Source organism: Clostridium niameyense (assembly GCF_001243045.1).
In the GTDB taxonomy this organism is placed as follows: domain Bacteria; phylum Bacillota; class Clostridia; order Clostridiales; family Clostridiaceae; genus Clostridium_F; species Clostridium_F niameyense.
The window spans coordinates 911,376-969,046 of sequence record NZ_LN849007.1; the positions used below are offsets into that span (position 1 = coordinate 911,376).

A 57,671-nucleotide genomic window follows, 5' to 3' on the forward strand; every position below is an offset into this window, starting at 1 on the left:
TAAAAGGAAAACATGAAAAAGCAATAAAAATCTTAAATGATTGTTTAAAAGGTGAAAAAAATATCGAAATAAAAGAGTTAAAAGATATGTATCCAATGGGAGAGGAGAGAGCAATAATTCATGCTATTCTTGACAAATGGTTAGAACCAACACAACTTCCATTAGATGCAAAATGTGTAGTTATAAATGCAGAAACTTTAGCAAATATAACAAGAGCTGTAGAGGATGGAAAGCCTGTAATTGATAAGGATATAACAGTAATAGGAAAATTAAAAAGTGGAAATAAGCCAAACATATTTATTCAAGTACCAGTAGGTACATCTGTAAAGGATTTAATTGAAGAATGTGGTGGAATAGATGGGGAATATGGTGAAGTTGTTATAGGCGGACCATATACAGGAAAAGCTGGAGATTTAGAAACATCTACAGTGACAAAAATATCTGGAGGGGTAATAGTTACAATTCCTTTCCCAGAATACAAAGGACCTTTAGGACTTTTGGTTTGTGCATGTGGTGCTAATGAAGAAAGATTAAGAGATATAGCAGGTAAAATGAAGTCAGAAGTAGTAGGTGTTACAAAATGTAAAAATGTTGAAGAAATAAAGGGAAATAATAAATGTAAAACTCCAGGAGATTGTCCTGGACAAGCAGCAGGAATAATGTACTTAAAAAAACAAGGAGCTAAGAGAATATTAATATCAAACTGTAGTGACTGCTCAAATACAGTTATGTGTTGTGCACCAAACTTAGGATTGCCAGTATATCATCATACAGATCATGTATTTAGAACTTTAGATTATACTTTAACTAGAAGGCTTCCAATGGAAAACAAATAGTCAAAAAGTATTAAAATATTTATTAATAAGAGAGAGGGTTTTAAAATGTCAATGTCAGCAGAACATGCAGAGGAGCTAAAAGATGAACCTGCAGTAGTGTGCTGTAGGACAGAGGAAGGAACTATATTAGGAGTGGAGAATTTAGAAGATCCAGATATATTTCCTGATATGATGGAATCAGGACTTTTAACTATTCCAGATAATTGTTTAAAAGTAGGACAGGTTATAGGATCTAAGCTTATAAAAACTATTGATTCATTAACTCCGATATCTTCTAACATAGTGGAGGTAGATAAAACTGGGGAAAAGTCAAATAGAGATTCAAAAGTAGAAAAAAGAAAGTTGAATCTACCACAAGAAAAAGCAGTTTTAAAGTATAATCTGAAAAAAGGAGATATAATAAAGCCAGAGGATTTGGAAAATCCAATGCATTTTGAAAAATATGAAGATTCCTTATTAATTAAATTGAATAATAAGGTTCTTACAAGGGAAGAGGTTATAGGCACAAAATTAAAAGAAGATGTAGTTGCACTAACCCCACTTAATATTTGTATGATAGAAAGAACTGATAAACAAGTATCAAAGACATTTTCTTTTGATACAGAAGTAGATGGAAGTGGAAGGTTTTTGAGCCTTAAAATTAAAGAAGGAAAAGGAATATATATAGAATTACCTTTTAGGTAAATATAAAATAAACTGTCAGAAAATAAAACTGGCAGTTTATTTTCTTAAAAACATAAAATATACAAAAAGAAGGGAATATTGGGAAAGGACAAGAATATTATAATAATATAACTTTAAAATTATATTAAAAATATTAAATGTGTCAATTAATGAAACATTAATGTCAAATAAAACTACAGTTGAAATAAAACTGATTTCAATTGAAATATAGCGGTTTAGATTTAAAATTTTAAATAAAATTTTAAAAGTGTCAAAAAATAATACGTTAATTATAAAATTTCCCATTATAACAAAAAATTATAACTCTCTTATAAGCTTATAAATTAAGCTTATACCACTTAATAGTTTTTTTAACAAAGTTGGCATGTATTATGCTAGTTATATTAATGAAAACATTTGGAGGTGGGTTTATGGAGAAGTTATACAAATTTCCTCTAAAAATGCATGTGGGGGCACCTGACGTTCCATGTGTAAAAGAGGGAAAACGTGTAAAAAGAGGTGAATGTATAGCAGAACCTAATGGATTAGGTGCTAAAATTCATACTAGTGTATCTGGATTAGTAGAAAAAATAACAGATAAAGAAATAATAATAAAAGCAGATAAAGAACAATCTAAAGATTTTGTGAAAATTAAAAAATGTAAAGATATTGTTGAATCAGTGTATGAAGCAGGAATAATTGGAGCTGGTGGAGCGGGATTTCCAACTCATATTAAGTTGAAAGCAGATATTCCAGATGGATATATTATAGCTAATTGCGTAGAGTGTGAACCAGCTCTTCATCATAATATAAAGATGATAGAAGAAAATCCTGAGATAGTTATAAATGGTATCAAGTATGCTATGAAGGCTACAAAAGCTCCAAAAGCATACATAGCTATAAAGTCAAAACATGATAAAGCAGTAAGTATATTAAAGGAAGCATTAAAGGATGTAAAAGAGATTGAAGTAGCAGAATTACAAGATTTATATCCAATGGGAGAAGAAAGAGCAATAATTCATGCTATATTTGATAAATGGTTAGAACCTACAGAGCTTCCTATAGAAGCTAAATGTGTAGTTGTAAATGCAGAAACATTAGCAAATATAACTAGAGCTGTTGAAGATAGAAAACCAGTTATAGACAAGGATGTAACAGTAATAGGAAAGTTAAAAACTGGAAATAAGCCAAATATATTTATGCAAACACCAGTAGGAACAGAGGTAAAAGAATTAATTGAACTAAGTGGTGGAATAGATGGAGAATATGGCGAAGTAGTTATAGGTGGACCATACACAGGAAAAGCTGGAGAATTAGACGCATCTACAATAACAAAAACATCTGGAGGAGTAATAGTTACAATACCTTTCCCAGAATATAAAGGATCACTAGGATTATTAGTATGTGCCTGTGGAGCTAATGAAGACAGATTAAGAGATGTTGCAGGCAAGATGCATGCTAATGTAGTTTCAGTTGTAGATTGCAAGAATATAGAATATCCAAAGGGAAAAGGAAATGGTCCCGGAAAATGTAAGACACCAGGTGAATGACCAGGCCAAGCAGCTGCAGTTATGCAGCTAAAGAAAGATGGAGCAGAAAGAATATTAATATCTAATTGCAATGATTGTTCAAACACAGTTATGCAAATAGCTCCAAAAGCTAAATTACCTGTATATCATCATACAGATCATATATTTAGAACAATAGACTATACATTAACTAGAAGACTTCCACAAGAATAAAAAGAAAAAAATAAAGAAGGAGGTTATGCATTATGTCAATGACAGCAGAGCATGCAGAAGAATTAAAGAATGAACCTGCAGTAGTATGTTGTAGAACAGAAGAAGGAACCATATTAACAGCAGAAAACTTAGAAGATCCAGAAATATTTCCAGATATGGTGGATTCAGGACTTTTAACTATTCCTGATAATCATTTAAAAGTTGGGGAAGTAATAGGAGCAAAATTGCTTAAGACTGTTGATTCATTAACTCCATTAACTAATGAAATTGTAGATGGGGCTAAAATATCAGAAAATGATGCTAAAGTTTCTGAAATTGAAGAGTTAACTGAAGGTAGTGAAAAGGCAGTTCTAAAATATAATTTAAAAGCAGGAGATACTATAAAGGCTAGTGATTTAGAAAATCCAATGCACTTTGAAAAACTTGTAGATTCTCTATTAATAGATTTAAATGATGGAGTTCTTACAAGAGAAGAAGTTGTTGGGGCTACACTAAAGGTAGACACACCAGCTTTAACTCCTGTAACACCTGATATATTAGAAGGATTTGAGGAGGAAGTAAACATGAGTGTTGATGCAAAAGCAACAGTGAATGGTGGAACTTTAAGAATCAAGATTTCTGAAGGAAAAGGAATCGATATAGAAGTTCCTTTAAATGGAAAAGTTGGTTCAGGAAATCAAGTTACAGTTCCAGCTGTTAAAGCTAAAGAAGGAAAAGTAGAATCAAATGTAGCAGCAAACGTAGAAGTAAAACAAGAAGAAAAAGTTATAAGATCTCTTACAAGAAAACATTATAAAATAGAAGAAGTTAAATTTGGAAAAGAAACAAAACTAGATGGAACAACTCTTTATATAAGAGAAAATATTTGTGAAGATGCAAAATTGGCTAGCCCATTAGTTTTAGATGTTAAGGTTGATATTATAACTCCAGATAAATATGATACTTACAGTGAAACTATAATGGATGTACAACCAATAGCAACTAAGGAGTCTATGGATGACAAATTAGGAACAGGCGTTACAAGAGTATTAGATGGTGTTATCATGATGGTAACAGGAACAGATGCTGATGGAGTACAAATCGGAGAATTTGGTTCATCTGAAGGTATATTATCAGAAAACATCATGTGGAATAGACCAAGCTGCCCAGATAAGGGAGAAATATTCATAAAAACTGATGTAACTATAAAAGAAAAGACTAACATGGAAAGACCAGGTCCAATGGCTGCCCATAAAGCTACAGATGTTATTACTCAAGAAATAAGAGAAGCTTTAAAAGCAGTTAAAGATGACTCTTTGGTAGTTGATACAGAAACTTTTGAACAAGTGAGAAGACCTGGAAAGAAAAAAGTTGTAGTTGTTAAAGAAATAATGGGACAAGGTGCAATGCACGATAATTTAATTCTACCAGTAGAACCAGTAGGTTATCTAGGAGGTAAACCAAACGTTGACTTAGGAAACGTTCCAGTAATGCTTTCACCACTTGAAGTATTAGATGGTGGTATACACGCATTAACATGCATAGGACCTGCATCAAAAGAATGTTCAAGACACTATTGGAGAGAACCTCTAGTTATGGAATGCATGAAAGATCCAGAATTAGATTTATGCGGAGTTATATTTGTAGGAAGTCCACAAATTAACACAGAGAAATTCTACGTATCTGAAAGAATGGGTATGATAGTAGAAGCTTTGGATGTTGATGGAGCTTTTGTTACAACAGAAGGTTTTGGAAACAACCACATTGACTTTGCAAGCCATGTTGAACAAATAGGTATGAGAGATATACCATGTGTTGCATTCTCATTCTGTGCAGTACAAGGTGCTTTGGTTGTTGGTAATAAATACATGAAATACATGGTAGACAACAACAAATCAGAAGGCGGAATAGAAAATGAAGTATTAGGTTGTAACACATTATGTAAAGAAGAAGCTGTAAGAGGAGTTGCAATGCTTAAAGCAGCTATGGATGGAGAAACTGTTAAAAAACCAGAAAGAGCTTGGAACCCAAATGTTAAAGAAAATAACTTAGAATTAATAGAAAAAGCTTATAGCGTAAAGATAGATAGAGTTCCAAATGAAACTTCATTACCTGAAAGTCAAAAGAGAAAAGAAAAATATTCAACAAAATAATAGAAGTAGGTAATTAATATGGATTTAAAATATGGCAACAGAATAATAGAAATGCAAGGTGTCATAGTAGAAGTTACAGATGGTTCTGTAGCGATAGATTTCAAGGGAAGGCTTGGATATTTAAGAGTTCCCAAAAGAATGATAATATCTGATTACGAGCTAAAAGTAGGACAAGAAATTGGCCTTAACATGAGTTTTGTAGAAGTATTATCTGATGAAATAAATGAAAAATATGTAAGTAATTTAGAGTATCAAAAGAAAAAAGCTTTAAATAAAAAATAACAGTATGTTCGTTTTAGAAAGGAAGGTAAGGTTATAATGAGTTTAACTATTGTAAAAGGATTACAATCTGAAATATTTGTTCCTATAACTCCAGATCCAGTATGGGCTCCAGTTACAAAGGAATTAAAAGATATGACAGTAGCAATAGCTACAGCAGCGGGAGTTCACTTAAAATCAGACAAGAGATTTAATTTAGCAGGTGATTTCACATATAGATTAATACCAGGAGATGCACCATCAAGTGATTTAATGGTATCTCACGGTGGATATGATAATTCAGATGTTAATAAGGACGTTAACTCAATGTTCCCAATAGATAGATTAAGAGAATTAGCAGATGAAGGATTCATAAAAGCAGTTGCTAAAACTCATGTAGGATTCATGGGTGGTGGCGGAAACCAACAAAAATTCAGAGAAGAAACTGGTCCAGCTATAGCTAAAATATTAAAAGATGAAGGCGTAGATGCAGTATTAATGACTGCTGGATGAGGTACTTGTCATAGATCTGCAGTGTTAGTGCAGAGAGCGATTGAAAAAGCAGGTATACCTACAATAATAATAGCAGCCCTACCACCAGTTGTTAGACAAACTGGAACTCCAAGAGCAGTTGCTCCAAGAGTACCAATGGGTGCTAATGCAGGAGAACCAAACAATGTGGAAATGCAAACAGGAATAGTTAAGGATACATTAATAGAGTTAACTAAGATTCCTAGTGCAGGTAAAATAGTACCGCTTCCATATGAATATATAGCAAAAGTTTAATATAGTGTAATTGATTTTGAGATTTGTTTTACGCAATTTAATAACGTTGTGCAACTTTTGATGCACAACGTTATTTTATAAAATTTCTAGAAATTTGTTATCTTATTAACTATAAAGCTTGTACATTAATAAGAAATTTTATAGTTAATAATAAAAGCTCTCAATGGATTGAAAAATAATATGTACAACTTATAAAAAAAATGGTATAATAAAAGCTATCAGTGTCGAAAAAAATATTGTTATATACACATTTATAACTATAAATGTTAAACCTATATCAAAGTTTGTGTTATATTATAGGAACATAAAGGATGGTGAGGCTATTGGAACAAGAAATAAAATTAAGAAGATTAGTAATTAAAACCTTTCATATAACTAAAGTTAAATTTGCAGAAAAAACCTATATTGAAGATGGTGTTTTATATATAAGAAATAATATATTAGATAATATTTTAAGCCATGAAGATATGGAAGGTGCAAACTTAATAGAAAAAATTGATTTAAATATAATCAATCCAAATGAAAGGCACAAATTTGTAAATTCTATTATGGATTTTTTTCCAGTGGCTACTAAAGTTTTAGGATCTTTAGGAGAAGGAATAACTCATGTACTAACAGGGGTTCAAGTAATGCTAACAGGAGTTGAAAAAGGAGGAATTCAAGTAGCCGAATTTGGATCTTCAGAGGGAATACTAGATGAACAAGTAGTATTTGGGAGAAGAGGAACTCCAGCAGAGGAAGATATAATAATCCATATTGATGTTACTTTAAAAGATGGTCAAGCTACTAATAGACCTGGCCCTATGGCCGCTCATCGAGTTTCTGATTTGATAATACAAGAAGTGAGAAACTACTTGAAGAGAATAAATGGAAGAGATTGCAGTGAAAAGTACGAATATTTTGATAAAATAAAACCAGGAAAAAGAAAAGTAGTAATTGTAAAACAAGTAGCAGGACAAGGTTGTATGTACGACACAGGATTATTTCCTAATGAACCTTGTGGTTTAGTTGGAGGAAAATCTATAATTGATATGGGTAATGTACCCATGGTAGTAAGTCCAAATGAATTCAGAGATGGCGTATTAAGAGCTATGAATTAATGAATTTAAGGGTAGGTGATATGAAATGGGTATAGGACCATCAACTAAAGAAACTTCATTGCATCATTTTAGGGATCCACTATTAGAAATAGTTTCAAATGATGATGATATAGATTTATTAGGAATAATAATTGCAGGGACACCCCAAGCAAATATTGAGAAGGTTTTTACAGGACAAAGGATAGGAGCGTGGGTAGAAGCTATGAGAGCTGACGGTGCTATAGTATCTATAGACGGTTGGGGAAATAGTAATATAGATTTTGCATCTGCCCTAGAAGCTATTGGTAAAAGAAATATACCAGTAGTAGGTATGAGTTTTGTAGGAACTCAAGCACAATTTGTAACAACTAATGAATATATGGATACCGTAGTTGATTTTAATAAATCGAAAGAAGGTATAGAGACAGAGGTTGTAGGTGAAAATAACGTTATGCCAATAGATGCTAAAAAAGCTTTAGCATTTTTAAAAATAAAAATGAATAAAAATGAAAAATAAGGAGGCTTTATAATGAGAGCAATTAGAACAATTCAAACTATTGAATCACATACTGTTGGAGAGCCAACAAGAATTGTAACAGGAGGAATACCAAAGATTCCTGGAAAAACAATGGCTGAAAAAATGGAATATCTTGAAAAAAACATGGATGATTTAAGAACAATGCTTATGTCAGAACCAAGAGGACATAACGATATGTTTGGTGCTATATACACAGATCCAGCAGATGAAACAGCAGACATTGGTATAATCTTCATGGATGGTGGTGGATACCTTAACATGTGTGGTCATGGTTCAATGGGAGCTGCAACTTGTGCAGTAGAAATGGGAATAGTACCTGTTGAAGAACCATACACAAACGTTAAGTTAGAAGCTCCAGCAGGAATGATACATGCAAAAGTTAAAGTAGAAGATGGAAAAGCTAAAGAAGCTTCAATAGTTAATGTTCCAGCTTTCTTATACAAAAAAGATGTAGAAATAGATGTACCTGATTTTGGAAAACTTACATTAGATATATCTTTTGGTGGAAGTTTCTTTGCAATGGTAGATGTTGAAAAGATTGGAATGGAAATTTCACCAGAAAATGCTCAAAAGTTAAATGATTTAGGAATGAAGATAGTTCATGCAGTTAATGAACAAGTAGAAATTCAACATCCAGTATTAAATCATATAAAAACTGTTGATCTTTGTGAATTCTATGGAAAACCAAAGAGCAAAGATGCAGATGTTCAAAATGTAGTTGTATTTGGTCAAGGACAAGTAGATAGATCTCCATGCGGAACTGGTACAAGTGCAAAGATGGCTCTACTTTATGCAGAAGGCAAAATGAAAGTAGGAGAAGAAATCATAAACGAAAGTATTATATGTACTAAGTTTAAAGGAAAGATATTAGAGAAAACTAAAGTTGGAGAATATGATGCTATAATACCAGAAATAACTGGTAGTGCTTATGTTACAGGATTCTCTCAATTCTTAGTAGATCCAGATGATCCAGTTAAATATGGATTTGTTTTAAAATAATAAATATCTTAGCTTAATTTGGCTTGAAGGGATGGACTTTATGAAGTGTTTTATAAGGTCCATCTTTAAATATATGATAAAAAGTTAAAATAACTTAAGATAATTAGTTGAACTAGCTAACTTTTTGACGCATTGTGAATAGGAATTTATGAACCTTTAAAAGTAACGTTTAGATTTTTTGTAATTAACAGAGGATAGGATATTATGAGAAATTTTAAACGTACCTTATACATTACCTATTGTAACAGAAGTATTTTTATGAAACAATTTAATATGTTTTAAAATAGTAAAAAACACACAGATAATAAATTTCTTTGTGTGTTTTTTTTTTTTTTTTTTAAATTATAATAATAAAACTATTTGTATTCAAAAAAAGATATTTTTATAACATTTTCCTGGTAAAAAATACATTAATTTTATGAGAAAAAACTTATAAATTACCTATTGTAAAAAAAATATTTTTATGAAACAATTTAATATTTTTTAAAATAGTAAAAAACACACAGATAATAAATTTCTTTGTGTGTTTTTTTTTTTTTTTTTTTAAATTATAATAATCAAACTATTTGTATTCAAAAAAAGATATTTTTATAACATTTTCCTGGTAAAAAATACATTAATTTTATTTTAAATGTTTTCATAAAAATTTAAATAAAAAAAGATACCTGAAATTTAGTTAAAATTTTACTATTATTGCTAAGTAAAAGTTGAAAGTGTCAAAAAATACGACATAAAATTATTTCTAAAATTTATAAAAATCTAAAATTATATATAGAAACCCTTATATTGTTATAAAAAAAACAAATAGCATTCCTTGGAATGTATAAAAAAATATTATAACGTCAGAAAAATGACATATACTTTTTAAAAATGACGATTTTTTGACATGATTTATACTAAAATAAGAACCTAAAAAGTAAAAAAATGTTATTATGATAATATAATAACGAAATTAAAGGCAATTTTTAATGTTTTAATGTATTTTTTTTAACTTTTTTAATTGTAATTATAAAATTGGCATAAACTTTGCTATATAATAAAGTGTGTGTAAATAAGTCTAGGAGGGATATAATGGTTAATATTTATAGGTTTCCTCTTAAAATGCATGTAGGAGCTCCAAATGTTCCTTGTGTAAAAGAGGGTCAAGTTGTAAAAAGAGGTGAATGTATAGCAGAGCCTAATGGTCTTGGTGCTAGAATTCACACTAGTGTGTCTGGAATGGTAGAGAAGATTACAGACAAAGAAATAATAATAAAAGCAGAACAAAATACATCAACAGATTTTGTTAAAATAAAAAAATGTAAGAAAATAGTAGATACTGTATATGAAGCAGGAATCGTTGGAGCAGGTGGAGCAGGATTCCCAACTCACATTAAGTTAAAAGCTGATATTCCAGATGGATATATTATAGCTAACTGTGTGGAGTGTGAACCAGCTCTTCATCATAACATTAAAGTTATAGAAGAAACTCCAGAAATTATTATAAATGGTATTAGATATGCCATGGAAGCTACTAAAGCTCCTAAGGCATATATAGCTATCAAATCTAAGCATCCAGAAGCTATCAAATCTTTAGAAAAATGTTTAAATGGTGCTAAAGATATAGAAATAAAAGCTCTTCCTGATTTATACCCAATGGGAGAAGAAAGAGCAATAATCAATGCTATATTTGATAAATGGCTAGAACCAACACAACTTCCAGTAGAAGCTAAATGTGTAGTATTAAATGCAGAAACGTTAGCAAATATAACTAGAGCTGTTGAAGACAGAAAACCAGTTATAGATAAAGATGTAACAGTAATAGGAAAATTAAAAACTGGAAACAAGCCAAATGTATTTATTCAAGTACCAGTAGGAACTCCAGTAAAAGATTTAGTGGAACAATCTGGTGGAATAGATGGAGAATATGGCGAAGTAGTTATAGGTGGACCATATACAGGAAAAGCAGGAAACTTAGAAGAAGATGCATTAACAAAAATGTCTGGGGGAATAATAGTTACAATACCTCTACCAGAATATAAAGGACCACTAGGATTATTAGTATGTGCCTGTGGAGCCAATGAAGATAGATTAAAAGATGTTGCAAATAAGATGAATGCTAGTATAGCAGGAGTAGTAGATTGTAAGAATATAGAATATCCAAAGGGAAAAGGTAATGGTCCTGGAAAATGTAAGACACCAGGTGAATGACCAGGTCAAGCAGCTGCAGTTATGCAGCTAAAGAAAGATGGAGCAGAAAGAATATTAATATCCAACTGTAATGATTGTTCAAATACAGTTATGCAAATAGCTCCAAAAGCTAAATTACCTGTATATCATCATACAGATCATATATTTAGAACAATAGATTATACACTAACTAGAAGACTTCCACAGGAGTAAACTGAAAAAATTTAAGGAGGTTATGTGATATGTCAATGACAGCAGAGCATGCAGAAGAATTAAAGAATGAACCTGCAGTAGTATGTTGTAGAACAGAAGAAGGAACAATATTAACAGCAGAAAACTTAGAAGATCCAGAAATATTTCCAGATATGGTGGATTCAGGACTTTTAACTATTCCTGATAACCATTTAAAAGTTGGGGAAGTAATAGGAGCAAAATTGCTTAAAACTGTTGATTCATTAACTCCATTAACTACTGATATTGTAGAAGGAGCTAAAACTGGAGAAGCTACCAGTGAAGAAACTTCAAACAATGAAGAAGTAACTGAAGAAAATGAAAAAGCAGTTCTAAAATATAATTTAAAAGCAGGAGATACTATAAAGGCTAGTGATTTAGAAAATCCAATGCATTTTGAAAAACTTGTAGATTCTTTATTATTAGATTTAAATGATAGAGTTCTTACAAGAAAAGAAGTTGTTGGAGCTACACTAAAAGTAGACACACCAGCTTTAACTCCTGTAACACCTGATATACTAGAAGGATTTGAGGAGGAAGAAAACATGAGTGTTGATGCAAAAGCAACAGTAACTGGTGGAATCCTAAAAATTAGGATTGCTGAAGGAAAGGGAATTGATATTGAAGTTCCTTTAAATGGAAAAGTAGGAGCTGGAAGTAAAGTAGCAGTACCAGCCGTTAAAGCTGAAAATGCAACTATTGAAGCAACACCAGCTATAGTAGAAGCAAAAAAAGAAGAAAAAGTTATAAGAACTTTAACAAGAAAATACTACAAAATAAACGAAGTTAAATTTGGAAAAGAAACTAAAATAGAAGGAACAACTCTTTATATAAGAGAAGACATTTGCAAAGATGCTCTTCAAATAGACAAATTAGTTAAAGATGTTAAATTAGAAATCATAACTCCAGATAAGTACAACACTTATAGTGAAACTATAATGGACGTACAACCAATAGCAACTAAAGAGTCTATGGATGACAAATTAGGAACAGGCGTTACAAGAGTAATAGACGGTGCTATAGTAATGGTAACTGGTATAGATGAAGATGGAGTTCAAGTTGGAGAATTTGGTTCATCTGAAGGTATATTAGAAGAAAATATTATGTGGAATAGACCAGGTGCACCAGACAAGGGTGAAATATTCATCAAAACTCAAGTAACTATAGCAAGAGGAACAGGAATGGAAAGACCAGGTCCATTAGCTGCTCATAAAGCTACAGACGTTATTACTCAAGAAATAAGAGAAGCTTTAAAAGCTATAGAAGATGATTCTTTAGTAGTTGATACAGAAGAATTCAAACAAGTAAGAAGACCTGGAAAGAAAAAAGTTGTAGTTGTTAAAGAAATCATGGGTCAAGGTGCAATGCACGACAACTTAATCTTACCAGTAGAACCAGTTGGTATAATAGGTGCTAAGCCAAACGTTGACTTAGGAAACGTTCCAGTAATGCTTTCACCACTTGAAGTAATGGATGGTGGTATCCACGCATTAACATGCATAGGACCTGCATCAAAAGAATGTTCAAGACACTACTGGAGAGAACCATTAGTTATGGAATGCATGAACGATCCAGAATTAGATTTAGCTGGAGTATTATTTGTAGGAAGTCCACAAATAAACAGCGAAAAATTCTATGTATCTGAAAGAATGGGTATGATGGTAGAAGCCATGGATGTTGATGGAGCTTTTGTTACAACAGAAGGTTTTGGAAACAACCACATTGACTTTGCAAGCCACGTTGAACAAATAGGTATGAGAGGTATACCATGTGTAGCATTCTCATTCTGCGCAGTACAAGGTGCTCTAGTTGTTGGTAACAAATACATGAAATACATGGTAGACAACAACAAATCAGAAGGTGGAATAGAAAACGAAGTATTATCTTGTAACACATTATGTAAAGAAGATGCTATAAGAGGAGTTGCAATGCTTAAAGCAGCTATGTCTGGAGAAGACGTTAAGAAGCCAGAAAGAGCTTGGAATCCAAATGTTAAAGAAAGCAACTTAGAATTAGTAGAAAAGGTTACAGATAAGAAGATAGACAGAGTTTTAAATGAAACTTCAATACCAATGAGCGAAAAGAGAAAAGAAAAATACGCTACAAAGTAGGGATTTAAATGAATTTAAAATATGGTGACAAAGTTATAGAAATGCAAGGAGTCATCGTAGAAGTATCAGATGGAGCTGTAGCAATAGATTTCAAAGGAAGACTAGGCTATTTAAGAGTTCCAAGAAGAATGATAATATCTGACTATGAGCTAAAGGTAGGCCAAGAAATAGGTCTTAATATGAGTTTTGTAGAGGTATTATCTGATGAGATAAATGAAAAATATGTAAGTAATCTTGAGGTTCAAAGAAGAAGAGGATTAGAACCTGATGATAGATGGAAAAAATAAGTTTTAAATTTAGAAGGGAAGGTTAAGAGAATGAGCATTGTAAAGGGATTACAATCTGAAATATTTGTTCCTATAACTCCAGATCCAGTATGGGCTCCAGTTACAAAGGAACTAAAAGACATGACAGTAGCAATAGCTACAGCAGCAGGAGTTCACTTAAAATCAGACAAGAGATTTAATTTAGCAGGTGACTTCACATATAGATTAGTACCAGGAGATGCACCATCAAGTGATTTAATGGTATCTCACGGTGGATATGATAATTCAGACGTTAATAAGGACATAAATGCTATGTTCCCAATAGATAGATTAAGAGAGTTAGTAGATGCAGGATTCATAAAAGCAGTTGCTAAAACTCATGTAGGATTCATGGGTGGTGGCGGAAACCAACAAAAATTCAGAGAAGAAACTGGTCCAGCTATAGCTAAAATATTAAAAGATGAAGGTGTAGATGCAGTATTAATGACTGCTGGATGAGGTACTTGTCATAGATCTGCAGTGTTAGTGCAGAGAGCGATTGAAAAAGCAGGTATACCTACAATAATAATAGCAGCCCTACCACCAGTTGTTAGACAAACTGGAACTCCAAGAGCAGTTGCTCCAAGAGTACCAATGGGTGCTAATGCAGGAGAACCAAACAATGTGGAAATGCAAACAGGAATAGTTAAGGATACATTATTAGAATTAGTTAAAATTCCTAGTGCAGGTAAAATAGTACCACTTCCATATGAATATGTAGCAAAAGTTTAATATAATAAAAAAAGAGCGTTTACTCTAAGGAGTAAAGCTCTTTTTTAAGGTAGTTTTCAAGAAGTTTTAATTATATGGTATTTTTTATAAAATATAGTTATTAAAAAGGCTTTAATTATTTTGATTAAAATATAAAAAAACGCAGAAAATAATCATCAATACATTACAATATAAATTATACGAAAGAGGTGTCTTTATGGTAAAAGTAGTTTTAGGATTATTAATATTATTAACAGCTTATTTTACAGTATTATTTCTTAAAGATTATTTAAAGTGTCAAAGAGAAGGAAGACTTGAAAAGACTAGCTTTATTTCATTGGGAGCTGTGGGATTTGTAACAAACTTTTTCGATACTTTAGGTATAGGAAGTTTTGCTCCAAGTACAGCATTGTTGAAAAACTTTAAATTATCTGCTGATAGAACATTGCCAGGTACATTAAATGCAGCATGTACTATACCAGTTGCAGTAGAAGCACTTTTATTTATAAATGGAATACAAGTTGAACCGCTTACATTATTTTCTTTATTAATAGCTGCTACAATAGGTGCTGTAGTAGGTGCTGGAATAGTTTCTAAACTAGATGAAAAGAAAGTTCAGTTTGGTATGGGAATAGCTCTTATAATAGTAGCTTTAGTTATGTTTGCGGGACAATTAAACTTAATGCCAGCAGGAGGAGAAGCAAGAGGACTTCATGGATATAAGCTTATAGTAGGTATTATAGGTAACTTTATATTTGGTGCATTAATGACACTCGGAATAGGCTTGTATGCTCCTTGTATGGCTTTAGTTTATGCTTTAGGCATGAGTCCAAAGGTTGCGTTCCCTATTATGATGGGATCTTGTGCATTTTTAATGCCAGCCGCATCAGTTAAGTTTATAAAAGAAGGTGCTTATGATAGAAAGGCATCTATGGCTATAACTATTTTTGGACTTATAGGAGTATTTATAGCATATTATTTAGTAAAATCATTACCACTTGATATATTAAAATGGTTGATAATAGTGGTTATATTATATACTTCTATAATGATGTTCAGATCAGCTTTTAAAAATAAAAAAGCCTAAAAGGTAATAGAAAAATTTTTCTATGTAGGTTTAGGGAAGATATATAGTGTTAAAAAGCAGGCGTATATGTATCTATACCTGCTTTTTTTCTAAATTTATAAAATTAACATTGAAAAATGAAGTGAAAAGTGATTATATTATATATGAATGTATTTTTATATATTTTATATATTTGAAGGGAGTAATTTACATGAAATTAATGAAAACCTTATGGGAAAAAGCCAAAGTTGACAAAAAGACTATTGTACTTGCAGAAGGAGAGGAAGAAAGAAACTTAAAGGCTTGTGAAGAAATTATAAAAAATTCCCTAGCTAATATAGTTTTAGTTGGAAATGAAAAAGCTATTAAAGATAAAGTTAAAGAATTAAATATTTGTATAGATGGTGCAAAAATAGAAGATCCAGAAACTTCAGAAAAACTTTCTACATATACTAAAGAATTTTATGAGCTAAGAAAACATAAAGGAATTACTTTAGAAAAAGCGGAGAAAATAGTAAGAGATCCCCTATATTTTGCTACTATGATGCTTAAAATGGGAGATGTAGATGGATTAGTATCTGGTGCTATTCATACTACAGGAGATCTATTAAGACCTGGTCTACAAATTATTAAGACAGCTAAAGGTGCATCAGTAGTATCAAGTTCATTTATAATGGAAGTACCTAATTGTGAATATGGAAAAGATGGACTTTTATTATTTGCAGATTGCGCAGTAAACCCTAATCCAACATCAGAACAATTAGCTTCAATTGCTATATCTACAGCAGAAACAGCTAAAGCTTTATGCGATATGGATCCTAAAGTAGCAATGTTATCTTTCTCAACTATGGGAAGTGCTAAACATGAATTAGTAGATAAAGTAGTAGAAGCTACAAAAATGGCTAAAGAACAAAGATCAGATTTAGACATAGATGGTGAATTACAATTAGATGCATCTATAGTTCCTACAGTAGCTAGCTTAAAAGCTCCAAATAGCAATGTAGCAGGAAAAGCTAATGTATTAGTATTCCCTGACCTACAAGCAGGAAATATAGGCTATAAATTAGTTCAAAGATTTGCAAAAGCAGAAGCTATAGGACCTATATGTCAAGGATTTGCAAAACCTATAAATGACTTATCAAGAGGTTGTAGCAGTGAAGATATAGTAAACGTAGTAGTAGTAACAGCAGTACAAGCACAAAGTATGGCAAAATAATTAGTTATAAATATTGAAAGGTGGTAAATTAAATGAAAGTTTTAGTTGTAAACTGTGGAAGTTCATCATTAAAATATCAATTAATAGATATGGAAACAGAAAAGGCTTTAGCTAAAGGGCTTGTAGAAAGAATAGGAATTGAAGGTTCTATATTAACACAAAAGGTAAACGGAGAAAAATACATAATAGAAGAACCAATGAAAGACCATAAAAAGGCTATAGAGTTAGTGTTAAAGGCATTAGTAGATGAAAAACATGGCGTTATAAAAGACATGAGCGAAATATCAGCAGTAGGACATAGAGTTGTTCATGGCGGAGAAAAATATGCAGAATCTGTACTTATAGATGATGAAGTTATGAAAGCATTAGAAGAATGTGTTAAATTAGCACCACTTCATAACCCACCAAACATAATAGGAATAAATGCTTGCAGAGAAATAATGAAAGATACTCCAATGGTAGCAGTGTTTGATACAGCATTCCATCAAACTTTGCCAGATTATGCTTATATGTATCCATTACCATATGAATTATATGAACAAAATGGCATAAGAAAATATGGATTCCATGGAACATCTCATAGATATGTTTCAGCTACAGTAGCAGATATGATGGATAAAGATATAAAAGATCTTAAAATTATAACTTGTCATTTAGGAAATGGAGCTAGTTTATGTGCAATAAAAGATGGTAAATCAATAGAAACTTCTATGGGATTTACTCCACTTGCAGGATTAGCTATGGGAACTCGATCAGGAGATATAGACCCTGCTATAATTCTTTTCATGGAAAAAGAATTAAAAATGTCTTCAGATGAAGTAAACAATGTTATAAATAAAAAATCTGGAGTATTTGGATTATCAGGAGTAAGTAGTGACTTTAGAGATATAGAAGAAGCTGCAGAAAAAGGAAATAAGAGAGCACAACTTGCTCTAGATGTATTCCACTATAGAGTAAAACAATTTATAGGTTCTTATGCTGCAGTATTAAATGGTGTAGATGCATTAGTATTTACAGCAGGTCTTGGAGAAAACTCAAAAGAAAGTAGAGAAGAAATCTGCAAGGGCTTAGAATACTTAGGTGTTAAAATTGATTTAGATAAAAATAATATAAGAGGAAAACAACAAGAAATAAGTGCACAAGATTCAAAAGTTAAGGTGTTTGTAATACCAACTAATGAAGAGTTAATGATAGCTAGAGATACTAAAGTTATAGTAAATAATAAGTAATAAAATGTAGTTGTAAATAATTGTATTATGTCACTTTCAGCATAAAATACTTGACTTTTTAATAGGCAGTTTATATAATAAATTTTGTGGCTGCTATATTGAGGTGAATTTTATGAAGTTAGATATATCAGATTTGAAAAGTAGAAATAATAAAACTGAGAAGGTTTCTTTAGTTTTGGAAGAAAAAGGTTTCTTCGACGGAAGTGAGGAAATTAATTATTTAGAGCCGCCAAAATTTGATGGGCTAGTTAGTATATCAGGAGACATAATTGATTTAGAAGGAAAAGTAACAGCTAAGGTTGAACTTTCATGTTCTAGATGTCTTGAAAAGTTTCCTTATGTGGTAGAAATTCATATCCACGAAAGTTTTACTAATAGCTTAGAAAGTCAAAGTGATGAAGTGGCATTGATAAAAGACGATGCCATAGATATTAATAAGGTTATAGAAAATAACATAATTATACAGTTACCAATTAAGAGACTTTGTAGGGAAGACTGCAAAGGATTATGTCAAAAATGTGGTTCTAACCTGAATGCTTCACAATGTAATTGTGAGGTAGAAGTTGATCCACGATTGGCTAAACTGAAAGATTTTTTTTCTACCAATTAAGGAGGTGTTTACAGTGGGAAATCCAGCAAGAAAGACTTCAAAAGCAAGAAGAGATTCAAGAAGAGCTCAAACTTTTAAATTAAGTTTACCAGGAATAGTTGAATGTCCTCAATGTCACGAAATGAAACTTGCTCATAGAGTATGTAAAAATTGTGGTCATTACAAAAGCAAAGAGGTTGTTTCAACTGATAAATAGTAAAAGAAAGTCTTATGACTTTCTTTTATTTTTTAATAAATTTTTTATTGTTAATGGAAAAAATATAATATATACTTTATTGGAAGGGAGTGATAAAGATGATTATAGCAGTAGATGGCATGGGAGGCGATTTTGCTCCAAAAGCAGTAGTAGAAGGATGTATTCAAGCAGTAAAAGAATATGAAGATATAGAGATTATAATAACTGGAAAAGAAGATTTAATAAAAAAAGAATTAAATAAGAATAATTATAATGGAAACAGAATAAGCATATTACATACAGAAGAAGTTATAACTACTAATGAAGCTCCGGTAAGGGCTGTAAGAAGAAAAAAAGATTCAAGTATGGTACGTGCACTACAATTAGTAAAAGAAGATAAGGCTCAGGCTATTATATCTGCAGGAAGTACAGGAGCACTTATGGCAGGAGCTACATTTATATTAGGTAGAATAAAAGGTATACAAAGAGTAGCTTTAGCACCATTACTTCCAGGAGTAAAAGCTCCTTTTATGATAGTTGATGTAGGTGCTAATGTGGATTGTAAGCCAGATTATTTAGTGCAATTTGCCATGATGGGTAAAACTTATTTTGAAAATATATTAGGAGTAAAAGATCCTTCAGTAGGACTTGTAAATATAGGTACAGAAGAAGAAAAAGGTAATGAACTTACAAAAGCTGCATATAAATTATTAAAGGAAGAAAATCTAAATTTCAAAGGGAACATAGAACCTAGAGATATACCAGAGGGAAAAACAAATGTAGTAGTGTGTGACGGATTTGTAGGTAATAGTATATTAAAAACATATGAAGGAGTAGCTTCTAATATATTTAAAATGTTAAAAGAACAAATTTTATCATCTTTTGTGTCAAAACTAGGAGGAGTACTTTTAAAAGGTGTATTTAAGAATTTTAAAAAGAAATTTGATTATACAGAATATGGAGGATCTCCTTTCTTAGGTGCTAAAGGAATATGCATAAAGGCTCATGGAAGTTCTAATGCGAAAGCCTTTAAAAATGCTATAAGACAAGCAAAATTATGTTATGATAAACAAATAATAGAGAAAATAGAGAATAATTTGTAGTTTTAAATAGAAAATAATAAGTAAGTGTATTAAATAACTGTATTGACGGTTAAATGGTTATGTAATATTATTTATTTATATAGAAGCATTAGGAGGTGAGACCATGATATTTGAAAAAATAAGAGCTATAATTGCAGAACAACTAAGTTTAGATGAAGAAGATGTTACAATGGAGTCATCTTTCATTGATGATTTAGGAGCTGATTCATTAGATATAGTTGAATTAATAATGGCACTTGAAACTGAATACGATTTAGAAATACCTGATGAAGAGGCAGAGAAGATTTCTAGTGTTGGAGATGTAGTGGAATACATAAAATCTCATACTGAAGAATAATATTTATTTTATGTCCCCGCTAGCTTTGCGGGGATTTATTTAAGCATAAGTTTATTCTTGAATTTATTTTACAAATGAATTGAAGAATGAACTTTTTAAGGAGTGAGACATTTGAGAAATAGAACAGATTTTTTAAAAGAAGTTCAGTATAAAATGGGAATATATTTTAAAAATGAGGAACTTTTAAATGTAGCATTAACACATAGTTCCTATGCTAATGGTAAAAAAAATATAAAATATAATGAAAGACTTGAATTCTTAGGGGATTCCGTACTTCAACTTACAATATCTGAATATTTGTTTTCAAAATATAAAGATAAATTAGAAGGAGAACTTACAAGGAAAAGAGCTATAATTGTTTGTGAAAATTCATTATATTCTGTGGGAAAAAAGTGGGATATAGGAATTTATTTAAACATGAGTAAGGGAGAAGAACTTACAGGCGGAAGAGAGAGAGTGTCTATTATAGCAGATGCTGTAGAAGCTATAATAGCAGCTATATATGTAGATAGAGGAATGGATGAGGCTAGAGCTTTTATCATGAAAAATTTTAAAGATATAATAGAAAGAGCCATGAAAGATGAAATAATATTAGATTACAAAACTAGACTTCAAGAATTAGTACAACAAAATAATGATAGTCACATAAATTATGAAATATTAAAAGAAGAAGGACCACCACATAGAAGAAAATTTTATACTAAAGTATTTATAGATGGAAAGTCAAAGGGTACAGGGGTTGGATATACAAAGAAAGAATCAGAACAAAATGCAGCAAAAGAAGCATTAAAAAGTTTAGGTGATAAGAATGAGTAGAAAACACTATATAATACCTATATTTGTACCTCATGAAGGATGCCCTCATAATTGTGTGTTTTGTAATCAGGATAAAATTACAGGTATTAATGAAAAAGTTGATGTAGCCTATACAATAAATACTATAGAGAAATATATAAAAACAATTCCTAGAGAAAATTCTACTATAGAAGTTTCTTTTTTTGGAGGAACTTTTACTGCAATTCCTATAGAGAGGCAAAATAGCTTTTTAAAAGTAGCAAAGGATTATAAAGATAAAGGAATTATAGATTATATACATATGTCTACAAGGCCAGATTATATAGATGAGGATATACTAGATAATTTAAAGAAGTATTCTGTAGATATAATTGAACTTGGGGTTCAATCTTTAGATGAAGAAGTTTTGTTAAAATCTGGTAGGGGTCATAGTATAGATAGTGTTTATAAAGCTTCTAAGCTAATAAAAGATTATGGTATAACTCTAGGACATCAAATAATGCTAGGACTTCCAAGTGATAGTTTCAAAAAGGATATAGAAACTGTTAGAAAATCTATAGAAATGAAACCAGACATAGCTAGAATATATCCTGCATTAGTAATAAAACAAACTCCTATGGAGTATATGTTAAATGAAGGTATATATAAACCTTATACTTTAGAAGAAGCTATAGATATAACAAAAATACTTTATTCTATGTACGTAGCAAATGATGTACAGGTTATAAGAATAGGACTTCAGCCAACAGAAGAAATAAACAAAGGTAGAGAATTAGTAGAAGGACCTTTTCATCCAGCTTTTAGAGAACTAGTAGAGGGAAAAATCATGAATGAAATGATTTTAGATAATATTATTAAAAATTATAAAAAAACAGTAGAAATTACTATAAATAATAAAGATTTATCTAAGCTCTATTGCAATAAAAAGAAATATTTTAAAGAATATTTAGGTAAGTATACTGTGAAGGTTGTTCAAAGTAATGAATTAGAAAGAGGAAGTATTATACTATCTATAGAAAATCATAAACGAAAATTATCTTTGTTGGAATATATGTTAAAATTAAATAAAGAGGTCAAAAGTATATAACAATAAATTATACCACTATATAAACTCTATAAAATTAGTATATAAAATAAAATAATATAAAATGAGGGGGAATATAAGTGGAAGTGTTAAAAGTATCATCTAAATCTCAACCTAAATCAGTGGCAGGGGCTTTAGCTGTAGCATTACGAGAAAAATCTTCTGTAGAAATACAAGTAGTTGGTGCTGGAGCAGTGAATCAAGCTATTAAAGCTATTGCTATATCTAGAGGATTTATAACACCTAATGGTATTGACTTAACTGTAGTGCCTTCATTTTCTGAGGTTAATATAGGAGGAGAAAAAAGAACTGCTATTATTCTTTTGGTAGAACCTAAGTAGTTTCTACATTTTATTAAAAACCGTGTAACCACGGTTTTTAATTTTATAATTGATATTTTTAGTTAAATATACTAAACTATAAAATATCATTACATAGTAAAAATAAGGGGAGTGCTTAATTATGAAAAAAGAAAAAAGAGAAAAGATGACAAAAATACTAGTTATATTTATGTCAATAGTATTTATTGTAAGCTTAGTACCAATGTTATTTGGCAGATAGGAGTGGACTTATGTTTTTAAAATCCATTGAAGTGAGAGGTTTTAAGTCTTTTGCAGATAAAACAGAACTAATATTTAAAAAAGGGGTTACGGGTATTGTAGGCCCTAATGGTAGTGGAAAAAGCAATATATCTGATGCAGTAAGATGGGTTCTTGGAGAACAAAGTGTAAAAAGCTTAAGGGGAAGTAAAATGGAAGATGTTATTTTTGCAGGAACCCAGTATAGAAAATCTTTAGGACTTTGCCAAGTTTCTTTAATGCTTGACAATAGTGATAAAAAGCTTCCTTTAGATTATTCGGAAGTTACTATATCAAGAAGACTTTATAGATCAGGAGACAGTGAATATTATATAAATAATACACAATGTAGACTTAAAGATATTCAAGAACTTTTTATGGATACGGGTATAGGAAAAGAAGGCTATTCTATAATAGGACAAGGTAAAATAGATGCAGTTTTAAGTGGAAAACCAGAAGAGAGAAGAAGTCTTTTAGAAGAAGCAGCAGGTATTGTAAAATTTAAAACTAGAAAACAAGAAGCAGATAAAAAATTAGCAAATACAGAACAAAATTTAATAAGAATAGATGATATATTAAATACTTATAATGAAACTATAGAACCTTTAAAAGAGGAAAGTGAAAAAACTAAGATATTTTTAAAGATGTCTGAAGAACTTAAAGAAAGAGAAGTCAATTTAACAATATTATTTATAGAAAAAATAGAAGCAAAATTAAAGGAAATAAATGAAGCGTATAATTTATTAAAAAATAATGAAGAAAAGTTAAAAAAAGAAAGAGAAGAATATAAAGAAAAAATTATAAAACTTAATAATGAGTTAGAAGTTTTAGATAAAGATAACTCTCAAAAGAGAGAAAACTATTATGATTATAAGTCTAAGGTTAAAGATATAGAAAATGAGGTTATAATATTAAAAGAAAAAATAAATAATCTAAACGAATCTATAAATTTAAGAGAAAAAAAATTAAAAATAAATAAAGAAAAAATAACTCAATTAAAAGAAGAAAAAGATATTTTAGAAAATGACACAAAAGAATTAAAAGCAAAATTAGAAGCAATATGCAAAAACATAGAAACTACTAACAAAGAAGTAAAGGATTTTAATGATTTATTTGAACATAAAACTATGGAACTTAAAAAGTTAAAGGAAAATCAAATAGAAATAGTAAGTGCCATAGCCAACGAAAAAAATAATGTGATGGTTTTAGAAAATGAAAAAAACAATTTAAAAAATAAGGAAGAGAATATAAATAGATCTTGTAACACTTATAGAAATTCTATAAATATAAATTTAAAAACTAAAGTAGACATAGAAGAAGAAATAAAAAAGATAAAAAATAATATAGAGAATTTAGAAAAAAATCTAAAAGAAAATACTAAAAGTATAGTTGGACTTAAAAATTCCCTTTATCATAAAGAAAAAAATTTAAAACAATACAGTGCAACCCATAGTAAATTTGAAGCAAACTATCAAATGCTTTGTAATTTAGAAAAACACTATGAGGGTTATAATAGAAGTGTTAAAACATTAATGGAACATATAGACAAAGGTAAAATCCTAAATGTTACAAAAGGTTGCTTTTTATTAGGAGATATAATAAAGGTAGATGAATATTTAGAAAAAGCTATGGAAGTAGCTTTAGGAGGAGCTATTTCTAACATTATAACTAAAGATGAAAATATAGCTAAAACCTTAATTAAGTATTTGAAGTATAATAATATAGGAAGAGCTACTTTCCTACCGTTAACTATAATAAAGGGTAAAAAAATAAACTTACCATATTTACATAAAGAAGCTGGCTTTGTTGGTATAGCTAGTGAACTTATTAAATTTAATAGCAAATTTAGCAATATAATAGATTATGTGCTTGGGAAAACTGTTATAGCTAAAGATATGGATAGTGCTTTAAATATAGCAAAAAAATTAAATTATTCTGTTAGAATTGTTACTTTAGAAGGAGAAGTTATAAATCCAGGAGGTTCTCTTACAGGCGGAAGCATAAAATATAGAACAGGTAGCAGTATAATAGGTAGAAAAAGAGAAATTGAAGAAACAAAACAAAAAATTGAAGAAACTAAGGTTATCGTAGAAAGTCTTATGGAAGAAATATCAAAGGTAAGAAGCAATATTAAAGCATTAGATGAGGAAAATCTTAATATAAAAGATAGCATTTATCATAATAATATAGATATTACAAAATTTGAGGGTAAATTAAATTCTGTAATAGATGAAACTCAAAAATTAAAAAGTACACTAAATACATCTAAAGATGAAATTGCTTTAATAGAAAATAAAATAGAAAAATTAGATTTTGATATACATAATAAAAATGAAAAGTTACAAGAGTCTATAAAAAACCAAGAATTAAATAGTTTTAATATAGAAAATTTAGAAAAATTACTTTTAAGTAGAGAAGAAGAAGCTAAAAAATCAAGAGAGATTTTAACTAATATAAAGATAGAAAAAGCGAAATTGGAAGAAATGCATTCCAATAGACTAAGGGAAACAGAAGATAGAAGGCAAGCTATAGAAGAAATATCTATGGAAATTAATAATTTTAATAAAGAAAATAAGTATAGTATGAATTCTATAGAAAATTTTAAATATACCATAATAAGAAATGAAAAAAGTGTTGAGAATCTATTAAAGTATATAAAAATTTTAGAAAATGAATTTAAAGAATATGATATAAATAGAATAAAGATAAAAGAAACATTAGATAATTTAAAAAATAAAAAAGAGAATTTAGATTTAATTTTGTCTAAAAAGCAACAAGAACTTCATAAGCAAGATATACAAAATGCTAAGTATGAAGCAGAAAAAGAGAATTTATATATTAAGTTAAATGAAGAATTTTCATTAACTTATGCTGAAGCCTTAGACTACAAAAAAGAGATAAAAGATATGACATCTTATAAGAATAAAATCTATAGTTTAAAAGAAGAGATTTCAAAATTAGGAACTATAAATTTAAAAGCTATAGAAGAATACAAGAAATTAAATGAAAAAATTACTTTTATGGAAGAACAAAAACAAGATCTTATAAAATCAAAAGAGCAGCTTATTAATGTAATAGATGAAATGACAAATAAAATGAAAAGGGTATTTAGTGAAAACTTTAATATACTTAGAAAATATTTTAATGAAACCTTTAAAGAATTATTTAAAGGTGGAAGTGCAGATTTAATTTTATGCGAGGGAGATGAGCTTACAGCGAATATAGATATAAAAGTTCAACCTCCAGGCAAAAAACTTCAAAATATAAATCTTATGTCTGGCGGAGAAAAAGGATTGGCAGCTATTGCACTACTTTTCGCTATTTTAAAAATGAAGCCTACACCTTTTTGTATATTAGATGAAATTGAAGCAGCATTAGATGATATAAATGTAGTGCGCTATGCAGAATTCTTAAATCAACTTTCCAGTAACATTCAGTTTATAGTTATAACTCATAGAAAGGGAACCATGGAAGCTTGTGATGCTTTGTATGGAATTACTATGGAGGAAAAAGGAGTATCAAAAATTATTTCAGTAGACCTAGCTTCGGAAAGAGAAGTGGCAGCTACTATATAAATATTTTATTTTGCAGATTTAAAAACATAAAAAGGAGAGATGAAAATGTTTGGTAATTTCTTTGATAAATTAAAACAGGGACTTACAAAAACTAAGGATAATTTTACAGATAAGGTAACAAGTATATTAAATTTAGCTATAACTATAGATGAAGATCTATATGAAGAATTAGAGGAAATACTTATAACTGCAGATATTGGAGTGGAAACTTCTTTAAAAATTATAGAGAGATTAAAAGAAAAGGTAAAAGAAGAAAAGATAAAAGATCCTGCAGAAATTAAACCTTGTCTAAAGGAAGTAATACTAGAAATTATAGGAAAGGAAAACGGAACTATAGAACCTAAGTCTACTCCAGCTATAATGCTTGTAATAGGGGTAAACGGAGTAGGTAAAACTACATCTATAGGAAAAGTATCTTCAAAATTAAAAAATAAGGGGTATAAGGTTATTATGGCAGCAGCAGACACCTTTAGAGCAGCAGCCATAGATCAATTAGAAATATGGAGTAATAAGGCCTCTGTAGATATAATAAAACATCAAGAAGGTTCAGATCCTGGAGCGGTAGTATTTGATGCAATTCAAGCTTCTAAATCTCGTGGAGCAGACGTTCTTATATGTGATACTGCAGGAAGATTACATAATAAAAAGAATTTAATGAATGAGCTTTCAAAAATAAATAAGATTATAGATAGAGAGTATGGTGAGGCTAGTAAAGAAACATTATTGGTATTAGATGCTACTACAGGGCAGAATGCAGTGCTACAAGCTAAACAATTTATGGAGGTGTGTCCTATAGATGGTATAATACTTACAAAATTAGATGGAACGGCTAAGGGTGGAATTGTAATATCTATAAAGGATCAATTAGATATACCTGTAAAACTTATAGGAGTAGGAGAAGGTATAGAGGATTTACAAGAATTTAATCCGGAAGAGTTTGTAGAAGCTTTATTTTAAAAAAATAAGTCTGTTAAGTAAAAATGCTTGACAGACTTTTTATAGTTTGATATTATATAATTCGTCAAGTAAAAAGAATAGTTTGTTAAAGGAGTTAGATTAAAATCTGTGATATTTTATGGAAGAAATAGTGGAGATGTCTTTATTATTAGACTTTTATGGTGAATTGCTTACAGAAAAGCAAAGCAGAATAATGGATTTATATTACAATAAAGATTTTTCATTATCAGAAATATCGGAGTTCACTAATACTAGTAGGCAGGCAGTATATGACATAGTTAAAAGATGTCATAAAATTCTTTTGCAGTATGAAAACAAATTAGGTTCAATGAAAAAGTTCAAAAAACTTCAAGATTCTAAAGAAAAATTATTAGATATGCTAGATACGATAAATGAAGATAATATAAAAGAAATTGATAATATAAAAAAATATATAATTGAAAATATTTAGGAGAGGATTATATGGCCTTTGATGGATTAGCTTCTAAGCTTCAAGATGCTTTAAAAAAGCTAAAAGGTAAAGGGAAGCTTTCAGAAAAAGATATAAAGACAGCTATGAGGGAAGTTAAACTTGCATTATTAGAAGCTGACGTTAATTATAAAGTAGTTAAAAACTTTGTAAAATCCGTTAGTGAAAAATGTATGGGAAAAGAAGTGCTAGAAAGTTTAACACCAGGTCAACAGGTAGTTAAAATAGTAAATGATGAGCTAACAGAGCTTATGGGGAGTACAGAAAGTACTTTGAGTTATTCTTCTTCAGGTATTACAGTTATAATGCTTGCAGGACTTCAAGGTGCAGGAAAAACTACTATGGCAGGTAAGCTTGCTCTTCACCTTAGAAAGAAAAATAAAAAACCACTTCTTGTAGCTTGTGACGTTTATAGACCAGCAGCTATAAAACAACTTCAAGTAGTAGGTAAACAAATAGATATACCTGTATTTACTATGGGAGATAAATTAAATCCTGTAGATATTTCTAAGGGAGCTATTGAATATGCTAAAAACAACAAACATAATGTGGTTATAATAGATACAGCTGGTAGACTTCATGTAGATGAGAATCTTATGGAAGAACTAAAAAACATAAAGGATGAGGTAAATCCTTCAGAAATATTATTGGTAGTTGATGCTATGACAGGTCAAGATGCTGTAAATGTAGCAAATAACTTCAATGATAAATTAGATTTAACAGGAATAATACTTACAAAGTTAGATGGTGACACTAGAGGTGGAGCTGCCCTTTCTATTAAATCTATGACAGGCAAACCTATTAAATTTGTAGGTGTAGGAGAAAAAATGAATGATCTAGAAGTGTTCTATCCAGATAGAATGGCATCTAGAATATTAGGTATGGGTGATGTGCTTTCACTAATTGAAAAAGCTCAGCAATCTATTGATGAGGAGAAAGCTAAAAAAATTGGTGAAAGAATGTTAAACCAAGAATTTAATTTTGAGGATTTTTTAGATTCCATGGAACAAATGAAGAAATTAGGACCGCTTAATAAGTTAATAGAAATGATTCCAGGAGTTAATTCTAAAGAGTTAAAGAATTTAGATTTAAGTGGTAGTGAAAAAGAGCTTAAAAGAACAGAGGCTATTATAAGCTCTATGACTAAAAATGAAAGAACAAATCCTTTATTGATATCTTCATCTCCTTCAAGAAAAAGAAGGATAGCTAAAGGATCAGGTACAACAGTACAACAAGTAAATAAGCTTTTAAAAGATTTTGAGGCTTCTAAAAAGATGATGAAACAAATGAAAGGAATGCAAAAAGGTTTTAAAAAAGGTTTATTTGGTAAATTACCATTTTAGATAAAAACTTTTTAAAGGAGGTGAAACACATGGCAGTAAAAATAAGATTAAGAAGAATGGGTGCTAAAAAAGCTCCATTTTACAGAGTTGTAGTTGCAGATTCTAGATCTCCAAGAGATGGTAGATTTATAGAAGAAATAGGATACTACAATCCTATATCAGAACCAGTAGAAATAAAATTTAATGAAGAAAAAGTAGCACAATGGATTAAAAACGGTGCTCAACCTACTGATACAGTTAAAAAGTTATTAGGAAGAGCTGGAATAGCTAATAAATAAGCTATACAAAGTACTGGGGGTGTAGTAAATGAAAGCTTTGGTTGAAACTATAGCAAAAGCATTAGTGGATAACCCAGAAGATGTTCAAGTTAATGAAGTGGCTGGAGAACAGTCTATAATTATTGAACTAAAAGTTGCACCTGACGATATGGGAAAAGTTATAGGAAAACAGGGAAGGATAGCAAAGGCTATCAGAACTGTGGTTAAGGCAGCAGCTATAAAAGAAAATAAAAGAGTTGTTGTTGAGATAATATAAAGAGTTAGGTGCACCTAACTCTTTTATTTTATAAATTATACTTGGTATTTTAAGGAGAGTAAGTAAATGGAAGGTTTCTTATCTATAGGTGAAATAATAAATACTCATGGTATAAAAGGAGAAGTAAAAGTTTATCCTTTAACTGATGATATTAAAAGATTTAAAAATTTAAAAAAAGTATTTATAAATGGGCAAGAAAAAAATATACTAGGGTGTAAGTTTAAAAACAAATTTCCAGTATTAAAGATAGAAGGAATAGATTCAATAGAAGAGGCTAATAGATACAGAAATAAATACTTAGAAATAAAGAAGGAAGATGCAGTAAAGCTTCCAGAGGGAAGTTATTTTATAGCGGATTTAGTAGAATGTACTGTAGTAGATGAAGAAGGTAATACTATAGGAGCTATGAAAGATGTAATGGAAACTGGTAGTAATGATGTTTATGTAGTACAAGGAGAAAAAGAAATATTAATACCTGCTATAAAACAAATTATAACTAATATAGATATAGAAAATAAAATTATTACTATAAAGCCATTGGAGATGTGGCAATGAAGATAGATATTCTAACCCTATTTCCAGAAATGTTTAGTATATTTAATCATAGCATTATAGGAAGAGCCAAAGAAAAAGGAATAGTAGATATAAATGCTATAAATATAAGGGATTATACAAAAGATAAACATAAAAAGGTAGATGACTATCCTTACGGTGGTGGTGCAGGTATGGTTATGTGCGCTCAACCAATAGTGGATAGTATAAGACAAGTAAAAAACTCTAATAAGGGTAAGATTATTTTTTTAGGACCTAAGGGGAGAACTTTTAATCAAGAGTTGGCTAAAGAATTAGCTAAAGAAGAAGAGTTAATATTTTTATGTGGACATTATGAGGGAATAGATGAAAGAGCTTATGAATATATAGATATGGAAATATCTTTGGGGGACTTTGTATTAACTGGAGGAGAAATGGCATGTATTCCCATAGTTGATTCAATTTTAAGGATGATACCAGGAGTTTTAAAAGGTACTGAAAGCTATGAAGAAGAATCTTTTTATAGTGGACTTTTAGAGTATCCACAATACACAAGGCCAGAAGTGTTTGAAGATAAAGAAGTACCTAAGGTTCTTTTATCAGGGCACCATCTAAATATAAAAAAATGGAGAAAAGCAAAATCTCTTGTAATTACAAAAGAAAAAAGACCAGATCTTTTTAAAAAGTATAACATATCTAAAGAAGATAAAAAAATATTAAAAGAGTATTTTGAGAAATATAGATAAAAATAAGTATATTAATATAGAAAAAGACATAGTAACCGATAAATTTTATATAAAAATATTGATTAAAAAATTTTACTGTGGTAAAATAAATTTTGTGCTAGTACGGGCGGTCCTCTACCTATTTTACATAAGCTAGGTAAGAACGTCAAAAAATAAGAGGAGGGAATGCACATGTTAGAAATTATAAAAGAAATAGAAAAAGAACAACTAAGAAGCGATTTACCTAAATTCAATGTAGGAGATACTGTAAAAGTTCACCAAAAGATCAAAGAAGGAACAAGAGAAAGAATCCAAGTATTTGAAGGAACAGTTTTAAAAAGACAAAATGGTGGAGCAAGAGAAACTTTCACAGTAAGAAGATTAGCATCTGGTGTAGGAGTTGAAAAAACTTTCCCAGTTAACTCTCCATTAATAGAAAAAATAGAAGTAGTAAGAAGAGGTAAAGTAAGAAGAGCTAAATTATACTACTTAAGAGATAGAGTTGGTAAAGCAGCAAAAGTTAAAGAATTAATGAGATAATAAAGAAAGTTAGGGGCTTGAGTAAGTCCCTTTTTTTCATACCAAGGGGGTACAATTTATGGTGAAAGAATTATTAGAAATTATAAAATCCATAGTGTTGGCGGTAATTGCAGCCTTTTTAATTATAACTTTTGTACTTGAAACTGTAAGTGTAGAAGGACACTCTATGGAGCCTACTTTACAAAATAAAGATAGATTAATAGTAGAAAAAGTTTCTTATTATTTTAGAAAACCAAAACCTGGTGATATAGTAGTAATTAAATATCCTGCAGACACTAGAGAAAAATTTATAAAAAGAGTAGTGGCAGTAGCTGGGGATAAGGTTTCTATTCATAATAATAAGTTATATATAAATGGAAAAGAAAAAAATGAACCTTATATATTAGAAAATTATATGGAAGATTTTAATGAAGTTAAGATACCTTCTAATACTGTCTTTGTAATGGGAGATAACAGAAATCATAGTAGAGATAGCAGATTTGAGGATGTAGGATTTGTGGATTTAAAATTAGTAGTTGGAAGAGCAGCCTTTAGAATATATCCTTTTAATAATATGGGTAGTTTATCCTATTCTGAAGCTAATAAATAATTAAAGGTAATATAATCAACAAAAGAAAGGATAGATAAAACTATGAATATAAATTGGTTTCCAGGTCATATGGCTAAAACTAGAAGGGAAATAAAAGAGAATTTAAAAAAGGTTGATGCGGTAATAGAAATAAGAGATGCTAGGATAGTAAATTCAAGTAAAAATCCTAACATTGAAGATATTTGCGAAAATAAACCTAGAATAATTTTATTAAATAAAAAAGATCTAGCTGAAAAAGAAGTTACTATAGATTGGATAAATTCATTATCTAAAGATAATATAAAAGTTTTAGCGGTAAATTCTAATACTGGAGAAGGATTAAATAAAATAAAACCTACATTAAATGAATTATTAAAAGATAAGCACGAAAGAATGAAAAATAAAGGAATAGTAAATATAGTAGATAGAGTAATGGTAGTTGGTATACCTAATGTAGGTAAATCATCTTTTATTAACAAAATGGCTAAAAACTCTATAGCTAAAGTTGGAGATAGACCAGGAGTTACAAAAAGTAAACAATGGATAAAAACTAAAATAGGTATAGAACTTATGGATACACCAGGAGTTTTATGGCCTAAATTAGATAGTGAAGAGGTACAACTTAATTTAGCTTTTACAGGGGCTATAAAAGATGAAATTATGGATATAGAAACTTTAGCCTTAAGACTTATAGAAAAATTACAAAATTCTTATGGAGACAGATTAATGAAAAGATATAAGTTAAGTGAGCTAAGTGAGAATGGACTTGAAAATATGGAGAACATAGCAAGAAAAAGAGGAGCTATAATATCTAGAGGAGAAGTAGACTATAATAGAATAGCAGTAACTATTTTGGATGAATTTAGAGGTGGAAAATTAGGTGTTATATCTTTAGAAAAACCTAATAATTAAAGGGAGATATTATTATGAATATAAATACTGCGGAAGATTTTCAAGATATAAAGTATGTTGAAATAAAAAAGTTTACGGATACCTTAAAGAAAAACTATGAAACTTCTAAGGAAAATGAAGTAAAAAGAATCATAAATTTACTAAATTTAGATAAAAGAAAAAATGTAAAATCTCTAGGGGAAAGTTTACTTAAATTTTTAAACAAATATAATAAAGAAACAGATAGGGTTACTAATATGTATAACTTAGATAAAAGCTTTTATCCCTATGAAATAATAGCAGGAGTAGATGAAGTGGGAAGAGGACCACTAGCAGGTCCTATAGTAGCTGCATCCGTAATATTGGATTTAAATACAGTCCAAAATCTAATATTAGATATAAAAGATTCTAAAAAATTATCTCCACAAAAGAGAAAAGAATTAGATGTCATTATAAGAGAAAAAGCTTTAAGTTATAATATAGCTATAATTAGCAATAATATTATAGATGAAAAGGGTATTGCATGGAGCAACAATGAAGTTTTAAAAAGAGCAGTACAAGGACTTAAAATAAAACCAGATTTAGTGTTATCTGATGGGTATGCCGTAAAAAATATGAATTTACCTAATAAATTTATAGTAAAAGGTGATAATAAAAGTGCTAGTATAGCTTGTGCATCTATTATAGCAAAAGTATATAGGGATAATCTTATGGAAGAGTATGCTAAAGTTTATCCTCAATATGGTTTTGAGCATAATGCAGGTTATGGTACTCAAGAGCATATAGAATCCATACAAAAATATGGACCGTTAAAAATACATAGGAGAAGTTTTTTAAAGAATATAATTTAAAAGCCTCAAATAACCTTTAAGATATATTAAAAATAATATGAAGCTATAAAAGTTTTAAATAAATTAAGAGTTTTTTAGCTACATATTTAATTTTTAATATATCTTATTTTAGTTGGTTATTTAAAAACTGTATTTATAAATAATCTAACTGAAAAGCATTTTTTATTAGCTTTATGGAGGGTTTATTAGTATTTTTGTTAAATACTACTTCCACAACATCAAACCTAAAATTGAATTTATTAAATAAGTGATTTTTAATTATGTACATCTGGGCTGTTTTATATAGTTTCTTTTGTTTATAATAATTTACAGCTTCACAAGGACTACCATAACAGGTGGAATATCTACTTTTTACTTCAATAAAGCATATATAGTCATTATCCTTAGCTATTATATCAATTTCTCCAATTTTACATCTAAAGTTTTTTTCAATTATTATATAAGAAGAATTTTGAAGATACTTAGAAGCTATGGCTTCGCCGAAATAACCTATGTCTTTATTAAAGTAGTGCATGAATATGATCTCCTTTTACAATATTTTATTATCTATAAATTTTCTATACTGAAGAGCCTCAATTATATCTTCATCCTTTATTTTTTCATTTCCATTTAAATCTGCAATAGTTCTAGATACTTTTAATATACGACAATAAGCTCTTGCACTTAAATTGAATTTTGTATAAATTTTTCTTAAAATTTTAGACCCACTTGAAGTTAAATCACAATATTTTTTCAGTTGTTTCCTTTTCATTTGAGAGTTTGTATATATAGAATCCTTAGAGAATCGTTCAAGTTGAATTTCACGAGCTTTTACTACTCTTTCTTTTATAGTTTTAGAACTTTCAGATTTGCTAAATTTCTTTACTTCATCAAAAGATAACTGTGCCACAAAAGTAAATATATCTATTCTATCTAAAATTGGCTTTGAAAGTTTATTTATATATCTTTTAATTTCATATTCACTACAGGTGCAATCAGAGGTACCATACATACCACATGGACAAGGGTTTAAGGATGACACTAACATAAAGTTACAAGGATAGGTTACATTTCCATTATATCTAGTTATTTTTATACATCTATCCTCTAAAGGTTGCCTTAAAACCTCTATTACATTTTTTTTGAATTCTAAAATTTCATCTAAAAATAAAACTCCATTATGAGCTAGAGAAATTTCTCCAGGAGTTAAGCTACTACCTCCACCTACTAAAGCAATCTTTGATGAAGTGCTATGAGGACTTCTAAAAGGTCGCTGTTTAATTAGAAAGTTTTTATCTAGTTTTCCTGCTACACTATAAATTTTAGTTACTTCCAAGGCTTCTTCGTAATTTAGAGAAGGAAGTATAGTTGGAATTCTTTCTGCCAACATAGTTTTTCCACAACCAGGGGGACCAAACATAATAATATTATGACCTCCTGATGCTGCTACTTCTAAAGCTCTTTTACAACTTTCTTGACCAGATATTTCTGCAAAATCTATATTAGATTCCTGTAGACTATTATTTTTAAGTGTAAGTTTATAAGGAAGTAAATCCTTATAGTGTATATAATGAACTACTTCATTTAAATGAGAAAAGGGAAAAATGTTAGCTTTTTTTACTAAGGCACATTCATCTTTATTCAAAGAGGGAATTATGAAGTTATTTATATTGTTATCTAATCCATCTAATATTATAGGAAGAGCACCTCTTATTTTATTTATATCACCAAATAAGGATAACTCACCTATAACTATATAGTCTTTAAAAAAATCACCATTTAATTGATTTGTAGCTACCAAAATAGCTAAGGCTATAGGTAGATCAAATAAAGAACCTTCTTTTTTAATATCTGCAGGAGATAAGTTGACAGTTATTTTACTTATGGGAATTTTATAACCAGAATTAATTAATGCAGATTTAACTCTTTCCTTTGACTCTTTAATTGAAGTAGCTGCAAGTCCTACTATATTAAAAGAAGGTAGACCAGATCTAATATCTACTTCTACAGATATTAGATTGCTAGAACAGCCATTAAGTGAAGCTGTAAATACTTTACCTATCATAATATCACCCTTTAATATAAATTTAACTAGAGTATTGACAGTAAAGTTATATATTATTATGTAATTTAAAAATTAATAAAAAATTTACTTTTAAGGTTTAATGAATAAAATTTTTAAATTTGACAAAAATTCAAGAAAAATAATAATTTAAGGGGTTATAAATTATGATAGAATTAAATTTATGGTTTTCAAGAGCAAAGCTTTCAAGTAAATTAAAAATAATATTGCTAAAAGAATTTAAAAGTATAAAAAATATTTTTGAATACACAAAGAATTTTGACAACAATAGAAATTATGATATTATGAATTATAAAATAGTTAGTGAATTGAAAAAAGCTTGGAATGAGGATATTATATATAAAACTAAAGAAAAAATATTGAAAGAAGATATAAATGTTATAAACTTTAATGATAGTTTATATCCTTATAAGCTAAAATATTATGAAGATTCTCCAGCAGTACTTTTTTATAAAGGGAATATAGAACCTTTAAATAAATCGAAATCTGTAGCTATTGTTGGTTCTAGAAAAAGTACTTTTTATGGGGAAAAAGTAACTAAAATTGTAAGCAAAGCTTTATCAGAAAATAATATTTCTATAATAAGTGGTATGGCAAAGGGAATAGATTATAATGCGCAGTTAAGTTCTATAAATAGTAATGGCTATACTTGTGCTGTTTTAGGATCAGGCATTGATGTAATTTATCCTAGGCAAAATAAAGAGTTGTATAAATCTATTTGTGAAAAGGGTTGTGTTATATCTGAATTTTATCCTGGAACGCCACCATTTTCTTATAATTTTCCAATGAGAAACAGAATAATTAGTGCATTAAGTGATGTGGTTATAGTTGTAGAGGCATCTTATAAAAGTGGTTCTTTAATAACTGCCACATTAGCTTTAGAACAAGGAAAAGATGTATTTTCTGTTCCAGGTTCTATATTTTCAAGAGAAAGTATAGGTACAAATAAATTAATAAAAGAAGGAGCTTTTGTACTTACATCTTTAGACGATATTTTTCAATATTTAGGTTTAGAAAATCATAAAATTAAGGATAATAAAGTTAATAAAAATAATAATAAGATTGGATTAGAAAAACAAATATATAATGTTCTAACTGATGAGCCTATACATATAGACGATATAATTAGACTTATTAATATTGACATAAAACGTTTGTATGAGGTATTATTTGAATTGCAGCTTAGAGAAGAAGTAATTTGTCTAGCTGGGAACTATTATGTGAAGGCATAAAAAAAATTTAATTATATATAATACTTATAGTTAATTATAAAAAACTAATCACATTAAAATAAGGGGGTGCAATCTCTGGTTGAATTTTTCCAGAGGATGACATGGGACAAAATTTAGTAATAGTAGAATCACCGGCAAAAGCTAAGACTATAAAAAAATATTTGGGTAAAAATTATGTAGTTCAAGCATCTATGGGACATGTTAGAGATCTTCCCAAAAGTCAATTAGGGGTCGATATAGAAAACAATTATAATCCTAAGTATATAACTATAAGAGGGAAGGGAGAGCTTTTAGATAAATTAAAAAAAGAAGCTAAAAAAAGTACTAAAATATATTTAGCTACAGACCCTGATAGAGAAGGAGAGGCTATTTCTTGGCATTTAGCTCATGCATTAAAGATAAAAGAAGATGAAAAATGCAGAATAGAATTTAACGAAATAACAAAAACCGCAATAAAGTCTGCTATAAAAAAGCCAAGAAAAATAAACGATAATTTAGTAGATGCTCAACAAGCTAGAAGGGTTTTAGATAGATTAGTAGGATATAAAATAAGTCCTATACTTTGGAATAAAATAAAATGGGGATTAAGTGCAGGTAGAGTTCAATCTGTAGCTTTAAGAATGATTTGTGATAGAGAAAATGAGATTTCTAAGTTTACTCCTAAAGAATATTGGACTATAGAATGCGAATTATGCAAAGAAAATTGTGTGAAATCTTTTTTAGTAAAACTTACAACTAAAAATGGTAAAAAAATAGAAATCAACAATGAAGAAGAAGCATTAAAAATAAAAAAAGAACTTGAATTAGGTAAATTTGTTGTAAAAAATATTAAGAGAACTGCTAAGAAGAAGAATCCATTGGCACCTTTTACTACTAGTACACTTCAACAAGATTCTTACAAAAAATTAAATTTCCCTACTAAAAAAACTATGTCTATAGCTCAGCAACTTTACGAAGGAATAGATGTAAAGGGCTTTGGAACTGTTGGACTTATAACTTATATGAGAACAGATTCTACAAGAATATCTGAAGATGCTCAAAATGCTGCTTTAGATTATGTAAAAAATAATTTTGGAGAAGAATATGTTCCTAAAATTCCTAGAGTATTTAAAGGAAAGAAAAATATTCAAGATGCTCATGAAGCTATAAGACCAACTAACGTAGATATAAATCCAGAAGTAGCCAAAGAGAATTTAACACCACAGCAATATAAATTATATCAACTTATTTGGAAAAGATTTATAGCAAGTCAAATGGCTTCTTGTATATTAGATTTTACATCAATACTTATAGAAAACGGAGAATATAATTTAAGAGCCAGTGGTTCTGTAGTTAAGTTTGATGGATTTATGAAAGTATATGAATATTCTACAGAGGAAGATAAAGAAGCAACAAAAATACCAACTTTAGAAGAAAAACAGGTTTTAAAAGAAAAATCCATAAATGAGACACAACATTTTACTCAACCACCAGCTAGGTATTCGGAAGCATCTTTAGTAAAGACATTAGAGGAGAATGGTATAGGAAGACCAAGTACTTATGCACCTATTATATCTACTATAATAGATAGGAAATATGTAGAACGTGAAAAGAAAACTTTAAAGCCTACAGAACTTGGAGAAATAGTAAATAATATAGTAAGTGAATATTTCAAACAAATTGTAGATTTGGAATTTACTGCAGGCATGGAAAATAAATTAGATGAGGTAGAAGAAGGTAAAAAGCCTTGGGCAAAAGTTGTAGATGATTTTTATAAGCCTTTAAGTAAATCTATAGATATAGCTGAAAAGGAAATATCAAAGATAACTATAGAAGATAAAGTTACAGATGTAATTTGTGAAAAGTGCGGAAAAAATATGGTAATAAAGCAAGGGAGATATGGAGAATTTTTAGCATGTCCAGGATATCCAGAATGTAAAAATACAAAACCTATAGTAGAAGAGTTGAATGTGAAATGTCCTAAATGTGACGGAAAGGTTTTGGTTAAAAGAAGCAGAAAAGGAAGAAGATTTTATGGATGTAGTAATTATCCAGAATGTGATTTTGTAAGTTGGTTTCCACCAGTAGATGAAAAATGTCCAGAGTGTGGAACTTATATGGTTAAAAAACAAAGCAAATCCAAAGGGGAATATTATGAATGTACTAATACTGAATGCAAATTTAAAAAATATTTAAACAATAAATAATAATTGAATATTTAAAAGGATATATTGAAATGTAATATTCCATATGTTATTATAGATAAGGAAAGGCAATAATTCAAAATATTTTTAATAGTCGCAATTTTTAATAACTATACAAAGTAAATGGAAAAATAAGGATTTTACATTTATGTAAAGTAAATAATATGAGGCAATATAAGGAGGAATATAAATGCATTCACTATTAGACAAAACAAGAATGTTAAATAGGATATTACAAAAATCTGGAACAGAACCAGTAGATTTTAATGATATAGGAAATTTATTAAGTGATGTTTTATGTTGTAATGTATATATAATAAGTAGAAAAGGAAAATTATTAGGATATAAGTTATATTCAGGTTTTGAATGTGATGAAGTTAAAAATTACGTGTTAAAAGATAAAAGATTCCCGGATAACTATAATAACAAATTATTAAATATTCATGAAACTTTAGCTAACTCACCTAATCATGACAAATGTGTTTTTGAAGGTGGAAAAGATTGTGTAATTAAAAATAAATTGTCCACTATAGTTCCTATAAATGGCAACAGAGAGAGATTAGGTACATTATTAATTGCTAGGTTTGATAATCCTTTTACAGATGAGGATTTAGTATTAGCAGAATATAGTGCAACTATTATAGGTCTTGAGATATTAAGATCAAAACAAGATGAGATAGAAGAAGAAACTAGAAAAAAAGCAGTAGTTCAATTAGCTATTGGAACTTTATCTTATTCAGAATTAGAAGCTGTGGAACATATATTTAATGAATTAGATGGAGATGAAGGTTTACTTGTAGCTTCTAAAATAGCAGATAAGGTAGGCATAACTAGATCTGTAATTGTTAATGCATTAAGAAAATTTGAAAGTGCAGGAGTAATTGAATCAAGATCTTTAGGTATGAAGGGAACTCATATTAAAATATTAAACGACAAGCTTTTAGATGAATTAAAGAAAATAAAATAATAAAATTGGAGAAGCCTTAATGGCTTCTTTAATTTTAATTTAAATTAAAAAATCTAAATAAAAAAATTAAAATTATTGTTGAATAAGAATACTGGTTATGATATACTACATAAGGATAAAATACACACATTATCTAATTTATAAATGGTGCCTAAAGGTAGTTTATATATATGAAGATAATGGAGGAAAAAACCAAGGAGGTAGAAATATGTCAGTTATATCAATGAAACAATTATTAGAAGCAGGTGTTCACTTTGGACATCAAACAAGAAGATGGAACCCTAAAATGGCTCCATACATATTTACAGAAAGAAATGGAATATACATTATCGATTTACAAAAAACAGTTAAGAAGGTAGAAGAAGCTTATGACTTCTTAAGAAAAGTATCAGAAGAAGGAAAAGATGTTCTATTCGTAGGAACTAAAAAACAAGCTCAACAAGCTATTGAAGAAGAAGCTAAAAGATCTGGAATGTATTTTGTAAATAACAGATGGTTAGGTGGAATGTTAACAAACTTCACAACTATCAAAACAAGAATAGGTAAATTAGAAGAATTAGAAAAAATGGAAGAAGACGGAACATTTGAAGTTCTTCCTAAAAAAGAAGTTATAAAATTAAAGAATGAAGAAGAAAAATTAGAAAAGAACTTAGGCGGAATAAAAGAATTAAACGCTAGCAACTTAGGTGCTATGTTTATTGTTGATCCAAGAAAAGAAAAGAATGCAATATTAGAAGCTAAGAAACTTGGAATTCCAGTAGTAGCTATAGTTGACACAAACTGTGATCCAGATGAAGTTGACTATGTAATCCCAGGAAACGATGATGCTATAAGAGCCGTAAGACTTATAACAGCTAAAATGGCAGATGCAGTTTTAGAAGGAAGACAAGGCGAACAAATAGAAGAATAATATTGTATGGATAAATAAAAAATATAAGGTAGGTGAGATGTAAATTTCATTTACCTTTTAAATTAGAAAAAACAGGAGGAATATAGAATGATCAGTGCTAAAATGGTAAAAGAATTAAGAGAAAAAACTGGCGCAGGAATGATGGACTGTAAAAAAGTTTTAACAGAAGCTAATGGTGATATGGAAAAAGCTGTAGAATTATTAAGAGAAAAAGGATTAGCAGCAGCTGCTAAAAAATCAGGAAGAATTGCTGCTGAAGGTCTTGTATGCACATACATATCAGAAGATTCAAAGGTTGGATCTATAGCAGAAGTTAACTGTGAAACAGATTTTGTATCTATAAATGAATCTTTCGTTGAATTAGCTAACAATATAGCAAAACAAGCAGCTTTATCAAAAGTAGAAGATGTTGAAGCTTTAATAGATGAAAAATATATAAATGATGAAAATTTAACTGTAAAAGAAAAAGTTACAGAATTAATTGCTAAATTAGGCGAAAACATGAATGTAAGAAGATTCAAAAGGCTTACAGTAGAAAATGGAGTTATTCAAAGCTATATACACGCAGGTGGAAGAATCGGAGTTCTTGTTAAATTAGCTTGTGAAAAAGATAGTGAACAGTTAAAAGAAATAGCTAAAGATGTAGCTATGCAAGCAGCAGCTACAAATCCATTATTCTTAAACAGAGAAGCTGTAGATCAAGAAACTTTAGAAAAAGAAAAAGAAATCTACAGAGTTCAAGCTTTAAATGAAGGAAAGCCAGAAAAAGTAGTAGAAAAAATGGTTATGGGAAGAATGAACAAATACTATAAAGAAAACTGCTTAGTAGAACAAATATGGGTTAAAAATGGAGATTATACTATTGCAAAATACCTAGAAGAAAAATCAAAAGAAATAGGTGCTAAAATAACTGTAGAAGCTTTTGTAAGATTCGAAAAAGGCGAAGGTATAGAAAAGAAAGAAGAAGACTTTGCTGAAGAAGTAAAAAAACAAATGCAAGGTAAATAATAACTTAAAAAAGAGAACACGGCGTGTTCTCTTTTTTTAAAGAATTAGCTATACTATATATACTTTATTGAAATTAAAATATAAACTTTAGTTTGTTAAATTATATTTGTAATTTCAAATTTTTTGGAGGTATAATATAAATGAAAGAACCAAAATATAAAAGAGTAATGCTTAAGTTATCGGGAGAAGCTTTAGCTAGTGATAAAGGTTATGGAATTGATTTTGAATTTACAAAAAAAATATCAGAACAAATAAAACAATTAGTGGATATGGGCATAGAAGTAGGTGCTGTTGTAGGTGGAGGAAATATTTGGAGAGGAAGAAGTGGCTCCGATATGGATAGAACTACAGCGGATTATATGGGAATGTTAGCTACTTGTATAAATGCTTTAGCACTTCAAGATTCTTTAGAAAATATAGGTGTTAATACCAGAGTACAAACAGCTATTGAAATGAAAGAGGTAGCAGAGCCTTTTATAAGAAGAAGAGCTATGAGACACTTAGAAAAAGGAAGAGTAGTAATTTTTGCATCAGGAACAGGTAACCCTTATTTTTCAACAGATACAGCAGCAGCTTTAAGAGCAGCTGAAATTGAAGCAGATGTAATATTACTTGCTAAAAAAGTAGACGGAGTTTATGATAAAGATCCACATAAATATGATGATGCTAAAAAGTATGATAAGCTATCTTATATAGAAGTGTTGGATCAAGGACTTCAAGTTATGGATTCTACAGCTACTTCATTATGTATGGATAATAATATACCTATATTAGTTTTTGCCCTAGATAAACCAGAAAATATTATAAAAGCAGTTAGAGGCGAGGATATGGGTACTTTAGTTACTAATTTATAATAAAGGAGGTTATTAATTTTATGAAATCTATTATTTCAAAAGCTGAGGAAAAAATGAGTAAAACAATTTCTGTGTTAAGACAAGAACTATCTTCTATGAAAGCTGGAAGAGCAAATCCTGCTATACTTGACAAAATAGAAGCAGAATACTATGGAACTTTAACACCTTTAAATCAATTAGCAAATATATCAGTACCGGAGGCTAGAGTTTTATTAATTCAACCTTGGGACAAGAATTCACTATCTGCTATAGAAAAAGCTATTTTAAAATCTGATTTAGGATTAAATCCATCAAGTGATGGTTCTGTTATAAGACTTGTTATACCAGAACTTACTGAAGAAACAAGAAAAAATTTAGTTAAGTCTGTTAAAAAGACAGGAGAAGATTCTAAAGTAGCTATAAGATCTATAAGAAGAGAATGTAATGATGATTTGAAAAAGTTAAAAAAAGAACAAGAAATTTCAGAAGATGAAATAAAAAAATCAGAAGAAAACATTCAAAATAAAACGGATAAATTTATTAAAGAGATAGATAATATTATACTAGCAAAAGAAAAAGAAATATTGTCTATATAGCTTATAAAAACCTGCTAATATGCAGGTTTTTATAATAACAAATTTAATACGGGGGTAAATTTTATGAAAAATTTTTTTACATCTAAAAAGCAAGAAGTATCTCATATAAAATTAGATGAAAATAATATACCAAAACATATTGCAATTATTATGGATGGTAATGGAAGATGGGCTAAAGAGAAAAAGCTTCCAAGAACTATGGGACATAAGGCTGGTGTTGAAACTATTAGGGAAATAGTTAAAGAATGTAGTAATTTAGGTGTAGAATATTTAACTTTGTATGCTTTCTCTACAGAAAATTGGAAAAGGCCTAAAGATGAAGTGAGTGCTCTTATGAATTTACTCGTACAATATTTAAGAAAAGAAATACAAGAATTACATAAAAATGACGTAATAGTAAATGCTATAGGCAATATAGATGAGCTACCTGCAATTTGTATAGAAGAACTAAAAAAAGCTTATAATAAAACTAAAAATAATAAAGGTTTAACTTTAAATCTGGCACTTAACTATGGTGGACGAGATGAAATAACTAGAGCTATAAAAAATATGTATAAAGATATTAAAATAGGTGTATTAAAAGAAGAGGATATAGAAGAAGGTACTATAGAGAATTATCTTTATACAAAAAACATGCCAGATCCAGATTTGATAATAAGACCAAGTGGAGAACAAAGACTTAGTAATTTTTTATTATGGCAATGTGCCTATTCCGAATTTTGGTATTCAGATATAAAGTGGCCAGATTTTAAAAAGGAAAATCTTTATAAAGCTATACATGATTTTCAAAATAGAAATAGAAGATTTGGATCAATAAAATAAAAACCCAACGGATAAGGGGGAAAAAAATGAATAAAAGATATATAGGAGCTTTAATATTGGCACCTTTTGTAATATTTTTATTTTTAGGTGGACTTTATTTAAAGTATGGAATTTTAGTTCTTTCATTAATGGGTATGTATGAATTTTATAAAGTTGTAAGAAGTAAAGATATACATCCTATAAACATAATTGGATATATATTATGTATGCTTTACTATTATACTTTAAGTGATACTGTAAATTATAAATTTTTCTTTTATACAAGCATTTTTGCTGTGTTTATAATGCTTATTATCCCTATATTAAATTTAAAATACAATTTTATAGATGTAGCTATTACAATTTTCGGATTTTTATATGTAGCTGTATTTTTTAGCTTTATAGTTTTAGTAAATAGAAAGGTTTATGGAAATTACCTAGTTTGGATTATATTTATTTCTGCGTGGCTTTGTGATACTACAGCTTATTATGTAGGAAAGTATTTTGGTAAAAATAAACTATGTCCTAAGGTTAGTCCTAAGAAAACTATTGAAGGTTCTATAGGAGGAATGTTAGGAAGTGCTATAGCTTGTGGTTTATTTGGATTATTTGTTATTAGATTTAAAGTTAATATAGCTTTTTATAATTTTATAATTATAGGACTTATAGGTGGTATAGTATGTCAATTTGGAGATTTAATAGCATCTTCTATTAAAAGATATGTTGGTGTAAAAGACTATAGTAATTTAATACCAGGTCATGGTGGAATATTAGATAGATTTGATAGTATATTGTTTTCAGCTTTATCTGTATATTATTACTTAACTTTTATAGTGTAGATTTAATCATAATATAATTCACAAACTTAAGAATTCTCGGATACTTAATTAAAATCCGAGAAATTTTTTTATTATAAAGTTATAATATCATAAAATTATAATAAATTTTAATGAATAGACTTTATTATCTATGGATTACTTTATTTTAAAATGTAAATATGGTATATTAAAACATATTAAAAATAAATCTTAGTTAGTTCAAAATGAACCAATTAACAGCTTAGATTTAATATTTTATATTCAGTTTATATTAATATACAAATTTGTTAAGACTAAAGTTAGGAGAGATATAAATGAAGTATATAAGTATACTAGGAGCTACAGGTTCTATAGGGACGCAAACCTTAGAAGTAATTAGAAAAGATAGGGATAATTTTAAATTAATAGGTATATCTGCTAATAAAAATTATAAAAAGATTATAGATATAATAAAGGAATTTAATCCTTTATATGCAGTTTTAATGGAAATAGATGCTTTTAATGAAGTTAAAAAGTTTTGTGAAAGTAAAAATTTAAAAACACAGGTTCTTTGTGGTGTAGATGGTATGATTAAAATATCTACTTTAAAAGAAGTTAATATAGTGGTTACTTCTGTAGTTGGAATGATAGGTCTTGTACCTACCATTAAGGCTATAGAAGCGGGTAAAGATATAGCTTTAGCCAATAAAGAAACTTTAGTAGTAGCAGGGGAGCTAGTTATGAAAAAGGCTAAAGAAAACAATGTGGCTATATTACCTGTAGATTCTGAACATGGGGCTATATTTCAATGCCTTTTAGGAAACAAAAAAGAGGAAGTACATAAATTACTTTTAACAGCTTCCGGAGGTCCCTTTAGGGGAAAAAGTATGGAGGAACTTTCTAATGTTACAGTAGAGGAAGCTTTAAAACACCCAAAATGGAATATGGGTAGAAAAATATCTATAGATTCAGCTACTTTAATGAATAAAGGATTAGAAGTTATAGAAGCACATTGGCTGTTTGGTGTGGACTATAGTAATATACAAGTAGTGGTTCATCCACAAAGTATTGTACATTCTATGGTAGAATATGTAGATGGTAGCGTTATAGCTCAAATGGCAGTTCCAGATATGAAATTACCTATACAATACGCTTTAAATTATCCTTATAGAAAAGATGCTGTAATATCTAATTTAGATTTTTATAAAATAGGCAGCTTAACCTTTGAAGAACCAGACATGAATACATTTATCCCATTAAAGTTAGCTTATGAGGCAGGAAATAAAGGTGGCTTAATGCCAACTATATTAAATGCATCCAACGAGATAGCGGTGGAATTGTTTTTAAACAAAAAAATTAAATTTTTACAGGTAGGTGAAATATTAAAAGACTCTATAGAAAGGTTTGATTATAATAAAGAAGTAACTGTAGATAACATAATTAATATGGATAATAGGGTTAGAGAATATATTAATAACAAATTTAATATTTAGGGAGGTTAAATAATGTATATAATAGCGGCTATTATAGCTTTTGGGGTATTAGTTATAGTGCATGAATTTGGACATTTTATAATGGCTAAAGCAAATGGCATAAAAGTAGAGGAGTTTTCTATAGGTATGGGACCTAAGCTTTTTGGAATAAAAGGTAAGGAAACAGAATATTTAATAAAGCTTCTTCCTATAGGTGGTTATGTAAAAATGCTTGGGGATGAAGGTAAAAGCGATGATGACAGAGCCTTTAATAATAAATCACCTTTAAGAAAATTAAGTGTAGTAGCAGCAGGACCTTTTATGAATTTAGTTCTTAGTATACTTTTATTTGCTATACTAGCATCTCAAAGAGGATACTTAGCTCCTATAGTTCAAAAAGTAGTACCTAATGGTCCAGCAGCAGTGGTAGGAATAAAAAATGGAGATGAAATATTAAAAGTAAATAATAAAAATGTATCTACTTGGGAGGATTTTGTTACAGAGGTTTATATGTCTAATGGTAGTTCTTTAGATATAACTATATCAAGGGATAATGAAAAGAAAAATATAAAGGTATTGCCTATAAAAGATAAAGAAGAAAATAGATTTATGATAGGAATTTATCCTACACAAGTTACAAATCCTACAGTAGGCCAGTCTATAAAATATGGTTTTACAGAAACAGGATCTTTAGTAAAACAAACTTTTGGATTTTTTAAGACTTTGTTTACTGGAAGAATATCAAAAAATGATGTAGGAGGACCTCTTACTATAATAAAGGTTTCTGGAAAAGCAGCAAAAGCTGGTATTATGAGTTTAATGGCCTTTGCAGCTTATATAAGTTCTCAGCTTGCTATATTTAATATCATCCCTTTCCCAGCTTTAGATGGAGGATATATAGTATTATTTATAAGTGAGATTATTACAGGTAAAAAGATAGATGAAAATAAGTTAGGTGTACTAAATTATATAGGATTTTCTATATTAATGGCACTTATGGTGTTGGTTACTATAAAAGATATAGTATATCCTATAAATTTCTAAAATTGGAGATGGCTTAAATGGACAGAATAATAAAAAGAAAAGTTAATATAAAAGATAGTTATATAGGTGGAGATGCACCTATATCTGTTCAATCTATGACGAATACAGATACAAAAGATATAGAAAGCACATTAAATCAAATAAATCAATTGGAAGAAGCTGGTTGTGATATAATAAGATGTGCAGTACCAAATATGGAGGCGGCTAAAGCTTTAAAAATAATAACAAATAAATCAAAATTACCAATCGTTGCAGATATACATTTTGATTATAAATTAGCTTTAGAAGCTATAAAAAATGGAGTTTCTGCTTTAAGAATAAATCCTGGTAACATAGGTAGCGAAGAAAAGGTTAAGATGGTAGCTAATGCTGCTAAAGAAAAGAACATACCTATAAGAATAGGAGTTAATTCTGGTTCTTTAAAAAAGGAAATACTAAATAAGTATGGGAAGGTTTGCCCAGAAGCTTTAGTTGAAAGCGCTCTAGAACATGTAGCTATATTAGAAAAAAATAATTTTTATGATATAGTAATTTCTATAAAGTCATCAAACGTTACACAAATGATAGATAGCTATAGATTGATAAGCAAAAAGGTTGATTACCCTCTTCATTTAGGAGTAACAGAAGCTGGAACTTTATTTAGTGGTACAATAAAATCTAGTATAGGTATAGGAACTCTTTTATCAGAAGGCATAGGAGATACTATAAGAGTTTCTATTACGGGGGATCCTGTAGAAGAAGTTAGAATAGGTAGACAAATATTAAAATCTTTAGGTTATCTTAATGATGGTATAGAATTTATATCGTGTCCAACTTGCGGAAGAACCAATATAGACTTAATTTCTATAGCAGAGGAAGTAGAGAGAAAGCTTCAAAATTGTAATAAAAATATTAAGGTAGCTATAATGGGATGTATAGTTAATGGACCAGGAGAAGCAAGAGAAGCTGATATAGGTATAGCTGGAGGATCTGGAGAAGGGATTATATTTAAAAAAGGAGAAATTATAAAAAAGGTAAAAGAAGAATATATAATAGATGAGCTAATAAAGGAAATAGAGAATATGTAAATATTTTAATGTACTATTCATCCTTAGGGGGAATAATATGAGAAACCATGTTGTTAATGATATACAACAACATATAAATTATAATGAACTTTTAGATGATAATGAAAATACAAAGTTAATAAAAGTTCAATATTTTAAAAAAAGAAAAAAATTAAAAATAATAATTAAATCAAAAGAAGAGTTTAATAAAGAAGTAGAATTAAAAATAAAAAAGAGTATTAAAAGCAAAATAAGAGCATTAAAAGATGTAGAGATTGTATGTTATAAAGATATATCTAATATAAGCTTACAACAAATGTGTAATAAATATTGGTTAGATTTATCTAAACTTATATGGGAGGCAGTGCCTATAGCTAGAGATTGCCTTTTAAAAGCTAATAAGAATATAAAAGATAATACTATGGAACTTACTTATGGGAATGAATTTCTATGTAAATTTCTACACAAAAATAAATTTGAAAGTAAATTAAAATATTATATAGAGTCCATTTTTGGAATAAAGGCCAATATTATTTTAAAATATGATCCTTCTTTTAAGGAGGAGGATTATTTTAAGGCTATGGATTATAAAGAAAAATCTATAATGAAAAATATAATAAAAGAAAACAAAGTGAAAAATAAAAAAATTACTAAAACCATTGATTATAATCCTGAGGATAAGAGGGATAGTTCTATAATATATGGAAGAAGTATAAAAGAAGATTCTATTTTAATGAATTCTTTAAGTGAAAGTTCAGGGGTTGTAGTAGTTTGTGGAGATGTATTTAAAAAAGAAGTAATAGAAACTAAAACTGGTAGAAAAATAGTAACTTTTTTTATAACAGATTATACAAACTCCATGATTGTTAAATTTTTTCCAAGACCTAAAGATGCAGATAGGATTATAGAAGAGATAAAGGAAGGGATTTATTTAAAAGTTAGAGGAGAAGTGGTTAATGATCCTTATGCTAGAGAGTGCGTAATAATGGCTAAGGATATAGTTAAGACTACAAAAATAGAAAAAATGGATGCATCAGAAGAAAAAAGAGTAGAACTTCATATGCATACACAAATGAGTGCAATGGATGGTATGTCTTCTGCAGAAAACTTAATAAAAAGAGCTGCAAAATGGGGACATAAAGCTGTAGCTATAACAGATCATGGAGTAGTTCAAGCTTATCCTGAAGCTATGTCTGCTTCTAAAAAGTATAATATAAAAATTATATATGGTATAGAAGCTTACTTAGTAAATGATGGGGTACCTATAGTAGAAGGAGAACAAAATGAAACTATAGATGATACCTTTGTAGTATTTGATTTAGAAACCACGGGATTTTCTAGTGAAAATGATAAAATTATAGAAATAGGAGCAGTTAAGATACAAGAAGGAAAAATAATAGATAAATTTAGTACTTTTGTAAATCCTAAAATGCCTATTCCTAACAATATAATAGAGCTTACCAATATAAGCGATGATATGGTAGAAAACTCGGAAACTATAGAGAATATATTACCTAAATTTATGAATTTTATAAAAGATTCAATAGTAGTTGCACATAATGCTGCTTTTGATGTGTCTTTTATACGTAAAAGTTGTAAAGATTTAAATATTAAGTTTGGAAATCCTGTAATGGATACGGTTATTTTAAGTAGATATATGTTTCCAGAGCTTAAGAGGTTTAAATTAAATGTAGTTGCAAAGCATCTAGGAATATCTCTAGAAAATCATCATAGGGCGGTAGAAGATGCAAGGGCTACGGGTGATATATTGCTTAAATGTTTTGAAATGTTAAAGGAACGAGAAATAACAGATTTAAAGACATTAAATAAAAAATTCTTAGAAAATATAAATATAAAAAAAGAGCCTACACACCATTTAATAATATTAGTAAAAAATCAAATAGGACTTAAAAATTTATATAAACTAGTTTCAACTTCTAATTTAGAGTACTTTTTTAAAAGACCCAGAATGCCTAAAAGTTTAATAAATAAATATAGGGAAGGACTTATAATAGGTTCTGCATGTGAAGCAGGAGAAATATATAAGGAAGTTCTTAGAGGAAAAACAAAAGAAGAGTTAAAGGCTTTAGTGGATTTTTATGATTATTTAGAAATACAACCTCTGGGCAATAATGAGTTTATGTTAAGAAATGGTATGGTGAAAAGTGAAGAAGAACTTATAGATATAAATAAAAGAATATGTGAATTAGGAAAATTCTATAATAAACCTGTAGTAGCCACTTGTGATGTTCATTTTTTAGATCCTGAAGATGAGATTTTTAGAAAAGTTTTAATGGCAGGACAAGGATTTAGTGATGCGGATAATCAGCCACCATTATACTTTAGAACTACAGAAGAAATGCTTAAAGAGTTTCAATATTTAGGGGAAGAAAAAGCAAAGGAAGTAGTAATTTATAATACTAATAAAATAGCAGAGTCAATAGAGGATATAAAACCAATACCTGATGAAACTTTTCCACCTAAAATAGAAGGTTCTGAAGAAGAAATTAAAAAAATGACTTTAGAAAAGGCTCATTCTATATATGGTGAAAAACTTCCAAAAGTAGTAGAGGCAAGAATAAATAAAGAGTTAAATTCTATAATAAACAATGGATATGCGGTTTTATATTTAATAGCTCATAAATTAGTTGCTAAATCTTATTCGGATGGTTACTTAGTAGGTTCTAGAGGATCTGTAGGATCCTCTTTAGTAGCTACTATGTGTGATATAACAGAAGTTAATGGACTTCCACCTCATTATGTTTGTTCAAAATGTAAGTATAGTGAGTTTTTTACAGATGGGTCTATTGGTTCAGGGGCAGATTTGCCAGATAAAAATTGTCCTAAATGTGGTGAAAAGCTTAGAAAAGATGGCCATGATATACCTTTTGAAACCTTTTTAGGTTTTGAAGGAGATAAGGAGCCTGATATAGATTTAAATTTTTCAGGAGAGTATCAGGGGGTTGTTCATAAATATACAGAAGTTTTATTTGGAAAAGGTCATGTGTTTAAAGCGGGAACTATAGGTACTATTGCAGAAAAGACGGCTTATGGTTTTGTAAAAAAATATTTAGATGAAAGAAATATAAAAGCCAATTCTGCAGAAATAGAAAGATTGTCTAAGGGATGTACTGGAGTTAAAAGGACTACAGGACAACATCCAGGTGGCATTATGGTTGTTCCAGCTGATAACGAAATATTTAATTTTACTCCTATACAGCATCCAGCGGATGATGCCGAAAGTGATGTAACTACTACCCATTTTGATTATCACTCTATAAGTGGTAGATTATTAAAACTTGATATATTAGGTCACGACGATCCCACAGTACTTAGAATGCTTCAAGATTTAACAGGTGTAAATCCCAAAGAAATACCTTTAGGAGATTCTAAGGTAATAAGTTTATTTACTTCTCCTAAAGCATTAAATCTTAAAGAAGAGGATATAAATTGCCCTGTTGGAACTTATGGGTTACCTGAATTTGGAACTAAATTTGTAAGACAGATGCTAGTGGATACTAAACCAAAGACTTTTGCAGATTTAGTAAGGATATCAGGATTGTCTCATGGAACGGATGTATGGCTTAATAATGCTCAATATTTTATAAAAGAAGGTTATACTACAATAAAAGATTGTATATCAACAAGAGATGATATAATGATGTACTTACTTCAAAAGAATCTTCCACCTAAAGCAGCTTTTACTATAATGGAAAAAGTAAGAAAGGGTAAAGGCCTTACGGAGGAAAGAGAAGAATTAATGAAAAAACATGATGTACCAGACTGGTATATAGAATCTTGTAAGCGAATAAAATATATGTTTCCTAAAGGCCATGCAGTAGCCTATGTAATGATGGCTATTAGAATAGCATATTTTAAGGTTTACTATCCTAAAGCTTATTATGCTACCTACTTTACTGTTAGAGCAGATGATTTTGATGCGGACTTAATAGTAAAGGGAGAAGAAAAAATAAAAGAAAAAATGGATGAGCTTTATGCTATGGGGAATAATATAACACAAAAGGATAAAGGACTTCTTACAACGTTAGAATTATCTTATGAAATGTATAAAAGGGGAATAAAATTTTTAAAAGTAGATTTATATAAATCTGATGCTGTTAAGTTTTCTATAGAAGGTGACTTTATAAGACCACCTTTAAGTGCTCTTCAAGGTGTAGGTAAAAATGCTGCAAAGAGTATAGTAGAAGCTAGGCAATCTGGAAGTTTTATATCTAAAGAGGATTTAAGAATAAGGTCTAAAGTTACTAAAACTGTTATAGAAACTCTCCAAAATCATGGATGCTTAAGGGGAATGCAAGAAACTAATCAGATATCAATTTTTAATCTATAAAATAATTAGAAAAGTTTATTTTACTAAGTTTTCCTTGAAATTAATATATCTCTATGATAAAATGAAGCTTGTAAAGACAAGAGAACTTTGTTTATGGCAGAGTGGGGAAAAAACCCGCTCTTTCTATTTGTTAAAAAACGCAGCGAAAGTTGCGTTTTTAAATTAATTAAAAATAATAGCTTTATTCTTTGGGAAAAATAGATAAATAGAATTATTTATCCAAAGATTTTAAGGAGGGGTTAATAAAGTGAGTAAAAGTACTTTAATACAAAAATTAGAAGAAGCAATTAAACCGGTAGTAGAAGATATGGACTATGAATTGTATCATATAGAATATGTAAAGGAAGGAAAGGAAAACTATTTAAGATTATATATAGATAAAGAAAATAAAGAAAGTGGTATTTCTTTAGAGGATTGTGAAAAGGTTAGTAGAAGAATAAGTGATTTGCTAGATGAAAATGATCCTATTCCTGATAGCTATTATTTAGAAGTATCTTCACCAGGTATAGAAAGGGTAATATATAAAGAAGAACACTTAAAAAGATATATAGGATATAATATAGTTTTAAATTTATTTGCACCTATTGAAAAGAAAAAGAAATATGAAGGTGAATTAACAAATTTCAATAAAGAAGAAATAACTATAAAATCTGAAGAAAAAGAAGTAACTATACCTAGAAATAAAATATCTAAGATTACTTTAAAAGGGGAATTTTAAGGAGGTTAAATAAAAATGAACCAGGAATTTGTTGATGCATTAAAGGAAATAGTTAAAGAAAAGAGTATTAGTGAAGATTTACTATTTACAACTATAGAAGATGCATTGGTAACAGCTTACAAGAAGAATTTTTCAAAACAAGGTAGCAATAATCATAATGTTAAGGTTATAATGAATAGAGAAAATGGAGAAATACATGTATATTCTCAAAAGAGGGTAGTAGAAGAAGTTGAAGATAAAATAAACGAAATAAACTTAGAAGAAGCTAAAGAAATAGATCCAAATTATAATTTAGAGGATATAATAAACATAGAAGTAACTCCTAAGACTTTTGGAAGAATAGCAGCTCAAGCGGCTAAGCAAGTTGTTATTCAAAGAATAAAAGAAGAAGAGAGAAGAATTGTATATAATGAATATATAGAAAAAGAAGAAGATATATTAACAGGAACAGTATTAAGAAAAGACAAGGGAAATGTACTTATAAATATAGGTAAGTCAGAAGCAGTACTTGGACCTAAGGAACAAATACCAGGAGAAAAATTTGATTTTAATGAAAAAATAAAATTATATGTAGTAGAAGTTAAAAACACTACAAAGGGACCTCAAGTAGTAGTTTCAAGAACCCACCCAGGTCTTGTAAAAAGACTTTTTGAACTTGAAGTTCCAGAGATATATAATGGAATAGTAGAGATAAAGAGTATCGCAAGGGAAGCAGGATCAAGAACTAAGATAGCTGTTTATTCGAAGGATGATAATGTAGATCCAATGGGGGCTTGCGTAGGACCTAAAGGTATAAGAGTGCAAAATATAGTTGGAGAACTTAAAAATGAAAAAATAGATATAATAAAATGGAGCAAGTCTCCAGATGAATTTATAGCTAATGCTTTAAGTCCAGCAAAAGTTTTAGATGTAGAAATTGTAGATGAAGAAAATAAATCAGCAAAAGTAGTAGTAGATGATACTCAACTATCTTTAGCTATAGGAAAAGAAGGTCAAAATGTAAGATTAGCTGCTAAGTTAACAAGTTGGAAAATAGACATAAAAAGTAAATCACAAGCAGATGAGGAATTAACTTATAATAATATTGAAGTTGAAAGTGAAATAGCAGAAGAAATGCAGGATAATGAATAAATAATAATATAAAAATAAAAGAGCAGGTGATTAGGTTATGAAAAAAAGAAAAGTGCCTTTAAGAATGTGTACAGGATGCGGTGAAATGAAACCTAAAAAAGAGCTCATAAGAATAGTAAAGAATAAAGAAGAAGAAGTGTCTGTAGATTTAACAGGTAAGAAGTCTGGAAGAGGAGCTTATATTTGCAAAAGTGCAGATTGTCTAAAAAATGCTTTTAAGTCAAAAAGATTAGAAAAAAACTTAGAAGTTAAAATAAGTGAAGAAATTTATGAAAAGCTAAAGGAAGAAATAGAAAATGAGAGATAGTTTTCTACAGTTTTTAAGCATAGTAAAAAAATCAGGTAATCTATTACAAGGATATAATAAATGTGAGGAAGCATTAAATAAGTCTCAGATTTATCTTATTATAATATCAAAAGATGTATCAGAAAATACAGAAAACAAATTTAAAGTAAAGTGTAAAAAGTTTAACATTCCTTTGATAAAATGCTACGATGAGTTTACTTTAGGTAGTATTTTAGGCAGAGAAAGTATGAAAGTATTAGCTATAAAAGATAAAAATATGGCTGATAAATTATTAAATTTAAGAGAAAACGATGAAAAACATTAGTTTCGGGGGTGAATAGTTTGGCAAAAATAAGAGTTTATGAATTAGCAAAAGAATTAGATATATCTAGTAAAGAACTTATTAATATGTTAGAGCAAGAATTTGGTGTAAAAGTTAAAAATCACATGAGTGCTATTGAAGATGAGGATGCAGAACTAATAAAAGAGTTACTGGATAATAAGGAAAAGAATGGAGAGAACGACATTAATAAAATAAATAAAGATACACAAAATAACAAGGTAGGTAATACAGAACCTGAAAAAGAGTTAGATGTTATAAAAGTAACTTCTAATACTATCACAGTAAAAGAGATATCCGAAAAACTTGGCAAATCTTTTGCGGAAGTTATAAAAGAGTTAATGCTTATAGGAGTTATGGCATCTGTAAACCAAGAAATAGATTTTGAGACAGCTCAAAAATTAGTATCTAAATTTGATGCTGAATTAGTAATAGAAGAAAACAAAGACGAAGACGAACTTGATGAAATAATGAACTCAGAAGAGGATGAAGAAGAAAACTTAGTAAAAAGATATCCAATAGTAACAGTTATGGGTCACGTAGACCATGGAAAGACTTCAATATTAGATGCTATAAGAAAATCAAAAGTAACCACTACAGAAGCTGGTGGAATTACTCAGCATATAGGTGCTTATACAGTAGCAATAAATGGAGATCATATCACATTCTTAGATACTCCAGGACACGCAGCTTTCACAGCTATGAGAGCAAGAGGAGCACAAATTACAGATATAGTTATATTAGTTGTTGCAGCAGATGATGGTATAATGCCTCAAACTCAAGAAGCTATAAGTCACTGTAAAGCAGCAGGAGTTCCTATGGTAGTTGCTATAAATAAAATAGATAGACCAGCAGCTAATATAGATAGGGTTAAACAAGAATTAACAGAATACGGTCTTGTTCCAGAAGATTGGGGCGGAGATACTGTATGTGTACCAGTTTCAGCTCACACAAGAGAAGGATTAGATGACCTTTTAGAAATGGTAATTTTATCATCAGAAATGTTAGAATTAAAGTCTAATCCAAATAGAAAAGCTAAAGGAACAGTAGTAGAAGCAAAACTAGATAAGGGAAGAGGTCCAGTTGCTACACTACTTATTCAAAATGGTACTTTAAGGGTTGGAGATTCTATAGTAGTGGGTTCTACTTATGGTAGAATTAGAGCTATGTTTAATGATAAGGGTAAGAAGATTAAATCAGGAGGACCATCTACACCAGTTGAAATTCTTGGATTATCAGAAGTTCCAGAAGCAGGAGATAAGTTCTATCAAGTTAAAGATGAAAAAACAGCAAGAGGTATTGCAAATAAGAGAAAAGAAAAATTAAGAGATGAATATTTACAATCTACTCATAAAGTTTCATTAGAAGATTTATATAATCAAATACAAGAAGGAACAGTAAAAGAATTAAGCTTAATTGTAAAAGCAGATGTTCAAGGTTCTGTGGAAGCTCTAAAACAATCTTTAGAAAAATTATCTACAGATGAAGTAAAGGTTAGAGTTATACACGGTGCAGTAGGAGCTATAAATGAAACAGACGTTACATTAGCTAATGCATCTAATGCTATAATATTAGGATTTAACGTAAGACCTGATAATAATGCTTCAAGTTTAGCTGAAAAAGAAGAAGTAGATATAAAAACTTATAGAGTTATATATGACGCTATAGAAGATATAAAATCAGCTATGATAGGTATGTTAGAACCAGAATATAAAGAAGAAGTTACTGGAACTGCTGAAGTTAGAAGAGTATATAAAATATCTAATGTAGGAACTATAGCCGGTTGCTATGTACAAAATGGAAAGCTAGTTAGAAACGGTGGAGTCAGAGTAGTAAGAGATGGTATAGTCATATTTGAATCAGAACTTGCATCTTTAAAGAGATTTAAAGATGATGCAAAAGAAGTAGCACAAGGATATGAATGTGGTCTTAGTGTAGAAAAGTTTAATGATTTAAAAGATGGCGATATAATAGAATGCTATGTTATAAAGGAAATAAAGAAAGATACATTAGAATAGATTTCCTAAAACAAAAGGAGTGATATTCGTGGCTAAGTATAGAGCAGGAAGAATAAACGAAGAAATGAAAAAGGAAATCAGTAGCATTATAAGAAATAATGTTAAGGATCCAAGGTTAAGTGCTATGGTAAGTGTTACA

Annotated in this window: 56 protein-coding genes and 1 pseudogene (2 of these 57 cut by a window edge); 55 read left to right on the forward strand and 2 right to left on the reverse strand. The window is 29.3% G+C overall.

Going from position 1 to position 57,671, the window contains the following annotated elements; all coding sequences use genetic code 11:
* The 36 genes and pseudogenes from prdC (BN1711_RS05320) to BN1711_RS05510 form a co-directional block, all read left to right on the forward strand.
* Positions 1-836 carry the 3' portion of a proline reductase-associated electron transfer protein PrdC gene (gene prdC, locus BN1711_RS05320; RefSeq protein ID WP_050607144.1) on the forward strand. The gene continues 469 nt to the left of window position 1, outside the view, so 836 of the gene's 1,305 nt are visible here — the last part of the coding sequence; the start codon falls outside the window, past its left edge; it ends in the stop codon at positions 834-836.
* 45 nt (positions 837-881) lie between these two features.
* A pseudogene (locus tag BN1711_RS05325) lies at positions 882-1,380 on the forward strand (D-proline reductase (dithiol) proprotein PrdA); the annotation flags it as partial.
* Positions 1,381-1,930: 550 nt separating this feature from the next.
* Complete coding sequence (gene prdC / locus BN1711_RS05330; protein ID WP_279233062.1) at positions 1,931-3,241, forward strand: proline reductase-associated electron transfer protein PrdC; 1,311 nt, start codon at positions 1,931-1,933, stop codon at positions 3,239-3,241.
* A 32-nt stretch (positions 3,242-3,273) separates the two neighbouring features.
* A complete protein-coding gene (gene prdA / locus BN1711_RS05340; protein ID WP_050607148.1) occupies positions 3,274-5,373 on the forward strand; it encodes a D-proline reductase (dithiol) proprotein PrdA in 2,100 nt (699 codons plus the stop codon).
* Positions 5,374-5,391: 18 nt separating this feature from the next.
* Positions 5,392-5,655, forward strand: coding sequence for a CBO2463/CBO2479 domain-containing protein (locus BN1711_RS05345; RefSeq protein WP_050607149.1), 264 nt, complete (start codon positions 5,392-5,394; stop codon positions 5,653-5,655).
* A 36-nt stretch (positions 5,656-5,691) separates the two neighbouring features.
* The gene (gene prdB, locus BN1711_RS12210) at positions 5,692-6,417 is read left to right on the forward strand and encodes a D-proline reductase (dithiol) protein PrdB (protein ID WP_082174058.1); all 726 of its coding nucleotides are present in this window, start codon (positions 5,692-5,694) and stop codon (positions 6,415-6,417) included.
* Positions 6,418-6,740: 323 nt separating this feature from the next.
* Positions 6,741-7,517 carry a proline reductase cluster protein PrdD gene (gene prdD, locus BN1711_RS12815; protein ID WP_050607152.1) on the forward strand — a complete coding sequence of 259 codons (777 nt, stop codon included), beginning with the start codon at positions 6,741-6,743 and terminating at the stop codon, positions 7,515-7,517.
* A gap of 25 nt (positions 7,518-7,542) precedes the next feature.
* A complete protein-coding gene (locus BN1711_RS12820) occupies positions 7,543-8,013 on the forward strand; it encodes a glycine/sarcosine/betaine reductase component B subunit (protein ID WP_050607153.1) in 471 nt (156 codons plus the stop codon).
* Between the two features lie 12 nt (positions 8,014-8,025).
* Positions 8,026-9,033, forward strand: coding sequence for a proline racemase (locus BN1711_RS05370; RefSeq protein ID WP_050607154.1), 1,008 nt, complete (start codon positions 8,026-8,028; stop codon positions 9,031-9,033).
* A gap of 1,071 nt (positions 9,034-10,104) precedes the next feature.
* Entirely contained in the window at positions 10,105-11,415 is a 1,311-nt protein-coding gene (gene prdC / locus BN1711_RS05375) for a proline reductase-associated electron transfer protein PrdC (RefSeq protein ID WP_279233063.1), read from the forward strand.
* Positions 11,416-11,444: 29 nt separating this feature from the next.
* Positions 11,445-13,544, forward strand: a complete 2,100-nt coding sequence (gene prdA / locus BN1711_RS05385; protein ID WP_050607156.1) for a D-proline reductase (dithiol) proprotein PrdA — start codon at positions 11,445-11,447, stop codon at positions 13,542-13,544.
* A gap of 8 nt (positions 13,545-13,552) precedes the next feature.
* Positions 13,553-13,831: a CBO2463/CBO2479 domain-containing protein gene (locus BN1711_RS05390; protein ID WP_050607157.1), complete on the forward strand. Its 279-nt coding sequence runs from the start codon at positions 13,553-13,555 to the stop codon at positions 13,829-13,831.
* Between the two features lie 30 nt (positions 13,832-13,861).
* A complete protein-coding gene (gene prdB / locus BN1711_RS12215; protein ID WP_082174059.1) occupies positions 13,862-14,581 on the forward strand; it encodes a D-proline reductase (dithiol) protein PrdB in 720 nt (239 codons plus the stop codon).
* Positions 14,582-14,777: 196 nt separating this feature from the next.
* Positions 14,778-15,647, forward strand: a complete 870-nt coding sequence (locus BN1711_RS05405; protein WP_050607160.1) for a TSUP family transporter — start codon at positions 14,778-14,780, stop codon at positions 15,645-15,647.
* 190 nt (positions 15,648-15,837) lie between these two features.
* Complete coding sequence (gene pta / locus BN1711_RS05410; RefSeq protein WP_050607161.1) at positions 15,838-16,842, forward strand: phosphate acetyltransferase; 1,005 nt, start codon at positions 15,838-15,840, stop codon at positions 16,840-16,842.
* Between the two features lie 32 nt (positions 16,843-16,874).
* Positions 16,875-18,071, forward strand: coding sequence for an acetate kinase (locus BN1711_RS05415; RefSeq protein WP_050607162.1), 1,197 nt, complete (start codon positions 16,875-16,877; stop codon positions 18,069-18,071).
* Between the two features lie 112 nt (positions 18,072-18,183).
* On the forward strand, positions 18,184-18,681 hold the full coding sequence (locus BN1711_RS05420; RefSeq protein WP_050607163.1) for a YceD family protein: 498 nt from the start codon (positions 18,184-18,186) through the stop codon (positions 18,679-18,681).
* A gap of 13 nt (positions 18,682-18,694) precedes the next feature.
* A complete protein-coding gene (rpmF, locus tag BN1711_RS05425) occupies positions 18,695-18,877 on the forward strand; it encodes a 50S ribosomal protein L32 (RefSeq protein ID WP_050607164.1) in 183 nt (60 codons plus the stop codon).
* 98 nt (positions 18,878-18,975) lie between these two features.
* Entirely contained in the window at positions 18,976-19,959 is a 984-nt protein-coding gene (gene plsX / locus BN1711_RS05430) for a phosphate acyltransferase PlsX (RefSeq protein WP_050607165.1), read from the forward strand.
* Positions 19,960-20,062: 103 nt separating this feature from the next.
* Positions 20,063-20,296, forward strand: coding sequence for an acyl carrier protein (gene acpP, locus BN1711_RS05435; protein ID WP_050607166.1), 234 nt, complete (start codon positions 20,063-20,065; stop codon positions 20,294-20,296).
* Between the two features lie 153 nt (positions 20,297-20,449).
* Entirely contained in the window at positions 20,450-21,112 is a 663-nt protein-coding gene (gene rnc, locus BN1711_RS05440; RefSeq protein ID WP_050608443.1) for a ribonuclease III, read from the forward strand.
* On the forward strand, positions 21,105-22,178 hold the full coding sequence (locus BN1711_RS05445) for an elongator complex protein 3 (RefSeq protein WP_050607167.1): 1,074 nt from the start codon (positions 21,105-21,107) through the stop codon (positions 22,176-22,178). Before rnc ends, BN1711_RS05445 begins: the two co-directional genes overlap by 8 nt.
* A gap of 77 nt (positions 22,179-22,255) precedes the next feature.
* Positions 22,256-22,516, forward strand: coding sequence for a stage V sporulation protein S (locus BN1711_RS05450; protein WP_050607168.1), 261 nt, complete (start codon positions 22,256-22,258; stop codon positions 22,514-22,516).
* A 121-nt stretch (positions 22,517-22,637) separates the two neighbouring features.
* Complete coding sequence (locus BN1711_RS12390) at positions 22,638-22,736, forward strand: DUF4044 domain-containing protein (RefSeq protein ID WP_129582132.1); 99 nt, start codon at positions 22,638-22,640, stop codon at positions 22,734-22,736.
* Positions 22,737-22,746: 10 nt separating this feature from the next.
* Positions 22,747-26,328 (forward strand): chromosome segregation protein SMC, encoded by a 3,582-nt coding sequence (smc, locus tag BN1711_RS05455; protein ID WP_050607169.1) that lies wholly within the window; start codon positions 22,747-22,749, stop codon positions 26,326-26,328.
* Between the two features lie 45 nt (positions 26,329-26,373).
* On the forward strand, positions 26,374-27,285 hold the full coding sequence (gene ftsY, locus BN1711_RS05460) for a signal recognition particle-docking protein FtsY (RefSeq protein WP_050607170.1): 912 nt from the start codon (positions 26,374-26,376) through the stop codon (positions 27,283-27,285).
* Between the two features lie 118 nt (positions 27,286-27,403).
* The gene (locus BN1711_RS05465) at positions 27,404-27,736 is read left to right on the forward strand and encodes a putative DNA-binding protein (protein ID WP_050607171.1); all 333 of its coding nucleotides are present in this window, start codon (positions 27,404-27,406) and stop codon (positions 27,734-27,736) included.
* Positions 27,737-27,747: 11 nt separating this feature from the next.
* Positions 27,748-29,097, forward strand: a complete 1,350-nt coding sequence (gene ffh / locus BN1711_RS05470) for a signal recognition particle protein (protein ID WP_050607172.1) — start codon at positions 27,748-27,750, stop codon at positions 29,095-29,097.
* Between the two features lie 29 nt (positions 29,098-29,126).
* The gene (gene rpsP / locus BN1711_RS05475) at positions 29,127-29,375 is read left to right on the forward strand and encodes a 30S ribosomal protein S16 (RefSeq protein ID WP_050607173.1); all 249 of its coding nucleotides are present in this window, start codon (positions 29,127-29,129) and stop codon (positions 29,373-29,375) included.
* Between the two features lie 28 nt (positions 29,376-29,403).
* A complete protein-coding gene (locus tag BN1711_RS05480) occupies positions 29,404-29,631 on the forward strand; it encodes a KH domain-containing protein (RefSeq protein WP_050607174.1) in 228 nt (75 codons plus the stop codon).
* Positions 29,632-29,697: 66 nt separating this feature from the next.
* Complete coding sequence (rimM, locus tag BN1711_RS05485; protein ID WP_050607175.1) at positions 29,698-30,186, forward strand: ribosome maturation factor RimM; 489 nt, start codon at positions 29,698-29,700, stop codon at positions 30,184-30,186.
* Complete coding sequence (trmD, locus tag BN1711_RS05490; protein ID WP_050607176.1) at positions 30,183-30,908, forward strand: tRNA (guanosine(37)-N1)-methyltransferase TrmD; 726 nt, start codon at positions 30,183-30,185, stop codon at positions 30,906-30,908. The genes rimM and trmD overlap by 4 nt, the downstream gene beginning before the upstream one ends.
* Positions 30,909-31,079: 171 nt before the next feature.
* Positions 31,080-31,427: a 50S ribosomal protein L19 gene (gene rplS, locus BN1711_RS05495; RefSeq protein ID WP_050607177.1), complete on the forward strand. Its 348-nt coding sequence runs from the start codon at positions 31,080-31,082 to the stop codon at positions 31,425-31,427.
* Positions 31,428-31,485: 58 nt separating this feature from the next.
* Positions 31,486-32,016 (forward strand): signal peptidase I, encoded by a 531-nt coding sequence (gene lepB / locus BN1711_RS05500; RefSeq protein WP_050607178.1) that lies wholly within the window; start codon positions 31,486-31,488, stop codon positions 32,014-32,016.
* A 42-nt stretch (positions 32,017-32,058) separates the two neighbouring features.
* Positions 32,059-32,907 carry a ribosome biogenesis GTPase YlqF gene (gene ylqF / locus BN1711_RS05505; protein WP_050607179.1) on the forward strand — a complete coding sequence of 283 codons (849 nt, stop codon included), beginning with the start codon at positions 32,059-32,061 and terminating at the stop codon, positions 32,905-32,907.
* Positions 32,908-32,921: 14 nt separating this feature from the next.
* Positions 32,922-33,737 (forward strand): ribonuclease HII, encoded by an 816-nt coding sequence (locus BN1711_RS05510; protein ID WP_050607180.1) that lies wholly within the window; start codon positions 32,922-32,924, stop codon positions 33,735-33,737.
* Positions 33,738-33,870: 133 nt separating this feature from the next.
* Here BN1711_RS05510 and BN1711_RS05515 read toward each other — a convergent pair whose 3' ends face one another.
* The gene (locus BN1711_RS05515) at positions 33,871-34,251 is read right to left on the reverse strand and encodes a YraN family protein (protein ID WP_050607181.1); all 381 of its coding nucleotides are present in this window, start codon (positions 34,249-34,251) and stop codon (positions 33,871-33,873) included.
* Positions 34,252-34,266: 15 nt separating this feature from the next.
* Positions 34,267-35,781, reverse strand: a complete 1,515-nt coding sequence (locus BN1711_RS05520) for a YifB family Mg chelatase-like AAA ATPase (RefSeq protein ID WP_050607182.1) — start codon at positions 35,779-35,781, stop codon at positions 34,267-34,269.
* 164 nt (positions 35,782-35,945) lie between these two features.
* Here BN1711_RS05520 and dprA point away from each other — a divergent pair, with 164 nt between their 5' ends.
* The 19 genes from dprA to rbfA form a co-directional block, all read left to right on the forward strand.
* Positions 35,946-37,031, forward strand: a complete 1,086-nt coding sequence (dprA, locus tag BN1711_RS05525) for a DNA-processing protein DprA (RefSeq protein WP_050607183.1) — start codon at positions 35,946-35,948, stop codon at positions 37,029-37,031.
* Between the two features lie 101 nt (positions 37,032-37,132).
* Positions 37,133-39,217, forward strand: coding sequence for a type I DNA topoisomerase (gene topA / locus BN1711_RS05530; protein WP_050607184.1), 2,085 nt, complete (start codon positions 37,133-37,135; stop codon positions 39,215-39,217).
* Positions 39,218-39,404: 187 nt separating this feature from the next.
* Positions 39,405-40,181, forward strand: a complete 777-nt coding sequence (codY, locus tag BN1711_RS05535) for a GTP-sensing pleiotropic transcriptional regulator CodY (protein ID WP_050607185.1) — start codon at positions 39,405-39,407, stop codon at positions 40,179-40,181.
* A 208-nt stretch (positions 40,182-40,389) separates the two neighbouring features.
* The gene (gene rpsB, locus BN1711_RS05540; protein ID WP_050607186.1) at positions 40,390-41,091 is read left to right on the forward strand and encodes a 30S ribosomal protein S2; all 702 of its coding nucleotides are present in this window, start codon (positions 40,390-40,392) and stop codon (positions 41,089-41,091) included.
* Positions 41,092-41,178: 87 nt separating this feature from the next.
* On the forward strand, positions 41,179-42,099 hold the full coding sequence (tsf, locus tag BN1711_RS05545; protein WP_050607187.1) for a translation elongation factor Ts: 921 nt from the start codon (positions 41,179-41,181) through the stop codon (positions 42,097-42,099).
* 140 nt (positions 42,100-42,239) lie between these two features.
* On the forward strand, positions 42,240-42,953 hold the full coding sequence (gene pyrH / locus BN1711_RS05550) for a UMP kinase (RefSeq protein WP_050607188.1): 714 nt from the start codon (positions 42,240-42,242) through the stop codon (positions 42,951-42,953).
* 20 nt (positions 42,954-42,973) lie between these two features.
* On the forward strand, positions 42,974-43,528 hold the full coding sequence (gene frr / locus BN1711_RS05555; protein WP_050607189.1) for a ribosome recycling factor: 555 nt from the start codon (positions 42,974-42,976) through the stop codon (positions 43,526-43,528).
* Positions 43,529-43,591: 63 nt separating this feature from the next.
* Entirely contained in the window at positions 43,592-44,350 is a 759-nt protein-coding gene (locus BN1711_RS05560) for an isoprenyl transferase (protein WP_050607190.1), read from the forward strand.
* Between the two features lie 26 nt (positions 44,351-44,376).
* Complete coding sequence (locus BN1711_RS05565; protein WP_050607191.1) at positions 44,377-45,168, forward strand: phosphatidate cytidylyltransferase; 792 nt, start codon at positions 44,377-44,379, stop codon at positions 45,166-45,168.
* Positions 45,169-45,461: 293 nt separating this feature from the next.
* Positions 45,462-46,619, forward strand: coding sequence for a 1-deoxy-D-xylulose-5-phosphate reductoisomerase (locus BN1711_RS05570; protein ID WP_050607192.1), 1,158 nt, complete (start codon positions 45,462-45,464; stop codon positions 46,617-46,619).
* 12 nt (positions 46,620-46,631) lie between these two features.
* Positions 46,632-47,642: an RIP metalloprotease RseP gene (gene rseP, locus BN1711_RS05575; protein ID WP_050607193.1), complete on the forward strand. Its 1,011-nt coding sequence runs from the start codon at positions 46,632-46,634 to the stop codon at positions 47,640-47,642.
* Between the two features lie 17 nt (positions 47,643-47,659).
* The gene (gene ispG, locus BN1711_RS05580) at positions 47,660-48,709 is read left to right on the forward strand and encodes a flavodoxin-dependent (E)-4-hydroxy-3-methylbut-2-enyl-diphosphate synthase (protein WP_050607194.1); all 1,050 of its coding nucleotides are present in this window, start codon (positions 47,660-47,662) and stop codon (positions 48,707-48,709) included.
* A 37-nt stretch (positions 48,710-48,746) separates the two neighbouring features.
* Entirely contained in the window at positions 48,747-53,039 is a 4,293-nt protein-coding gene (locus tag BN1711_RS05585) for a PolC-type DNA polymerase III (protein ID WP_050607195.1), read from the forward strand.
* A gap of 247 nt (positions 53,040-53,286) precedes the next feature.
* Complete coding sequence (gene rimP / locus BN1711_RS05590) at positions 53,287-53,757, forward strand: ribosome maturation factor RimP (protein ID WP_050607196.1); 471 nt, start codon at positions 53,287-53,289, stop codon at positions 53,755-53,757.
* A gap of 15 nt (positions 53,758-53,772) precedes the next feature.
* Positions 53,773-54,888: a transcription termination factor NusA gene (nusA, locus tag BN1711_RS05595; protein ID WP_050607197.1), complete on the forward strand. Its 1,116-nt coding sequence runs from the start codon at positions 53,773-53,775 to the stop codon at positions 54,886-54,888.
* A gap of 37 nt (positions 54,889-54,925) precedes the next feature.
* Complete coding sequence (gene rnpM / locus BN1711_RS05600) at positions 54,926-55,195, forward strand: RNase P modulator RnpM (RefSeq protein ID WP_050607198.1); 270 nt, start codon at positions 54,926-54,928, stop codon at positions 55,193-55,195.
* Positions 55,185-55,499, forward strand: coding sequence for a ribosomal L7Ae/L30e/S12e/Gadd45 family protein (locus BN1711_RS05605; protein ID WP_050607199.1), 315 nt, complete (start codon positions 55,185-55,187; stop codon positions 55,497-55,499). The genes rnpM and BN1711_RS05605 overlap by 11 nt, the downstream gene beginning before the upstream one ends.
* Before the next feature lie 17 nt (positions 55,500-55,516).
* Complete coding sequence (gene infB, locus BN1711_RS05610; RefSeq protein ID WP_050607200.1) at positions 55,517-57,532, forward strand: translation initiation factor IF-2; 2,016 nt, start codon at positions 55,517-55,519, stop codon at positions 57,530-57,532.
* A 28-nt stretch (positions 57,533-57,560) separates the two neighbouring features.
* Positions 57,561-57,671 carry the start of a 30S ribosome-binding factor RbfA gene (rbfA, locus tag BN1711_RS05615; protein ID WP_050607201.1) on the forward strand. It continues 252 nt past the right edge of the window, so 111 of the gene's 363 nt are visible here — the first part of the coding sequence; its start codon is at positions 57,561-57,563; the stop codon falls past the right edge of the window.

Coding starts and splice junctions, on each gene's coding strand:
- rseP (WP_050607193.1), top strand. CDS start 46,632: ATGTATATAATAGCGGCTATTATAGCTTTTGGGGTATTAGTTATAGTG.
- rnc (WP_050608443.1), top strand. CDS start 20,450: ATGGGAATATATTTTAAAAATGAGGAACTTTTAAATGTAGCATTAACA.
- BN1711_RS05560 (WP_050607190.1), top strand. CDS start 43,592: ATGAAAAATTTTTTTACATCTAAAAAGCAAGAAGTATCTCATATAAAA.
- rplS (WP_050607177.1), top strand. CDS start 31,080: ATGTTAGAAATTATAAAAGAAATAGAAAAAGAACAACTAAGAAGCGAT.
- BN1711_RS05420 (WP_050607163.1), top strand. CDS start 18,184: ATGAAGTTAGATATATCAGATTTGAAAAGTAGAAATAATAAAACTGAG.
- dprA (WP_050607183.1), top strand. CDS start 35,946: ATGATAGAATTAAATTTATGGTTTTCAAGAGCAAAGCTTTCAAGTAAA.
- frr (WP_050607189.1), top strand. CDS start 42,974: ATGAAATCTATTATTTCAAAAGCTGAGGAAAAAATGAGTAAAACAATT.
- BN1711_RS05480 (WP_050607174.1), top strand. CDS start 29,404: ATGAAAGCTTTGGTTGAAACTATAGCAAAAGCATTAGTGGATAACCCA.
- rpsB (WP_050607186.1), top strand. CDS start 40,390: ATGTCAGTTATATCAATGAAACAATTATTAGAAGCAGGTGTTCACTTT.
- BN1711_RS05520 (WP_050607182.1), bottom strand. CDS start 35,781: ATGATAGGTAAAGTATTTACAGCTTCACTTAATGGCTGTTCTAGCAAT.
- ispG (WP_050607194.1), top strand. CDS start 47,660: ATGGACAGAATAATAAAAAGAAAAGTTAATATAAAAGATAGTTATATA.
- codY (WP_050607185.1), top strand. CDS start 39,405: ATGCATTCACTATTAGACAAAACAAGAATGTTAAATAGGATATTACAA.
- pyrH (WP_050607188.1), top strand. CDS start 42,240: ATGAAAGAACCAAAATATAAAAGAGTAATGCTTAAGTTATCGGGAGAA.
- tsf (WP_050607187.1), top strand. CDS start 41,179: ATGATCAGTGCTAAAATGGTAAAAGAATTAAGAGAAAAAACTGGCGCA.
- acpP (WP_050607166.1), top strand. CDS start 20,063: ATGATATTTGAAAAAATAAGAGCTATAATTGCAGAACAACTAAGTTTA.
- BN1711_RS05565 (WP_050607191.1), top strand. CDS start 44,377: ATGAATAAAAGATATATAGGAGCTTTAATATTGGCACCTTTTGTAATA.
- rimM (WP_050607175.1), top strand. CDS start 29,698: ATGGAAGGTTTCTTATCTATAGGTGAAATAATAAATACTCATGGTATA.
- BN1711_RS05415 (WP_050607162.1), top strand. CDS start 16,875: ATGAAAGTTTTAGTTGTAAACTGTGGAAGTTCATCATTAAAATATCAA.
- nusA (WP_050607197.1), top strand. CDS start 53,773: ATGAACCAGGAATTTGTTGATGCATTAAAGGAAATAGTTAAAGAAAAG.
- BN1711_RS05370 (WP_050607154.1), top strand. CDS start 8,026: ATGAGAGCAATTAGAACAATTCAAACTATTGAATCACATACTGTTGGA.
- trmD (WP_050607176.1), top strand. CDS start 30,183: ATGAAGATAGATATTCTAACCCTATTTCCAGAAATGTTTAGTATATTT.
- rpsP (WP_050607173.1), top strand. CDS start 29,127: ATGGCAGTAAAAATAAGATTAAGAAGAATGGGTGCTAAAAAAGCTCCA.
- topA (WP_050607184.1), top strand. CDS start 37,133: ATGGGACAAAATTTAGTAATAGTAGAATCACCGGCAAAAGCTAAGACT.
- BN1711_RS05405 (WP_050607160.1), top strand. CDS start 14,778: ATGGTAAAAGTAGTTTTAGGATTATTAATATTATTAACAGCTTATTTT.
- prdA (WP_050607156.1), top strand. CDS start 11,445: ATGTCAATGACAGCAGAGCATGCAGAAGAATTAAAGAATGAACCTGCA.
- smc (WP_050607169.1), top strand. CDS start 22,747: ATGTTTTTAAAATCCATTGAAGTGAGAGGTTTTAAGTCTTTTGCAGAT.
- BN1711_RS05585 (WP_050607195.1), top strand. CDS start 48,747: ATGAGAAACCATGTTGTTAATGATATACAACAACATATAAATTATAAT.
- rnpM (WP_050607198.1), top strand. CDS start 54,926: ATGAAAAAAAGAAAAGTGCCTTTAAGAATGTGTACAGGATGCGGTGAA.
- BN1711_RS12390 (WP_129582132.1), top strand. CDS start 22,638: ATGAAAAAAGAAAAAAGAGAAAAGATGACAAAAATACTAGTTATATTT.
- BN1711_RS05345 (WP_050607149.1), top strand. CDS start 5,392: ATGGATTTAAAATATGGCAACAGAATAATAGAAATGCAAGGTGTCATA.
- pta (WP_050607161.1), top strand. CDS start 15,838: ATGAAATTAATGAAAACCTTATGGGAAAAAGCCAAAGTTGACAAAAAG.
- BN1711_RS05515 (WP_050607181.1), bottom strand. CDS start 34,251: ATGCACTACTTTAATAAAGACATAGGTTATTTCGGCGAAGCCATAGCT.
- BN1711_RS05465 (WP_050607171.1), top strand. CDS start 27,404: ATGGAAGAAATAGTGGAGATGTCTTTATTATTAGACTTTTATGGTGAA.
- BN1711_RS05570 (WP_050607192.1), top strand. CDS start 45,462: ATGAAGTATATAAGTATACTAGGAGCTACAGGTTCTATAGGGACGCAA.
- prdA (WP_050607148.1), top strand. CDS start 3,274: ATGTCAATGACAGCAGAGCATGCAGAAGAATTAAAGAATGAACCTGCA.
- ftsY (WP_050607170.1), top strand. CDS start 26,374: ATGTTTGGTAATTTCTTTGATAAATTAAAACAGGGACTTACAAAAACT.
- BN1711_RS05510 (WP_050607180.1), top strand. CDS start 32,922: ATGAATATAAATACTGCGGAAGATTTTCAAGATATAAAGTATGTTGAA.
- lepB (WP_050607178.1), top strand. CDS start 31,486: ATGGTGAAAGAATTATTAGAAATTATAAAATCCATAGTGTTGGCGGTA.
- BN1711_RS12820 (WP_050607153.1), top strand. CDS start 7,543: ATGGGTATAGGACCATCAACTAAAGAAACTTCATTGCATCATTTTAGG.
- ffh (WP_050607172.1), top strand. CDS start 27,748: ATGGCCTTTGATGGATTAGCTTCTAAGCTTCAAGATGCTTTAAAAAAG.
- ylqF (WP_050607179.1), top strand. CDS start 32,059: ATGAATATAAATTGGTTTCCAGGTCATATGGCTAAAACTAGAAGGGAA.
- BN1711_RS05445 (WP_050607167.1), top strand. CDS start 21,105: ATGAGTAGAAAACACTATATAATACCTATATTTGTACCTCATGAAGGA.
- BN1711_RS05390 (WP_050607157.1), top strand. CDS start 13,553: ATGAATTTAAAATATGGTGACAAAGTTATAGAAATGCAAGGAGTCATC.
- BN1711_RS05605 (WP_050607199.1), top strand. CDS start 55,185: ATGAGAGATAGTTTTCTACAGTTTTTAAGCATAGTAAAAAAATCAGGT.
- plsX (WP_050607165.1), top strand. CDS start 18,976: ATGATTATAGCAGTAGATGGCATGGGAGGCGATTTTGCTCCAAAAGCA.